Below are 44,893 nucleotides of genomic sequence, written 5' to 3' on the forward strand. Positions count from 1 at the left end.
GTGGGAGGCCGGATCGCAAGGAAATGCGATCGGGGTGAGGGGGACTCACCGCGTACCCACATGCATCAGATTTTTGCGGAGGCAGCCCCGCACCCCAACCCTCCCCGTAAGAACGGGGCGAGGGAGCAAAGTCGCTTCGGGGATAGAGCTTACGCGCTCTTCTTCTGGAACTGCCCGGTCGCGCGGAAGCGCCAGAGATATTGCGGGGCGACCGCTTCCATCGAATCGGGCGTGATGCCGAGGCCCGCGAAGGTCAGGCCGGCAGCCTTGGCGGCGTCGGACACCACGTTGTCCGTGCGCAGCATCGCGACCTGGTCCGGGGTCAGCGTGAAGGGACCCGGGGCGAATTGCAGGACATACGACTGGAGCTTGGCGAGGCCGAACGGCAGCGGCGCCAGCATGCGATCGCGCTGGGTGATCTGGAGGATGATCTCCATGATCTCGCGCATCGTCAGCACTTCCGGGCCGCCGAGCTCGTAGGTTGCGCCCGCCTTCGCCTTGCCGTCGACGGCATCCGCCACCGCGTCGGCGACGTCGGCGACATAGGCCGGCTGCACCGTGTTGACCCCGCCGCCGACCAGCGGCAGCACCGGCGACATCCGCGCGAGCGCCCCGAAGCGGTTGGTGAACTGATCCTCGGGCCCGAACAGCAGCGACGGCCGCATGATGGTGGCCGACGGCAAGGCCGCCTGTACTGCCTTCTCACCTTCGGCCTTGGCGCGGAAATAGCCCGACAGCGAATTCTCGTCGGCGCCGATCGCCGAGACATGGACCATGCGGGCGCCGTTGGCGGCCGCCACCTTGGCGATGGTCTCGGCGCCCTTCACCTGCACCGCATCAAACGTCTGCCCGCCGCCTTCGGCCAGAATGCCGACCAGATTGATGGCGATCTGCGAATCACGCATCGCCGCCTCGACCGAGGCCGGGTAGCGGACATTGGCCTGGACGGCATGAATCTGGCCGACGCGGCCGAGCGGCTGCAGATGGCCGGCCAGTTCAGGCCGCCGCACCGCGACTCGCACGCGGTAATCGCGCTTGCAGAGCGCCCGAACCACATTCCGTCCCAGAAAACCCGATCCGCCGAAGACCGTGACGAGCGTTTCCAGGTTCGATGCCATGAGGTCCATTCCTGCCGGATTCGAGAACTATTCGGGGGAGTTAGTGATTTGGCGATACGCCATCAGCCCAATCCTGTACAGGCTATTTGAATTTCCAATCGCGAATTTGACAAGCGCGTAACCGATCCTTACTAAGCCGCTCCACATGCCCAGGTGGCGGAATTGGTAGACGCGCTGGCTTCAGGTGCCAGTGGCTTAACGGCCGTGAAGGTTCGAGTCCTTTCCTGGGCACCACCCCCTTTCCAAGCGATTGAAATCGCTAGGTTACGGGGAACTTGCGTGGCTCGCCTGTGCGCAAGACCGGGCATGCGGTGAGGCCGCTGCCCAGCCCGACTATCCTCACCCATCGATTGACTGACGACACCAGCCGATAATCCAGGCGCGGTGACATGAATCCGCGTCCTCGGACAGCTTCCAGCTGCCATCCAGCTCGCGATTCACCATCGCAGCGACAATTGGAGAGCCGGGCAGCCGCGACCGCGCGCGGGGCGTGCACTTGGTCGAGAGATCGGAATAGATTTCTTGGCTACAGTCGGAGTTCCCTGGAGGAGTATCGTGCCTCCAACCGATCGGTGGACTTCGCTGACCAGGGATGAGGCACGCGACAAGCGGCTACGGCGAAGGATGGGGACCTGAACTCCGGATGGGCAAGACATCGGCGATACGATTGCTCGGACATGCAGCCGTGATGGCCTGCCTGATCGGGCCTGTCCTGATGCCCGGAAGCGTCGTGGGGGAGCCGGAGCGCAAGGAATCAACGCAGCCGCAGTCAGGCACCCGCCCGACCACCGACGCGGATGAAAATCAGCTCGCCGTCGTCAAGCTCTCGGCCGACCAGCAAAGGCGGATCGGACTGGAAACGGCGGCTCTGGAGGCTGCCCCTCACTCGGAGCAGATCAGAGCGTATGGTGCGGTGCTCGATATCGCCCGCATCACCGAGCTGACCAACGGCTACGCCAATGCGCAGGCGCAGCTTCAGACGGCGCAGGCCAAATTCGACGTCGCCAAGAGCGCTTATGAGCGCACGAAGAATCTGGTCCAATCGGCCGCGCTCCCAAAGAAGGAGGCCGAGGCCGCCGAAGGTGCGTTCCGGACCGATCAGGCCTCGATTGCGGCGGCGGAATCGCAGGTCAAGACACTTGCTGCGACGGCGCAGCAGGAGTGGGGGGCGGTGATCGGCAAGGGCATCGTCGAGCGCTCGCCGGCAGTGGTGAAATTGATCGAGCGAGACAACTTTCTGGTCCAGGTCACGTTGCCGCCGGGCGAGACCCTGGCGCAGCTGCCGCGCACGGCTCTCGCGCAGGCGCCGACAGGCAACGCAAATATCGAACTGCAGTATCTGTCGCCGGCGACGCGAACCGAGCCGCGCATTCAGGGACTGAGCTACTTCTTTACTGCGCCTGGCGACAGCGGCCTGCTGCCGGGAATGAACGCGATTGCTTACGTGCCATCCGGGAAGACATACGAAGGTGTGTTCGTTGAAGACACCGCCATTGTGCGCTGGCAGGGCCGCTCCTGGGTTTACCTTCGCACCGGGCCCGATACTTTCAAGCGGTATCCGATCAATACGGACCAGCCGGTCTCGGACGACGACTATGTCGTGCGTGGGCTGCCTTCCCGGTCTGAGGTCGTGATCCGCGGCGCGCAAGTGCTGTTGTCCGAAGAGGCCAAGAGCGTGCTTCAGGGCAGCGGTGACAATGACTGACGCGTTGCGTTCGGGAGCGGTCGGGCCGCAGGCCGCTCTGGTCTCCTTTGCGATTCGCTTCCGGGGAATTGTCCTTGCGCTTGCCTGTGTGCTGCTTGGCTATGGCGTGTTGGCGCTGGGCAACGCCGAGTACGGCGTCTTTCCCGAATTCGCGTCACCGCAGGTCACAATTCAGACCGAAGCGCCCGGCCTCAGTCCGGAGCAAGTCGAGATTCTGGTCACGCAGCCGGTCGAGACATCGATCAATGGATTGGCCGGCGTGGACAGTATGAGATCCACGTCGATTCAAGGCCTCTCGGTCATTACGGTGGTGTTCCGGCCTGGCAGCGACATTTACCGTGCGCGTCAGTTGGTCACGGAGCGGTTGGCGGTGGTCGCTGGTCGTCTTCCGCAAGGCGTGCAGGCGCCGTCCATGACCCCGCTGACTCCAACGGCCGGTACGGTGCTGGTGATCGGCCTGACGTCCAAGACGCGCTCATTGATGGATCTGCGCACCATTGCGGATTGGACCCTGAGCAGGCGCCTGCTCGCGGTACCCGGTGTCGCGCAGGTTTCGACCTACGGCAGGGATGTGAGATCGCTGCAAGTGCAGGTCCGTCCCGACGATCTGATCCGGTTCAGGGTTGGCATGAACGACGTCCTGGCCGCCGCGCGGAAGGCCACGGGCGTCCGGGGTGCAGGCTTCATCGACACGGCCAACCAACGCATCACATTGCAGACGCAAGGCCAGTCCCTCACGCCCGAACAGCTGGCGCGTACGGTGCTGCTGCATGAAGGCGGCGCCAGCGTCGTGCTTGGCGACGTGGCGACCGTTGCAACTGCGCCGGAACCGCCGATCGGCGCGGCCCTCATCAACGGCGATCCGGGCGTGATGCTGATGGTTAGCCAGCAATACGGTGCGAACACCCGCGAGGTGACGCGGCGTGTCGAAGCCGCGCTGAATGAACTCCGCCCGGCGCTTGAGGCCGAACAGGTTGTGCTTCACGACGACCTGTTTCGGCCCGCCAACTTCATCGATACGGCCACCGCGAGCGTCCTGAACGCGCTGTTCATCGGCGGCGCGCTGGTGATCGTCATCCTGTTCCTTTTTCTGTTCGACTGGCGAACGTCGGTGATCAGCTGCACCGCCATTCCGCTTTCGCTGATTGCGGCGGTGCTTGCGCTTCAGTGGGCAGGCGAGTCGCTCAACACAATGACCTTGGGCGGACTTGCGATCGCGATCGGCGAGGTGGTCGATGATGCCGTGATCGGGGTTGAAAATGTCGTGCGTCGATTGCGGGAGAATGCGCGGCTCAGGGATCCGCGGCCTGCAGCCCGCGTGGTGCTTGACGCAATCCTGGAAGTTCGGACCGCCGTTGTGTACGCAACATTTGCGGTGCTGCTGGTGTTTTTCCCGATCCTCGGATTATCCGGGGTCGCCGGTCGTCTTTTCGGGCCCCTGGCCGTCGCGTACATCTTCGCCGTGTTCGCATCGCTCGTGGTCGCGCTCACCGTGACGCCTGCTCTCGCGATGCTGTTGCTGGGTGAGCGTGCCAGTCGCAAGGAGCAGCGTGAGCCGCCTCTGGTGCGCTGGTCTCGCCGTCACTATGAGGCGATGCTCGGCCGCATCGAGCAGTATCCGAAGCTGGTGATGACGACCGCGGTGGCTCTGACGCTAGCCGGAGCTGCATTGGTGCCGTTCTTCGGCGGAACGTTCCTGCCCGAGTTGAGGGAAGGTCACCTGATCCTGCACGTCACCATGGTTCCCGGCACGGCGCTCGACGAGTCGCTGCGGATCGGCAAGCTCATGACCGAGGCGCTCAAAGCGGTCCCCGGTGTGCGTACCGTCGCGCAACACGCGGGCCGTGCCGAGGCCGGCATCGACGCGCTCGGGCCGCACTACAGCGAGTTCGAAGTCGATCTGGCTCCGGGGCTCTCGGGGTCCGATCAGGAGAAGACAGAGAAGCTGATGCGGGCGGCCCTCGAGACATTTCCCGGCGTCGCGTTTTCGAGCAAAACCTATCTGACGGAGCGCATCGAGGAGACGGTATCCGGCTTCAGCGCCGCGGTCGCTGTGAACATCTACGGTACGGATCTCGATTCGCTGGACAACGCGGCGCGCGACGTCGCCCGGGAGCTCGGGGAAGTCCGCGGAGCGATCGATGTGCAGCAACAATCCCCGCCGGGAATGCCCCAGGTCAATGTGACCCTGCGGCCCGCTGATCTGCAGCGCTGGGGTCTCGATGCGGTCGAGGTTCTTGAGCTGATCCGTACCGCCTATCAGGGCGACGTGGTCGGTCAGGGCTATGAGGGTAACGTGGTCTTCAATGTGACCGTCATCCTCGACGTCCAGGCCCGCGCACGTCTCACGCAGATCGGTGATCTGCCCCTGCGCACGCCGAGCGGGGCCTATATTTTCCTCAAGCAGGTCGCCGACGTCTACGAAACCTCCGGCCGGTATCAGGTGATCCGTCGCGACGCGCAGCGGGCGCAGACCGTCACCGCGAATGTGAGCGGCCGCGATCTCGAATCGTTCGTCGCCGCTGCGAAGCGGAAGCTAGCGCGAGAAGTGAAACTGCCGCCCGGTGCACATATCGAGTTTGCAGGGGCGGCCGAGGCGCAGGCCCAATCGCGACGCGATCTTCTGGTGAACTCGGCAATGGCCGGGATCGGCATTGTCCTCCTGCTTGCAGTGGTGACCGGTCATTGGCGCAATCTTCTGCTCATCTTGATCAACCTGCCGTTCGCATTCGTCGGAGGCGTGTTCGCCGTGGCGTTGACCGGCGGCTTGCTTTCGTTGGGATCGGTGGTCGGCTTGGTCACCTTGTTCGGGATCACGCTGCGCAATTCCATCCTGATGATCTCGCATTATGAACATCTGGTCGTCGCCGAGGGCAGGGCGTGGAGCGCTGCGACGGCCATAACGGGCGCGGCCGACCGCCTCGTTCCGATCCTGATGACGTCGCTGGTCACCGGCCTCGGCCTGCTGCCGCTTGCGCTCGGCGCGGGCGAGCCTGGGCGGGAGATCGAGGGGCCGATGGCGGTCGTGATTCTCGGCGGGCTCTTGACCTCGATGGCCCTGAACCTGCTGGTATTGCCGACTCTTGCGTTGAGATACGCGCGGTTCGATGGCGGACATAGGTCGGCCTTGTGACCAGCGTCGCGGCAGCGGACCGGTGACGTCAGCGATCAGTCGGGCCGATGCGGATACACCGTGATCCCGATGTCCGCGCCGACGCGGCCTATCTGGAGCAGCATGTCCGCCGGGATCGTTGCATCCAGTGCGGGATCATCGCATCCCCCCGCAAATCCGTAGCAGAAGGTGCGCGAGGTGCACTCCTGCCAAAGTGCGCGCATCGCGTCGGGAAATTCGTCGATGATCGCCAGGAACTGATGCGTGCACCACTGTGCGTCTTGAGCCGGCGCTTCGCTGGCGAGTTCGAGGACGAGGAGAAACTGTCGCTCGAATTCCTGATGCGCGATAACCATGACCCTTTGATCCAGATGCGCGACGAGCGCACTGAGATCCGAGTTCGACTTGAGAACCAGGTCCAGATTCAGGAATCGCGGCGGTGTCACCACGTCGTGCCTCTCTCAAACATTGGACCAGACCCGGTCGCCATATCCGTTCGGTAGTCACTACGCACGCATCCCAACCGCAGGTCCAAACGGTGGATCATCGTCGTTCGGCGGCGCCTCGGCGTAGTGATCCAACTGCATCGAGAAGCTCGCGCGGCCCTGGCTGGTGGGGCGCAGGCTGTTCACGTAGCCGAACATGCTCATGAGCGGCACCATCGCGGTGACGGCAACGCCATCGCTGTGTGCGCGCCGGACCAGGAGCCTTGCGCGGCGAAGGTTCAGATCGCGGATGACAGCGGCGGCGCAGTCCTCCGGGGTCAGCACCTCGACCTTCATGACCGGTTCGAGCAAAACAGATTCGCCCATCTGAAGCGCCTCGCGGAAGCAGGCGCGCGCGGCGATCTCAAAGGTCGGCGCCGACGAATCGACATCGTGGAACTTGGCGTCGATCAGCTGCACCTTGACGTCGACGACCGGAAATCCCGCGACCACGCCGGACGGCAGCACGCTTTCGAGACCCTTTTCGACGCCCGAGATGTACGCCTTCGGCACCGCGTCGCCGCCGATCGTCGATTCGAACGCGTAGCCCTTGCCGGGCCCGTTCGGCTCAACGATCAGGGTCACGGCCGCGAACTGGCCGGTACCGCTCGTTTGTTTCTTGTGGGTGTAGCTGTGCTCAACGCGCCGGGTTATGCGTTCAAGGAACGCGACCTGCAGCGCGCCGATATGAGCGTCGATTCCGTAGACGCGCTTCAGGAGGTCGATCCTGCCGTCCAGATGAAGTTCGCTGACGCCCTTCAGGATGGTTTGACCCGATTCGGGATCGATCGACACGCGAAACGATGGATCTTCCGCGGTTAGCTCGGCGAGCGCAGCTTTGAGCTTCGCGTCATCTGCCTTCGACCTGGGCTCGATCGCAACTTCGATAATGCCGGGTTGCATTGTGTGATCCACCATCGCCTTACGATAGCACGGGATGAGCCGCGCGTGGCGTGGGCGCCGAAAATATCGGCGCCGGCCGGCGTCGTCGGATCGAGCGGCGCCACCCTCACACCATACGGCGTCCAGCGCGGCGAGCGATCGGCTTCTGCACGAAGTACATCGCGATCATCGAGATCATTGAGCTCGCCACGACGACGTAGCCGATCCGGTCGAAATGCAGCAGCGAGCCGTCCGGATTCTCCGCGACGATCGCGGCTGCAACCACCGAGCCTAACCCGCCCGAGAGCTGCTGCACCGACGCGCTGATTGCGCTGAACGAGCCGCGCTGGCTGGCGTCGGGGATCGCCGACATCAGCGCCTGGGACGGGATCATGCGCGAGAAGATGCCGACGAACATCAGCACATTGACGACGATCGCGGTCAGCAGCGAGACGTGGCCGAGATGGGTGTAGATCAGCACCATGATGGCCGACACCACGCAGCCGAAGACGAAGGTCGGATACTTGCCGAACGCATCGCTCGCGCGGCCGACCAGCGGCCCCATCAGGATGCTGAACAGGCCGGAGACGAGATAGATCGTCGGCAGATGGACGATGTCGATGCCGAGATTGTGCACGGTGAAGGCGCTGCCGAACGGCATCAGCATGAAGCCGCCGGTCGCCAGCAGCGTCGTCACCATGAAGGCGAGCGTGTAGCGGGGCTGCGCTACCGTCGCGATCAGATGCTGGAACGGGTTGCGGTCATGCTGCAGCTTGAGATGCCCGTCGACCGGCTCCATGACAAGCGCGATCGTGGCGATCGCCGCGAGCGACAGGCCGACGATGGCCACGAAGCAGATGTGCCAGTTCCAGTGATTGGCCAGGAAAAGTCCGGCAGGCACGCCGAGCACCTGGCTTGCGGCGAACGCGGTCTGGATGAAGCCCATCACTCGGCCGCGCAGCTGCAGCGGAAACAGGTCGGTGACGATCGCGAGCACGACGGAGCCGATCACGCCGCCGAACAGGCCGGTGACGATGCGGCCGAGCAGCAGCACGTGGAAATTCTGCGCCAGTGCGCACAGCACGGTGCCGAACGTGAAGCCGACATAGAAAAACAGCAGCATCCGCTTGCGGTCGAAGCGATCGGCAAAGCCGGCGGCGAGGATGCCGGAAATGCCCGCCGCGAACGCGTAGGCCGAAACCGCGACGCCGAACTGCCCGGCGGTGATGTTGAGGGACGGCATCAGGATCGCGCCGAGCGGCGACATGATGATGAAGTCGAGGATCAGGGTGAATTGCGTGAACGCAAGCAGCGCGATCAGGAACGTTTGATAGCGCGAAAAGCCGCGTTCCTGTTGGTCGTCGTCGATCGGCGCGGCGATGGTCTGTTCCGACATGAGGCTCATTTCTGATGATGAGTAGGACGTGCGAGCGGCTGGGCACAGATAGGGGCGCCGTTGGTGGATTTCATCGGCGTGGACGCGCAAAAAAAGGCGCGGAAGTGTGATCAAGGCCCCGAGATGTCCACTCCTCCATATGGGCATCGTGCGGCCACCGAACATCCCGCCGCTGATCGTTTGAATTGCAGCGTGATTCATATGCAACAGAGGTTGCGCGAAGCCGGGCCATCGTGTCTGTATGTGGCAGGAGCCCGGGCCGAAACCCCGGGCTGAGCGGCCCGGAGACCGTCTATCCGCTCGCATCCCGGGCGTTTGGGGGCTAGTGTCGCCTGTCGAATCGATCCGAGACCTGAGGCCTTATTTCATGACCATCCGCCTGCATCGCGGCGACCTGCCCGATCTCTCCCGCTACACCGATTCAGTGGCGATCGACACCGAGACCATGGGCCTGCATCCGCATCGTGACCGGCTCTGCGTGGTGCAGATGTCGAACGGCGACGGCACCGCCGACGTGATCCAGATTCCAAAAGGCCACACCGATTCGCCGAACCTGAAGGCGCTGCTCGCGGACCCCAAGATCACCAAGCTCTTCCACTTCGCACGGTTCGACGTCGCGGTACTCTACAACACCTTCGGCGTCATGCCGGCGCCTGTCTATTGCACCAAGATCGCCTCGCGCCTGTCGCGCACCTACACCGACCGCCATGGCCTGAAGGACCTGGTGCGCGAGGTGCTGAACGTCGAGCTGTCGAAACAGCAGCAATCGAGCGACTGGGGCGCACAAGGCCTCAGCGAGGCCCAGCTCGCCTACGCCGCGTCCGACGTGCTGCACCTGCATGCGCTGCGCGACAAGCTGAATGTGATGCTCGCGCGCGAAGGGCGGACCGATCTCGCTCAGGCGTGCTTTGACTTCCTGCCGACGCGCGCCAGGCTCGATCTTGACGGCTGGGAGGCCGAGGACATTTTCGCTCATTCATGATGGGCGCCGAATTCGTCGCGGCGGGGGCGGTTTCGCCCCGTTTCGGCCAAACTGTTCACGCGTGGTCCGCCTTGAAGTCGGCTTGGGGCGGCGCGACGGAGGTTCGGGCTGCATATTCGGGCGGCTCCGGCTAGAATAGGGGCAGTTTCGTGCCTCTGGAGCTCAGGTGAATTCGGTTCAGAATCCAGCCTATGTGACGGGCCTCGAGGCGCGCTTTGCCGCCGCCGCGCGGCACAGCCGCATGGTGCGGATCCTGCGCGTCGCGGTACCTGCGATGGTCGGGCTGGCGATGGCCTCGATCGTCTTCGTCTCGGTCTATAATCCATTCCGCGAATTGATCCCCAAGCTGCCGGTCGAGATGGACAACCTCGTGGTGTCAGGCACCAAGATCACGATGGAATCGCCGCACATCGCCGGCTTCTCCACCGACGGGCGGCCCTATGAAATGTGGGCCAAGGCCGCGATCCAGGACATCACCGATCCCGACCATGTCGAGCTGAAGACGATCCGCGCCAAGGTGGCGCAGCAGGATCAGTCGACAGTGACGATGGATGCACGGACCGGCTTCTTCGACAACAAGAAGCAGCTGCTCGACCTGCGCCAGGATATCTTCCTGCAGTCGTCGACGGGCTATGAGGCGAAGCTGACGCAGGCCCTCGTCGACATCAACAAGGGCAACGTGTCGTCGGACGAGCATGTCGACGTCAAGCTGCTCCAGGGTACGCTGACATCAGACAGGCTCAGGATCTACAACAGCGGCGAGCTCGTGCGCTTCGAAGGCAACGTCGTGATGAATCTCGACAAGCTCGGCGACAACGATGCGAACCCGCCGGCCGAGCCCGCATCACCGCCACCTCCTCCTCCGGCGCCGCCGAAGGCGCGCAAGTCCGCCAACACGAAATGATTTTGATGATGAGACGTTTTCCGCACGGCACGGCAATTGCGGTCTTTCTGCTCGCGCTGTTCGCGGCGAGTGCCGCGTCCGCGCAGGGCTCGATGAGCGGCGTTCCCAACGCCATGCAGGGCTTTTCGCAGAACCGCGATCAGCCGATTCAGATAGAGGCCGCCTCGCTCGAAATGCGCGACAAGAAGAAGGAGGCGACCTTCGCCGGCAATGTGAAGGTCGTGCAGGGCGACACCACCATGACGTCGAAAACACTGGTCGTGTTCTACGAGGATAAGTCGACCCAGACGCCGGCGCCCGCCCCGAGCGGCACCAAGGCCGCGGCCGCCAAGGGCGCGCCGATGCAATCGGCGACGCCCGGCCCCGGCGGCGCGTCGTCGATCAAGCGACTCGAGGCGAAGGGCAACGTCGTCGTGACCCAGAAAGACCAGGTCGTCACCGGCGAGACCGCGATCTTCGACACCAAGACCAATTTGATCACCATGATCGGTGGCGGCGGCGGACAGGTGGTGCTGACCCAGTGCCAGAACGTGTTGCGCGGCGACCGCCTGCTGGTCGACATGACCACCGGCGTCTCGCGGGTCGAATCCGACAACGGCAAGGTGCAGGGCCTGTTCATCCAGTCGCAGGGCGGACAGACCGGCAAGGGTGGCTGCGGAACGCCAGCCGCCCCGGGCACAGCCCCAGCGGCCCCGTCACCGCTTCAACTGCTTCCGGGCAGCAAGTCGAAATAACGACCGCTGCTGCGAGGAAGGCCATGTTGACGCTTCCGTCGCGCACCGCAGTTCTCGCCATCCTCGCTGCGACGACGCTCGACCATGCGCATGGACAGGGTAGCGCGTCAGTGCCCAACAATGCCATGCAGGGCTTCGCGCAGAATCGCGACCAGCCGGTAAGCCCCCCGTCGGCTTCCGCCAGGCCATCAAAAGCAAGATAAATCAATACATTAGATAATATTTTGCGGGCGCGAGGTTGAAGCGCGCGGGGCGAGACTGTATCTACTGCTGCGGCCCGGCCGAACGATGCGCCTTGAGGGGGAGTGATGTCGGCCGGAGGGGCATCCATTCATTCAAGGCGCGGGAGATCGCGCTTTGCCGTGTTGTTTGAGCATGATCTCCGCCGCAAACGCGTCCGCTTTTGTTGCGAAGGAAGGCCGGTGTTCAGTTTTCCGGCTCATGCTTGCGCCTTCGCATGCGAATCGATTGGTCCGCAGGCAAAAGTCGCGGGATCCGTGTGAAAGGCTGAAGCGAAGCGGGGATGGTGGATTTTCTCGGCATGTTCCGGCGGCGCCCTGCAAAACGCAGTTCCGGATTTGCGCGCTCGCATGACGACATCACGGCGCTCGACGACCAGTTCGGCGAGATGCTGACGTCTCCGGTGCGCGATGCGCCGCCGATGGCGCGCGCCGCCCCGGTCCCCGGCGTCGAGCTGCCGCGGTCCCAGCCGGCTGCCGCGTCCGCTCCAGCGCGTGCGAGGCCCGCCCGTAACAACGCCGCTGCTGCGCCGCAGCTCATCAAGCGGCCGGGTTATCTCGCCGTGCACAGCGTGGAAAAGAGCTTTGGCAGCCGCCAGGTCGTGCGTGGCGTCAGCATTTATGTTCGCCGCGGCGAGGCGGTCGGCCTGCTCGGGCCCAACGGCGCCGGCAAGACCACCGTGTTCTACATGATCACCGGCCTGATCAAGGCCGATCGCGGCGCGATCGAGCTCGATGGCCACGACGTCACCAAGCTGCCGATGTATCAGCGCGCACGCCTCGGCATCGGCTATCTGCCGCAGGAAGCCTCGATCTTCCGCGGCCTGACGGTCGAGCAGAACATCCGCGCCGTGCTCGAGGTCGTCGAGCCCTCGAAGAAGAAGCGCGAGCACGAGCTGGATTCGCTGCTCGACGAATTCAACATCACGCGGCTGCGCAAGAGCCCGTCGATCGCGCTGTCCGGCGGCGAGCGCCGCCGCGTCGAAATCGCGCGCGCGTTGGCGACGCGGCCCAATTACATGCTGCTCGACGAACCGTTCGCCGGCATCGACCCGATCGCGGTCGGTGACATTCAGGACCTCGTCCGCCACCTCACCAACCGCGGCATCGGCGTGCTCATCACCGACCACAATGTCCGCGAGACGCTCGGCCTGACCGACCGTGCCTACATCGTCTATGCCGGTGAGATCTTGACTGAGGGCAGCCCGGAAGAGATCGTTAACGATCCGGATGTACGCAGGCTTTACCTTGGCGAGGAATTCCGCCTCTAGCCCAAAAATTGCATCCGTCAAGCCGTGTACAAGCTTCACGGACTAAGATAAGCAAGAATCGAGCCAACTTTCAGGTCGATCTTGCCTCCATGGCGCTGACGCAAAGACTAGAGTTCCGCCAGTCGCAGTCGCTGGTGATGACGCCGCAGCTGATGCAGGCGATCAAGCTGCTGCAACTGTCGAACCTTGATCTGTCGACCTTTGTCGAGGAAGAGCTGGAGCGCAACCCGCTGCTCGAGCGGGCCGCCGACGGGCCGGAGCCGCCGGTGGCGGGCGAGCCGGCCATGGAGCGGTCGGACTACGGCGATTCCGACGGTTCCAACAATTATGGTGACGACGGCGACGCATCCGACATGGCCGCCGGTTCGGGCGGCGAGGCCGCCTTCGAGCCCGGCCAGGAGGAGTGGCTGAACCGCGACCTCGGCACCCGCGCCGAGATCGAGCAGACGCTCGATACCGGTCTCGACAATGTGTTCTCCGAGGAGCCGGCGGAAGCGGCCGCACGTGCCGCGCAGGACGCGCCACCGTCGGTCTATACCGAATGGGGTGGCGGCGCCTCCAGCGACGACGAATACAATCTCGAAGCCTTCGTGGCCGCCGAGCTGACGCTCGCCGACCACCTCGCCGAACAGCTCGCGGTGGCGTTCTCGGCGCCGGCGCAGCGCATGATCGGGCAGTATCTGATCGATCTCGTCGACGACGCCGGCTACCTGCCGGCCGATCTCGGCCAGGCCGCCGAGCGGCTTGGCGCATCGCAGCAAGCGGTCGACGAGGTCGTCGCGGTGCTGCAGAAATTCGATCCGCCGGGCGTCTGCGCGCGAAACCTGAGCGAGTGCCTGGCGATCCAGCTGCGCGAGCTCGATCGTTACGATCCGGCGATGCAGGCGCTGGTCGAGCATCTCGACCTGCTCGCCAAACGCGACATCGCAGGCCTGCGGAAGCTCTGCGGCGTCGACGATGAAGACATCACCGACATGATCGCGGAGATCCGCCGGCTCGATCCGAAGCCCGGCCTGAAGTTCGGCGCCTCGCGGACGCAAACCATGGTGCCTGACGTCTATGTGCGTCCAGGCCCCGACGGCGGCTGGCATGTCGAGCTCAACAGCGACACTCTGCCACGCGTCCTGGTCAACCAGACCTATTACTCTGAGCTGTCGAAAACGATCCGCAAGGACGGTGACAAGTCGTACTTCACCGACTGCCTGCAGAACGCGACCTGGCTGGTGCGCGCGCTCGATCAGCGCGCCCGCACCATCCTGAAGGTCGCAACTGAAATCGTTCGCCAGCAGGATGGTTTCTTCACCTATGGCGTCGCGCATTTGAGGCCGCTCAATCTCAAGGCGGTGGCGGATGCGATCCAGATGCATGAATCGACGGTGTCGCGCGTCACCGCGAACAAATACATGGCGACCAATCGCGGCAGTTTTGAATTGAAGTATTTTTTCACTGCGTCGATCGCGTCCGCCGACGGCGGCGAGGCGCATTCGGCCGAGGCGGTGCGACACCATATCAAGCAACTGATCGACGGCGAGGCGCCGTCGGCGATCCTGTCCGACGACACGATCGTGGAACGTTTGCGCGCTTCGGGCATTGATATCGCCCGCCGCACCGTCGCGAAGTACCGCGAGGCGATGCGGATACCATCCTCGGTGCAGCGTCGCCGTGACAAACAGAGCATGCTCGGTAATGCCCTTTCGGCCCCAGCCTCCTCGTCCGACCGGTCGCGCGATACAGCCTCCGTTTAGGTTACTTCTTGAGCGGGACCCCGTTCGAGTACGGGCGGGTTCATGCGCTCGTTGCGTTCGCGTCAAATCGGGATAGTCTCAATCTTCCTGGCGATGCGTCGTCCAGCAAGGGAGGTGACCGGAAGCCCAGCAAACATCATGCTCCTGCAAGAGTGATCGAGGCATCCAGCAATCGAGGCATCAAATGACCCTTCGAATCTCGGGAAAGAGCATCAGCATCGGCGAGGCGCTTCGCGCGCGCGTCAGCGAGCGCACCGACGAGGTCCTACGAAAGTATTTTGATGGCAACTATTCCGGTCACATCACGCTGAGCAAGGATGGCTTCGGCTTCCGAACCGACTGCGCGCTGCATCTGGATTCCGGCATCACGCTGGAAGCCGAATCCAACGCCGCCGACGCCTATGCCAGCGCGGATGTCGCGCTGCTGATGATCGAGAAGCGCCTGCGCCGCTACAAGAGCCGGCTCAAGGACCGCTCTGCCCGCAAGACGTATGCTGCGACTGCGGCGCTCGCCGAACTGAACGGCGCCGGGCTCGATGCGCCGAGCTACGTCATCGAGGCGCCCGAGAACGAGGACGAGGTCACCGAATACAGCCCGGTGATCATTGCCGAGGCAACCACCGCGCTGAAACGGCTGTCGGTCAGCGAAGCCGTGATGGAGCTCGATCTGACCGGCGCCTCCTGCCTGGTGTTCCAGCATGGCGGCAGTGGCCGGTTGAACATCATATACCGCCGTACGGACGGCAATGTCGGCTGGGTCGATCCGCCCGCGGTCAGCCCCTGAGGATATATGGCAGATGGCATTGACGTCCGAAGCCAGCCCTGCTTATGGTCCGCCGCCTCCAGGAATAAGGGGGACGGAACAGGGTTCGCAGCTGTTGGCACCGCCGATACGTTGGAGTAGAAGCCCTGCCAACCGGACCCGGGCTAAGCCCGCATCCCACCTCATCTTCTTGACGCCGCCGCTGTAAAGCCTATTTCGCAACCTGACGGTCATTCACCTCGGAACGTCCCAATGCCGATTACCGATCTGGTCGCACCCGAGGCGATACTCCCGGCTTTGAAAGTCATCAGCAAGAAGCAGGCGCTGCAGGAACTCGCCGCGCGCGCTTCGGCTCTAACCGGGCAGAACGAACGCGCCATCTTTGAGGTGCTGCTGCAGCGCGAGAAGCTCGGCACCACGGCGGTCGGCTATGGCGTCGCCATTCCGCACGGCAAGCTGCCCAAACTGGAAAAGCTGTTCGGCTTCTTCGCCCGCCTCGAGCGCCCGATCGATTTCGAGGCGATGGATGGCCAGCCGGTCGATCTGATCTTCCTGCTGCTGGCGCCCGAAGGCGCCGGCGCCGATCATCTCAAGGCGCTGGCGCGCATCGCCCGGCTGTTGCGCGACCAGGACGTCGCCAAGAAGCTCCGTGCCTCGCGCGACGCGCAGGCGATCTATTCGGTGCTCGCATTGCCGCCGGCGAGCGCGGCATAAGCATCCGCGTCAGCGAATTCGTTCGCATCCGCGCGCCGTTCATTCGCGCAACTGTCATCAAGACATAGCCGACACGCGTCGGCGTACGCCAACGTGTGATCGTTTCAATTCCCGTAGCCCGGATGAAGCGAAGCGCAATCCGGGAAGATCTCACAGCCAGCACGAGTCCCGGATTTCGCTGCGCTCCATCCGGGCTACGAAGCTGCGTATGCCGCAACGCCTCAGCAGATCGTCGGCAGCAGGCGGCGGACTTCGTCGAGCAGATCCGGAACCGCCTTCTTGTCATCCGCGAGGTGCCTGAGCAGCGCACTCTGGAACAGGCCGTCGAACAGGGCATAGAGCGCGGCCGGTGACGACGCCGGCCGCTTGTTGCCGAGCTCGGCGTAGCGCGTGGCGATGCGCCAGATCATCGCTTCAAGGCTCTTGTCGATCTCGAGCACGTCCTTGCGAAACGCCGGCTCAAACATCGCCTGCGAACGCAGATCGTACCAGAGCCGATGCATGCGCGCTTCGTTCTCGAGCGTTGCCGCGAGCTTGGCGAGGAAGCCTTCGGTCAATTCGTCGCGGCTCTGTGCCGTCGTCACCACCTCGTCATATCGCGTCACGCATTTCGCCTTGTAGTGGCGGACGCAACAGCAGATCAGATCGAGCTTGTCGCTGAAGTAGTAGTGAAACACGCCGTGCGTGAATGCGGAGTTCTGCGCGATCTCGCGCAGGCTGGTGCGCGCGAAGCCGAGCTCGCCAAGCGTTTCCAGCGCGGCCTCCGCTAGCTCGATGCGCCGTGCGTTGAACTTCTCGTCGCGCAGCGTCTCGGCCGCTACGGCCACACGCTGGGCCGCTCCTGTCGCTTGCCGCGCCATCCGGTGCCCATCCTCTGTCTTTTCCGACTAGAGCCTATTCCGTTTCGATTGAATCGGAACGGGGCTCTAAATTCTTGTTTGACGCGTTTTCTTCACGCGAACCGGAATCCACTTCGCTTGAAAACGCCTTGAGCAACTATACCGCGGCGACTGCGGTGTGCTCCATCCCTTCACAATCATCCTCTTTGACACTTGTCAAATTCAGGCTTGACAAGTGTCAAGTCCCTGGACGAGGGTTGGGTCAATAATTTGGACAACCGTCAAGACGGCTGACCAATCGACAAAACAGGAGGAAACGCATCGCCGGGCGCGCCAAAGCTGCGCCCCGCCGATCCCGGCCGCCACCACCAATACGCACAGACCATGAAGGCCGCCGGCCCGTGCTGCCGACGGCTGCGGCATCGACCAAATCACCAAGCAAAGGGAGGACTACGTCATGAGTGGGAAGAGCCTTGAAGGCAGGAAAGCCCTGGTCACCGGCGGCGCCCGGGGGATTGGCGCAGCGATCGCGCAGGCGCTGGCGCGGTCCGGTGCCGCGGTCATGATCGGCGATATTCTCGACGATGCCGGCAAGGCGACCGCCGCCGAGATCGCCAAGGCCGGCGTGAAGACCGGATTTGCAAAACTCGACGTCACCGACAACGCGCAATGGGAGCGCGCTGCGGCCGCGACGGTCGAAACCCTCGGCGGCTTCGATATCCTGATCAACAATGCCGGCATCGAGATCACCTCGCTGGTCGCCGATATCAAGGCCGAGGATGCGCGCCGCATGTGCGACGTCAACATCGTCGGCACCGTGCTCGGCATGAAGCACGCCTTCCGCGCGATGCGGCCGGGCGGCGCGGCGGGCAAGGGCGGCGCGGTCGTCAACATCGCCTCGGTCGCTGCGACGATCGCCTTCCCGAGCATCGCCGTCTACTCCGGCACCAAATCCGCGGTCGATCGCATGACGCGTGTCGGTGCGATGGAAGCCGGCAAGCTCGGCTATGGCGTGCGAGTCAACTGCATCTATCCCGGCCTGATCCCGACCGACATGGGCCTGCAGCTCGCCAATGACATCGTGAAGATCGGCCTTGCGCCCGACGTCAATGCCGCGGTCGGTTCGGTGGTGGAGCAGACGCCGCTCGGCAAGCTCGCCGAGGTCTCCGACATCGCCGACGCCGCGGTGTTCCTGTGCTCGAACAATGCCCGCTTCATCACCGGCATCGGCCTGCCGGTCGATGGCGGCATGGGCATGTAGCAACAAGGTCGACAATAAGCATTTCGGAGGATCGCAATGAGCGAGAAGAAGCCCGTCATCGTCTATGGCGCGTCCGGCTATACTGGCCGGCTGGCCTGTGAATATCTGCGCGAGTACAACATCCCCTTCATCGCCGCCGGCCGCAGCGCCGAGAAGCTCAATGCCGCGATGAAGTCGAACGTCGCCGGCATCGAGACCGCCGACTACGAAGTGGTGACGGTGCCGCATACCGTCTCCGCGTTGACCGAACTGTTCAAGGGCGCCTCGGTGGTGCTCAACACCGTGGGCCCGTTCGCCAAGTTCGGCGTCGAGGTGGTGCAGGCTTGCCTCGCTGCCAAGTGCCACTACACCGACACGACCGGCGAGCAGGACTGGCTGATCATGCTCGATCAGGAGTTCGGCGCCAAGTTCGGCAATGCCGGGCTGCTGCTGGCACCTGGCATCGCGCAGATGTACACCACCGGCGAGATCGCCGCGCAGCTCTGCCTGGAGACGCCCGGCCTCGACACGCTTGATATCGCCGTGTTCTGGGGCGGCAGCCCCACCATCGCCTCGACGCAGACCATTCTGGTCAACGCCGCGATGGCCAAGGCTTACTACCTTGAGCAGAACAAATACGTCGAGCATCAGCCCGATGCCGGCCTCACCAGCCTCGCCATCCCCGGCCAACACGAGCTGGCGCTGGCGCTGCCCTGGGGCGGCACCTCGCACCCGGTGTGGTTCAAGCGCGATCCGCGCGTGGCCAACGTCAAGGTGCTGGGCGGCGTGTTCAACCGCGCGCTGATGCTGGGCGTGCCGCAGATCGTTGCCGCCGCGCTGGAGGCGACCAAGGACATGAAGCCCGACGAGCGCTACGCCGCGTTGGCGCAGACCGCTGCCGGCGTGATGAACACCATGCCGCCGCGCGAGAACCCGCGCGTCAACAAGTCGATGGATTCGGTGTATGCCTCCGGCCCGCTGGGGCGCGCGCACTGCGTCATCTACGGCAACAGCAACTACAAGCAGACCGGCATGCTGCAGGCCTTCGCCGCGGCGTATTTGCTGCAGCAGCGGCCCAAGCTCGTCGGCTTCGCCTCCGGCTGCCAGGCGTTCGGCCATCACGAACTGCTCGGACAATTGCGTAGCTTCGGCCTGGTCGGCAAGCCGGTCCTGACCGTGCACGATTAAGCTTGAGCCCCGATCCGATCGGGGCTCAACACTCCGTTCCCTGAAGCGTTTTCGTCAAACGGGCCCGCATCCAATTTGCTCGAAAACGCTCTACCCGCGGGTGACGCATCGCGCGTCACCCGCATCTAGCGCGAGACCCGCCATGCGCTTCATCGATTATCTCGACAAGGGTGCCTCGCTCGGCGCTGATGCGCCGTGCCTGACGATGGACGGACGCGACCTCAGCTATGGCGAGGTGCAGCGGCTGAGCTACCGGATCGCACGCGGGCTCGAGCGGTCGGGCATCGCTCCCGGCGACAAGGTCGCGATCCTGTCCGGCAACGATCCGCTCGCCTTCGCCTGCGTGTTCGGCATCTCGCGCGCGGCCGCGGTGTGGTGTCCGATCAATCCGCGCAACGAGGCGGCCGAGAACAAGTTCATCCTCGATCAGTTCGATTGCAGCCTGCTGCTGTTTCATTCGAGCTTCGCGCCGATGGTCGAGGCCGTCAGGCAGGATCTGCCGAAGCTGCGCGCGCTGGTCTGCCTCGATACCGAGCTGCCGTTCGCGCCGTCTTTCGACCGCTGGCTCGTTGGGCTCGCCGACGATCTCTATCAGCGCGACACGATCGACGATCTCGCGATGATCCCGGGCACCGGCGGCACCACCGGCAAGCCGAAGGGCGTGATGCTCTCGGGGCGCAACATCGAGGCGATGACCGCGCTGACCCTGATGGGATACCCGTTCAAGGGCCGCCCGATCTATCTCGCGCTGGCGCCGCTGACGCATGCCGCCGGCGTGCTGTGTTTTCCGATCATGACGCTGGGTGGCCGCGTCGTGATCATGCATCACCCTGACATCGGCGAGTTCCTCGCGCTGATCGAGCGCTATCGCGTCACCCACACGTTCCTGCCGCCGACCGTGATCTACATGCTGCTCGATCATCCCAGGCTCGACGCGGCCGATCGCAGCTCGCTGCAATGTTTCTGGTATGGCGCGGCGCCGATCTCGGCGACGCGGCTTGCGGAAGCCTTGAAGCGGATCGGGCCGATGGCGCAGCTGTTCGGCCAGACCGAGGCGCCGATGATGATCTCGATGATGGCGCCTGCCGATCACTACAATCCGGACGGCTCGATCGCACTGGAGCGTCTCTCCTCCGCAGGGCGGATCGGCCCGCTGGTGCAGGCCGGCATCATGGATGGCGACGGCAAGCTGCTGCCCGCGGGGGCGCGCGGCGAGATCGTGGTGCGCGGCTCCCTCGTCATGGAAGGCTACTACAAGAACCCGGAGGCGACACGCGAAGCCTCGGCGCATGGTTGGCACCACAGCGGCGACATCGGCTACATCGACGGTGACGGCTATCTCTTTATCGTCGATCGCGCCAAGGACATGATCATCACCGGCGGCTTCAACGTCTACTCGATCGAGGTCGAGAACGCGTTGCGCGCCCATGAGGCGGTGCAGGATTGCGCGGTCATCGGACTGCCCGACGACAAATGGGGCGAGCGCATCGTCGCCGTGGTGCAGCCGCGCACCGGCCACACCGTCGATCCAAATGCGGTGGCCGCCTTCGTCAAACAGCAGATCGGCAGCATCAAGACGCCGAAGCAGATCGAGGTCTGGGACGATCTGCCGCGTTCCAAGGTCGGCAAGGTGCTGAAGCCGGACATCCGCGCGCGGCTAACAGCGCGCTAGCTTGCATTCACCTCTTGCCGTACTCGGTGAAGACGTAGTCGCGGTTCTGCACCACGGTGTGGCAGGCATACCCGCACTTGGCGTCGTTCTCCTGTGGCGGATTGTCCGTCGTGTTGGCAGGCCTGAACACATCCGACGCCGGGTCATACTCGAAAGCGCCGTATCCCCAGCCGCCGCTGTCTGCGAACCGTTTGCTGTCCTTCACCATGAAGTCGACGTCGTGCTGCGCGCCCGGCACCGTCGGCTGACCGGGATACGCCTCCTGCTTTTTCGGGATCCAGTGAATCTTCGCCATCTTCGCGCCGTCCGGAAACGGCTTGCCATTGCCGGGCACGCCCTCTCGGTAAGCGCCGAGCATTACAGGATTGCCCAGGATCACGGCGATGACGCCTTCGTTCTCGCTGATCGCGATCACGGACCAGTCCTCGTATCCCCTGAACTCGGAAAACGCGAGCCCGTTCGGCACCTGCAGACTGTATTTGTCCTGCGCGGAAATCGCGACACCAGTCGCGACAACAGAAATCGACACTGAAGCAAAGAGATTGATCAGCAAGCTCTTCTGCATGGTCGGATCTCCTTCAATCGATTTGGCGGCTAATTTCTCGCTGGAAATTCCTTTGTCGCATTGGCTTTCGCGGGGACCAATTACAGCACGGAATTGCACAGAGCGAAATGGAGCGGCGCTCACGGTCCGGTGCCCAAGGCTCGCAAAAGAACGGCTCAAATTGAGTGGGCCTTCACCTGGCGCGATCGAGGGCGCGAGCGCCTATTGACAACCGGCGGGTCCCGCCAGAAGACGGACGTGCGCAACATTGCGCGTGCGAACCTGGGATGGCCGATGTCCCGTGACTTTCGCCTTGATCGCGTTCCTGTCGACGTTCTCGCTTACGAGCTCGCCGAAGAGAGAGCGAGTGCGCTCGGACGGATGGGCCGCGCGCTGGAACAGGCGCTCGCCAAATTGCGCGAGTTCGATGCCGCTCATCCGCCCTCTGAAGCAAGGCAGCAGGCCCGCCGCGTGCTGGTGCGGGAAGCCGGCCATGCGCTCTGGATGTTCGTGGTGCAGCGGGAGGCTTGCGGGCTGCGCAACAACCGGATGCTGATGCGCGACTATGGCGTTCCCGGCGAGGTGCAGCTCAGCATGGGGCCGATGATCGCCACATCGACAACATCGTCATAAAAAATGCGCGGGCCGCCTCGGTGTCGAGGCATGCCCGCGCATCGTATTCGCGATGCTGAAATTCAGCCGTCTGTGGGCAGCGTCAGTGGACGCTGACGGCCTGCAACTCGTTGCTCCAGGCGTTGGCGATCGCGGCTTCGCGGCTGTCTGTCAGCATGATCGGCGTGCCGTCGGCGGCATGCAGCGCGAACAGCTTGAGGCCCGGCGCGATCTTCGGCGCCTGCGGAAAGAGATCTGGCACGTCCTCGGAACGAACCTGCTTCACATAGGCGATGTGGCCCTCGCCCAGATGAGCCAGCGCTTCCGGCGTGACGCTGTCGGATTGGTAGATGATACTCGCTTCACTCATGGTCTCGACTCCTCAGTCAGATAAGCGGTCGAGTCCGCTCGTTGTTTCTATTATTCGTGCTCATTGATAGCGATTGTCTTAATGACCCGTTCAGGTTCTGGTCTGGCCAGGTCGATCGACAACAGCCCGTTCTTCAGATCCGCGCCCAGCACCTGCATCCCCTCCGCCAGCACGAAAGTGCGCTGGAAGTGGCGCGCGGCAATGCCGCGATGGATGTATTGCCGAGCCTTGTCATCCTGCTGGCGGCCGCGGATGACGAGCTGATTTTCCTCAATGGTTACATCGAGTTGGTCACGGGTGAAGCCCGCCACCGCCAGTGTGATGCGCAACCGCTCAGGCTGCCCGTTGGTACGGTCGCACCGCTCGATGTTGTACGGAGGATAGCCGTCGGCGCCCTTCACGACACGGTCGAGCGCACGCTCGATCTCGTCGAATCCCAGAAGGAACGGACTGGACAACGATGGAACACGAGACATTACAAAGTCCTCTCGAAGCGACTTTGAGGGGCCCTTGCGGCACCCCATGCAACCAGCGGGCCGCTTGCCCGTCGGTCAGTGAGGGATATGGGGGCGATCTGGATAGCGTTCAAGCAGCCCCGAAACCAGCCTAAACGCCCGCAACATGAGGGTAAATTCTTCCCGATCGGTTACGGACCGACACGCTTGCGGCCGTCAGCGGTAAAAAGATGCAGTTTGTCGCGGGGGGCGACCGCCCGGATCCGCTCGCCGATCGCAGGTCCCGTAGTGCCGGGAACCCGGACGATGACCTCGCCGGGCGGGAGCTCGCCCGGATTGGCGGCAACGCCCTGCTCCTCGCGCCGGCGGCTGCCATAGACGAAGGTCTCGGCGCCGACATGCTCGATCGCCTCGACCGTCAGCCCGAGCGCGACGCCGCCGGATGCGGCCTCGCTGGTGATGACGAAGTCCTCCGGCCGGATCCCGACGATGCCGGCGCCCTCAGTGCCCGTGATCTGGGAGGTCAGCTCGTCCGAGCGCAGCGGCATCAGGTTCATCGGCGGCGCGCCGATGAAGGAGGCGACGAAGGTGGTCGCCGGCTTCTGGTAGATATCCAGCGGATTGCCGATCTGCTCGACCTGGCCGCCGTTCATGACCACGAGGATGTCGGCCAGCGTCATCGCCTCGAGCTGGTCGTGGGTGACGTAGATCGAGGTGGTGTTGAGCCGGCGCTGCAGCTTGCGGATCTCAACCCGCATCGCGATGCGCAGCTTGGCGTCGAGGTTCGACAGCGGCTCGTCGAACAGGAACACTTTCGGCTGGCGCACGATGGCGCGGCCCATCGCGACGCGCTGGCGCTGGCCGCCGGAGAGCTGGCGCGGCTTGCGCTCCAGCATCGGCGAGAGCTCGAGCACGCGCGCGGCTTCCTCGACCCGGGTCCTGATCTCGGCCTCGGCCATGCCGCGGTTGCGCAGGCCGTAGGCCATGTTGTTGTAGACGCTCATATGTGGATAGAGCGCGTAGTTCTGGAACACCATCGCGATGTCGCGATCGGCGGGCTCGACCTGGTTGACGACGCGGCCGCCGATGTCGATCTCGCCGCCGGTGATGGTCTCGAGCCCCGCGACCATGCGCAGCAGCGTGGACTTGCCGCAGCCGGAGGGGCCGACCAGCACACAGAACTGGCCGTCACCGACGTCGACATCGACGCCCTTGATGGCCTCGAAGCCGCCGGGGTAGGTCTTGCGGACGCTGCGCAGCGTGACGTTGGCCATTACTTCTCCGTCTCCACCAATCCGCGCACGAACAGTTTCTGCATCACGACGACGACGAACACCGGCGGCAGCATCGCGAGCAGCGCGGTCGCCATCACGACAGGCCATTCGGTCAGCGCATCGGTCGTGGTGATCATCTTGCGGATGCCGACCTGGATGGTCTGCATGTCGTCGCGCGTGGTGATCAACAGCGGCCAGAGATACTGATTCCAGCCGAGGATGAAGAGGATCACGAACAGCGCGGCCATGTTGGTGCGCGACAGCGGCAATAGCGTATCCCAGAAAAAGCGGAACGGACCCGCGCCGTCGATCCGCGAGGCCTCCAGCAATTCATCCGGCACGGTCATGAAGAATTGCCGGAACAGCAGCGTTGCTGTGGCCGAGGCGATCAGCGGCAGCGACAGGCCGGCATAGCTGTCGAGCAGATGCAGATCGGCGACGATCTTGTAGGTCGGATAGATGCGCACCTCGACCGGCAGCATCAAGGTGATGAAGATGGTCCAGAAGATCGCCATCCGGAACGGAAATCGGAAATACACGATCGCGTAGGCCGAGATGATCGAGATCGCGATTTTGCCGACCGCGATCAGGAGCGCCATGATCAGCGAGTTCAGCATCATGTTGAGCACCGGCTCGCGGGTCGAGCCGCTCGTGCCGACAAACAGCGTCTGGTAGTAGGTCTCGAGGAAATGGCCGCCGGGCAACAGCGACATCTGGCCGTTGGCAATGACGGCATTGTCCTGGGTCGAGGCGACGATGGCCAGATACACCGGGAAGGCGACGATCGCGATCCCGATCCACAGGATGACGTGAGCCAGGTAGCGCTGGAAGCCCTCTTCCTCGACCATCAGTAGGTCACCTTGCGTTCGACGAAGCGGAACTGGATGCCGGTCAGCACGACGACGATGACCATCAGGATGACCGATTGCGCCGCCGACGAGCCGAGATTGCCGCCGAGCAGGCCGTCCGTATAGACCTTGTAGACCAGCGTCTCGGTCGCCTTGCCGGGACCGCCGCGGGTCATCGTGTCGATGATGCCGAAGGTGTCGAAGAAGGCGTAGACGATGTTGATGACCAGGAGGAAGAAGATGGTCGGCGACAGCAGCGGGAAGATCACGGTCCAGAACCGCCGCATCGGGCGGGCGCCGTCGATCGCAGCGGCCTCGATCACGCTCTTGGGGATGCTTTGCAGCCCGGCGAGGAAGAACAGGAAGTTGTAGGAGATCTGCTTCCAGGCCGCGGCGAGGATGATCAGGGCCGCCGCCTGGTCGCCGTTGAGCAGCGGATTCCAGTCGACCCCCATCGCGCGCAGATAGCGCGACAGCACGCCGAGCGAGGGATGCAGCATGAACACCCAGAGCACGCCGACCACCGGCGGGGCGACGGCATAGGGCCAGATCAGCAGCGTGCGGTAGAGTGTCGAGCCGCGCAGCGGCTTGTCGGCCATCACGGCGAGCAGCAGCGCGAACGACAGCGAGGATATCGCGATCGCGAACGAGAACGCGAAGGTCCTGACGATCGCGGCGAAATAGGCCGGGTCCTTGAACAGTTCGAGATAGTTCTCGAACCAGACGAAGCTAGTGGAAAGGCCGAAGGCGTCCTGCAGCAGGAAGGATTGGATCACCGCCTGCGCGGCCGGCCAGTAAAAAAAGATCAGGACGATCGCGAGTTGCGGGGCAACCAGCGCGTAAGGCAACAGCTTTGATTGGAAAATCGCTTGCTTTTGCATGATCTCGGAAAAATTGGCAGGCCGCGCGCTTGCGGCCTGTCGGTTGCCTAAAGCATGACCCGGAAAAGTGCGAAGCGGTTTTCCGAAAGGATCATGCTCAAACAAGAAGCCAAAGCGCGGTGACGATTCAACTCGATCTCACCGCGCTTTGGCGCATCATGTCAGTGGACGGCGGTCTTTTCAAACTGCCGCAGCATCTGGTTGCCGCGCTCGACGGCCGAGTCCAGCGCCTGTTTGGCGGTCTTCTTGCCGGCCAGCGCCTGCTCGATCTCCTCCGACCACATGTCGCGCAGCTGAACCATGTTGCCGAGGCGCAGACCGCGGGAGTTCTCGGTCGGCTCCTTGTTGGTGAGCTCGAGCAGCGGGGTCTCGAGGTAGGGCTGGTCCTTGTAAAAGCCCTCTTCCTTGGCCTTGGCATAGGCGGCCTTGGTGATCGGCAGATAGCCCGAGGCTTTGTGGATCCAGATCTGGCGGTCGGTGTCCGACAGGAAGGTCAGGAACTTGGCCACGCCCTTGTATTCCTCGGCCGACTTGCCGCCCATGATCCAGAGCGAGGCGCCGCCGATGATCGAATTCTGCGGCGCGCCCTTGGCGTCGGGATAATAGGGCATCGGCGCTGCGGTGAAGTTGAACTTGGCCTGCGCCTTGACGTTGCCGAAGAATGCCGACGAGGTCAGGTAGATCGGGCATTCGCCCGAGGTGAAACGGCCTTCGCCGGTGTTGGTGCGGCCGGCATAGTCGTAGGTCTTGTCCTTCTGCAGCTCGACCAGGTTCTCGAGATGCTTGACCTGGAGCGGGCCGTTGAATTCGAGCACGGTGTCGAAGCCGTCGAGGCCGTTGGCCTTGCTGGCGAGCGGCACGTTGTGCCAGGCCGACAGCTGCTCGAGATTGACCCAGGTGACCCACGAGCCGGAGAAGCCGCAGGTGGTGTAGCCGGCCGCCTTCAGCTTCTTGGCGTCCTCGAACACTTGCGGCCAGGTCTTCGGGATCTCCGCGATGTTGGCCTTCTTCAGCGCGTCGAGATTGACCCACATCACCGTCGACGACGAGTTGAAGGGGAACGACAGCATCTCGCCCTTGGAGGTCGAGTAGTAGCCGGTGATCGCGGGCAGATAGGCGCTCGGATCGAACTTCTCGCCGGCATCGGCCATCAGCTTGTAGACCGGTTTGACGGCGCCGGTGGCGGCCATCATCGTCGCGGTGCCGACCTCGAACACCTGCATGATGTGCGGCGCGTTGCCGGCGCGGAATGCGGCGATGCCGGCGTTTATGGTGTCGGCGTAGCCGCCCTTGTAGGTCGGGATCACCTTGTAGTCGGATTGCGAGGCGTTGAAGTCGTTGGCCAGCTTGACGATGACGTCATTGTTGGCGCCGGTCATCGCGTGCCACCACTGAATCTCGGTCACCGCAAATGCAGGCGACGCGAATGCGAGCGTAGCGGCGGCTACAGCGGCAGCGCCAAGTCGTCGAAAAATCATCAAAAGCCCCTCCCGGTTGGAACGTCATCTTTCGTTGCGCGCGTTATCAGCGCCGGATGACGTTCAAATGACCGTATAAACGAAAGCCATCGTAGGGGGGAAGCCGCGACAAAGGGAAGCGGTAAAAAAGGCGGAGATAGCAGCCGGCGCCGTGCGGTGCCACGCCGGACGCGACGTTGCACCGCAGGACTGACGTGTAGTCGCCGGTTTGAGCCGGCGCCTGCCCCGCATCAAATGCGGGACAGGCTTCGCTCGAATACGCGGTCAGCGCTTGCGCTGGGGACCACAGACCACGCCCTTTTCAACCAGGCCGGTGATCTCATCCCTGGAGTAGCCGAACTCGCCCAGCACCTCCGCAGCGTGCTGGCTGAACTTCGGCGGCGTGCGGCGCAGGCTCGGCTTGGTGCGTTCGAGGCGGATCGGCGAGGCGACGCCCTTGTACCAATCCTTCTCGATGACGTCGCCGCGATGGATCGTGTGCGGATTGGTCAACGCCTGGTCGATCTTCTGCACCGGGCCCGCCGGCAGGCCGGCGGCGAGCAGCCGATTGCACAGCGGCTCGGCCTCGTGCTGGCTGAACACCGCGGCAAGCTCGGCCCGCAGCGCATCGCGGTTGGCGATGCGGTCCTTGTTGCGGGCAAAGCGCGGATCGGTGCCGAGCTCGGGCTTGCCGATTTCCTTGGCGAGCTTGCGGAAGGTGCCGTCATTGCCGACGCCGATGAAGATGTTGTCGGTCTTGGTCGGGAAGATCGCATAGGGCACGAGGTTCGGATGCTCGTTGCCGGTGAGCGACGGCGGCTTGCCATGCATGAAATAGTTCGCGGTGTGCGGATGCATGATCGCCAGACCCGTCTCGTACAGCGTGGTCTCGATGAACTGGCCGAGCCCCGAGCGCTGGCGCTCCGACAGCGCCATCAGGATGCCGATCGCCGCATAGAGCCCGGTGGTGATATCGACCAGCGGCACGCCGATGCGCATCGGGCCGCTCTCCGGCGAGCCGGTGGCGGCGATCATGCCGGTCATCGCCTGGATGATCGCGTCATAGCCGGGATTGCCGCCGCGCGGACCGTCGGCGCCGAAGCCGGAGATCCGGCAATGCACGAGGCGCGGAAATTTCGCGCGCAGCACGTCGTTGCCGATGCCCCATTTGTCGAGCGTGCCCGGCTTGAAGTTCTCGATCAGCACGTCGGCGGTCTCGAGCATCTTCATCAGCACCGCGCGCCCTCCCTCGGAGGCGAGGTCGAGGCCGATCGAGCGCTTGTTGCGGTTGATGCCGACGAAATAGGCCGCGTCCTCCTCGTGGAAGGGAGGGCCCCAGTCGCGCACCTCGTCGCCGGCGGGCGGCTCGACCTTGATCACGTCGGCGCCGTGGTCGGCGAGAATCTGGGTGCAATACGGGCCGCCGAGCACGCGCGTCAGATCGATCACGCGCAGTCCGGTCATCGCGCCCGTGGCTGCTGGGGTATTCATGGAAACAACCTTCGCTCAGTTGGGATCGGAAAACGAGGGTCCCAGAGCTAACGGTCTTCAGGCGGAGCAGCAATGCTTCCGTCGGCGCAAGCCCATGCAGCAGGCGGCGTGTGCGTTCGCCAAGCGAACTGGCATCCGAAAAGCAATGGTCCGCCACGTATCGTGGCGGACCATTGCGCGATGTGGAATTAGACGACGCTCAGCTTGACGTCGACATTGCCGCGGGTGGCGTTGGAATAGGGGCACACCTGGTGGGCCTTCTCGACCAGCGCCTCGGCGTCCGCGCGGGACAGGCCGGGCAGCGAGACCGCGAGGTCGATGGCGAGGCCGAAACCGCCTTCCGAGCGCGGGCCGATGCCGACCGTCGAGGTCACCGCGGCGTCGGCGGGAACTTTGGGGCCACCCTGCGAGGCCACGAACTTCATGGCGCCGATGAAACAGGCGGCGTAGCCCGCCGCGAACAGCTGCTCCGGATTGTTGCCGGCGCCACCGCCGCCACCGAGCTCCTTCGGGGTGGTGAGCTTGACGTCGAGCGCGCCGTCGAGGGTTGCCGCATGGCCGTCGCGGCCGCCGGTTGCCTTGGCGCTGGTCTTGTAGAGCACGTTCACAGACATCGTGGTCTCCCTTGGTTTTGGACGTGGGCTTGAAGGATTGGGTTTGAATTCGACGGCCCGTGTATCGCACGCAATCGAATTGTGCACAATATAAATTATGCGGCCTCACATTTAATTGTTCGCAATTGAATTCGCGGTCCCGTGAGCCCAGAATGACCCGGAAACGAGATGGATTCGATGACGATCATGGTCAGGAAACAGACGGCGGCGGATCAGGCGCTGCGGCTCGACAACCAGATCTGCTTTGCGGTCTATTCGACCGCGCATGCCTTCAACCGCGTCTACAAGCCGCTGCTCGACCGGCTCGGGCTGACCTATCCGCAGTATCTGGTGATGCTGGCGCTGTGGGAGCGCGACGACGTGCCGGTGAAGGACCTCGGCGAGCGGCTGTTCCTGGATTCCGGCACGCTGACGCCGCTCCTGAAGCGCCTGGAGGCGGCGGAGCTGATCAAGCGGACCCGCAGTACCGAGGACGAGCGGGTGGTGCTGATCGCGCTGACATCGCAGGGACACGCGCTGCGCGAAAAGGCCAAGGCCGTCCCGCAATCGATCCTCGCGGCCTCGGACTGCACGGTCGGCGAATTGCTGGCGATGAAGGACGAGATCGTCGCGCTGCGCGACCGGCTCAATGCGGTGCTGGGAGAGTAGGGGGCGTGGCACGCCGCGCGGCCGTCATGGCAGCACCGGCACTCTGCAAGTTGCGCGCTGGAAATCGCTGCTGCGCTCGTCGCGACGAATCTCGAAGCCCTCCGGGATCAGATCGATCCGGTTTCTGAAGGGGGTGACTTCCGAAAGCTGGGCATGGCCCGTGCGCTGGCACCTGGGGCACCGCAAGAATTCCGTCCAGGTGGAATTGCTCATGGCTTGGCGTCCGTTGGCGCCGGACAGGGTAGCAGCCAATGGACCGCCGGGCTTTGTTCTGGATCAAAAGGGCGGGGCGCAGACCGTCGCGCTGCGCGAGAGGCGTTTCTTGGCGAAGGCGCGGCCGGATGCTGACTTCAGATATTTTTCAAAAGCAGCGGCCTGCTTCTCGTCGCTGAAGGCGACGTAAGTCTTCAGCCGCCAAGGCCCATATTTGGATGTATGGGGCACCTCGCCAGCATTGTGCTTGGCCAGTCGAGCTCGCAGGTCGTCTGTGATACCGACGTAGAAGTGCAGGCCGTCGAGGCTTTCGAGAATGTAGACGTATTTCATGACGCTCCCCGCGCGGCGAATGGGGAGCATGCTAACGCATTTGAATTCGGTGAGAGCCCGGCTTCGCCCTTCGGGCTACGCCGCGGCAGCCTTCGCTGCGATAGGGCTTGCCGAGCCGAAGCTGGCGAAGCCAGCGAAGGCTGGTGGAGCCAGGCGGGATCGAACCGCCGACCTCTTGCATGCCATGCAAGCGCTCTCCCAGCTGAGCTATGGCCCCTTATCCAGTTGGGATGATCCTGGGGGATCAATCCCGGTCCCCGCGGCCTAAACGACTCGCGCGGGAGCACCGTTGATCATAGATCGGCGCCGATCTCAAGTCTCTTCGTCACCGCCGACGTCACCAATGATGTCGGTCACGTCCTCATCGCCCTCTTCCTCGTCGGCGATGAAGGTCGAATCGTCGTCGTCATCGTCGTCGATGGTCTCATCGACCTCGATATCGTCCTCGGATTCGGGAACCTGGGCCTTGACCTTCCCGGTGTTCTCCTCGGCATCGGCCTCCTCGAGCGAGACCATTTCTTCGGTCTCGGCCGCCTCGGGCTCGGCTGCGGTTGCCGGCGAATTCACGGGCGCGCCGCGTCCCCGCGGCGGGGCGACCGGCGCGATCGGCACGACCTCGCCGGTGTAGGGCGAAATCACCGGATTCTTGTTGAGGTCGTAGAACTTCTTGCCCGTGGTCGGGCAAATGCGCTTGGTTCCGAGCTCGGACTTAGCCAACGTGGTCATCCCAGAATTTTGCTGAAAAACGGTGCTTCACTTGGCTAGTTGAGCAGCCGCTGTCAATAGCGGTTTGCGCGCAAGTGACGGGCGCGTGACGCGGTGTTGCCTATGTGATACCTGCCGCGGCGCGAGAGGACACAATCTTGGCCCATTCTGACACCCCGACCCCGCTGGAATCGCGCGCCTGCGGCCCCCTGGCCGGCAAGGTCCGCGTTCCCGGCGATAAATCGATTTCCCACCGTGCCCTGATCCTGGGAGCGCTTTCGGTCGGCGAAACCCGGATTTCCGGCCTTCTGGAGGGCGAAGACGTCCTCAATACCGCCAAATCCATGCGCGCGCTCGGCGCCAGGGTGGAGCGGACGGCGCCGTTTACCTGGTCGGTCGCAGGCGTAGGCGTCGGCGGCTTCGCCCAGCCGGCTGCTCCGCTCGATTTCGGCAATTCCGGCACCGGCTGCCGGCTGGTGATGGGCGCGGTGGCCGGCTGTCCGATCGCGGCCATTTTCGACGGCGACGCCTCGCTGCGCTCCCGCCCGATGCGCCGGATCCTCGACCCCCTGGAGCTGATGGGCGCCCGGACCAGCGATATCGGGGAGGGCGGCCGGCTGCCGCTCACCCTGCATGGCGCCCGCTATCCGGTGCCGATCGTCTACAAGACTCCGGTCGCCTCGGCCCAGATCAAGTCTGCGGTGCTGCTGGCGGGCCTGTCCGCGCCCGGCATCACCACCGTGATCGAGCAGGAGGCGAGCCGCGACCACACCGAGCTGATGCTGAAGCATTTCGGCGCCGAGATCTCCTCCGAAAACGAGGGCAGCCATGGCCGCAGGATCTCGCTCAACGGCGAGCCCGAGCTGCACGGCGCAGGGGTCGTGGTGCCCGCCGATCCGTCCTCGGCGTCGTTCCCGATCGTGGCGGCGCTGATCGTCGAAGGGTCCGACGTCGTGTTCTCCGACGTGATGACCAATCCGCTGCGCACCGGCCTGTTCACGACGCTGCGCGAAATGGGCGCCTCGATCGAGGAGAGCGGCGTGCGCGGCGATGCCGGCGAGCCGATGGCGCAATTGCGCGTGCGTGCCTCGAAGCTGAAAGGCGTCGAGGTGCCGCCGGAGCGCGCGCCGTCGATGATCGACGAATATCTGGTGCTGGCGGTTGCGGCTGCGTTTGCCGAAGGCACCACGATCATGCGCGGCCTGCAGGAGCTGCGCGTCAAGGAATCCGATCGTCTCGAAGCGACCGCGGACATGCTGCGCGTCAACGGCGTCAAGGTCGAGGTTTCCGGCGACGATCTGATCGTCGAGGGCCGCGGCCACGTTCCGGGTGGCGGTCTCGTCGCCACCCATATGGATCATCGCATTGCGATGTCGGCGCTGGTGATGGGCTGCGCTTCGGATCGGCCGGTGAAGGTCGACGACACCGCCTTCATCGCCACCAGTTTCCCGGATTTCATTCCGATGATGCGCGCACTCGGAGCTGACTTCGCATGATCATCGCCATCGACGGACCCGCCGCCTCCGGCAAGGGCACGCTCGGCAAGCGGCTCGCCCACCACTACGGCTATCGCCATCTCGACACCGGCGTGATCTACCGCGCGGTGGCTTACGCGATGATGGCGCAGGGCGCCGACCTCAACGATGAGGCGCTGGCCGTGACCGTCGCGCTCGAGCTCGACCCCGAGAAATTCGGCAACCCGATTCTGAAGACCCAGAAGGTCGGCGAGGGCGCATCGGTTGTCTCGGCCTTTCCAAATGTGCGTGAGGCGCTGGTGAACTTCCAGCGCCAGTTCGCCGCCGATCCGCCCGGTGCGGTGCTGGATGGACGCGACATCGGCACGGTGATCTGCCCGGATGCCGACGTGAAGATCTTCGTGGTCGCCGACCCCCGCGTGCGGGCGCGGCGGCGCACGCTGGAGGCGCGTGCCCGCGGCGAGGATGCCGACGAGGAGGCGGTGCTGGCGGACATCCTCAAGCGCGACGAGCGGGACCAGAACCGGGCGATTGCGCCGTTGCGGCCGGCTGCGGACGCCCACACGCTGGACAATTCCAACCTCGACATCGAGGCCGGCGTCCGCGCCGCCATCGCGATCGTCGAGGCGGTGCGCGCCAAGCGCTAGACAAGCGCCGAAATCGTCGGCATCGGAGGGCCCTTTAGGCCCGAAAGCCCAGCAAAATGGGGCATTTCCTGCTTGCCGAAAGCAGCTCGCGGGGCTATATCAGCGCCGTTCGGAGCACCATCGACCATGTCGAGGCCGTGTCTGAGCGGGCCGGCGATGGGTTTTAGCCCTTGCCGCATCTGGAGGAACGCCCGCTCCCAGGTCTTGCAGTCGATATTTACCAGTCAGGCTCCGGATCAATCAAATGTACCGAACGTGCAGTTTTGCTGCCGGCCCGCTGTTGCACCTCCTGCAATGAGCGGCCGTCAGGGTTTGCGGAACCCTGACACTTCACGCGCGGTGCGCCCATCAACCCGAACTGCCGGCAAGATCCCGCACTGGAGATCAAATGGTTTCGAATTCTGCGTCTTCTTACACCCCGACCCGCGACGACTTCGCGGCGATGCTTGATGAGTCCTTTGCCGGCGGCAACCTGCAGGAAAGCTCGGTCATCAAGGGCAAGGTGGTTGCAATTGAGAAGGACATGGCCGTCATCGACGTCGGCCTGAAGACCGAAGGCCGCGTCGCGCTGCGCGAATTCGCCGGCCCCGGCCGTGAAAGCGACCTGAAGGTCGGTGACGAAGTCGAGGTGTTCCTCGACCGCATCGAGAATGCGCTCGGCGAAGCCGTGCTGTCGCGCGACAAGGCGCGCCGCGAAGAAAGCTGGGGCAAGCTCGAGAAGGCGTTCCAGAACAACGAAAAGGTCAACGGCGTCATCTTCAACCAGGTCAAGGGCGGCTTCACGGTCGACCTCGACGGTGCGGTGGCCTTCCTGCCGCGCTCGCAGGTCGACATTCGCCCGATCCGCGACGTCGCGCCGCTGATGAACAACTCGCAGCCGTTCCAGATCCTCAAGATGGACCGCCGCCGCGGCAACATCGTGGTGTCGCGCCGCACGGTTCTCGAAGAGACCCGCGCCGAGCAGCGCCAGGAGCTGGTGCAGAACCTCGAAGAGGGTCAGGTGATCGACGGCGTGGTCAAGAACATCACCGATTACGGTGCATTCGTTGATCTCGGCGGCATCGACGGCCTGCTGCACGTGACCGATATCGCCTGGCGCCGCGTCAACCACCCGACCGAGGTGCTGACCATCGGCCAGACCGTGAAGGTCAAGATCATCAAGATCAACCACGAGACGCACCGCATCTCGCTCGGCATGAAGCAGCTGCTGGACGATCCGTGGCAGGGCATCGAAGCCAAGTACCCGCTGGGTGCGCGCTTCACCGGCCGCGTCACCAACATCACCGACTACGGCGCGTTCGTCGAGCTCGAGCCGGGCATCGAAGGCCTGATCCACGTCTCCGAGATGTCGTGGACCAAGAAGAACATGCACCCCGGCAAGATCGTTTCGACCTCGCAGGAAGTCGAAGTGCAGGTGCTGGAAGTGGATTCGGTCAAGCGCCGCATCTCGCTCGGTCTCAAGCAGACCATGCGCAATCCCTGGGAAGTCTTCGTCGAGAAGTTCCCGGTCGGCTCGACCGTCGAAGGCGAGGTCAAGAACAAGACCGAGTTCGGTCTGTTCCTTGGTCTCGACGGCGACGTCGACGGCATGGTCCACCTCTCCGACCTCGACTGGAAGCTTCCGGGCGAGCAGGTCATCGACAACTTCAAGAAGGGCGACATGGTCAAGGCCGTGGTGCTCGATGTCGATGTCGAGAAGGAGCGTATCTCGCTCGGCGTCAAGCAGCTCGAAGGCGACCCCTTCGCCGAGCCGGGCGACGTCAAGAAGGGCGCGGTCGTGACCTGCGAAGTGCTCGAAGTGAAGGAGAGCGGCATCGAGGTCCGGATTTCGGGCACCGAGTTCACCACCTTCATCAAGCGGTCCGAGCTGGCCCGCGATCGCAACGACCAGCGCGCCGAGCGCTTCGCCGTCGGCGAGAAGGTCGATGCCCGCGTCATCCAGTTCGACAAGAAGGCCCGCAAGGTGCAGGTCTCGATCAAGGCGCTCGAAGTCGCCGAAGAGAAGGAAGCCATCGCGCAGTACGGCTCCTCCGATTCGGGAGCGACGCTTGGCGACATCCTCGGCACCGCGCTGAAGAACCGCGGTACCGACAAGTAAGTCATCGCCGATTGAGGCGAGCAATTGGGGCCCCGGCGCAAGCCGGGGCCCTTTTGTTTGAGTAGCTACAGGTCCGTCTTCCTTCCCCTTCCCCCTGAAAGGGGGAAGGTCGGGATGGGGGTCAGCCGCACGCGATGCTGTATGCGGAGAGAGAAGATCCCCACCCGCTTTGCTCTGGCGAGCAACGCGACCTCCCCTTTCAAGGGGAGGTTAGGACGTAGCGCAAAATGCGGCGGGCCTTGTTTTCTTCAAATTGCGCCGCAATTGATGTATTTGGCTAAGCAGATAGTGACGCTGCGACTGCAAAACGCGCGGATTGCGCGCTGACTATTCTGGAGAGATCGGATGTCGCTGGATTCAGATGTGATCGTCGACCGCCGTCGTATCAGGCGCAAGCTGACGTTCTGGCGCGTCGCCGCTGCGGTCATTGCGATCGCGGCGATCGTCGGCGTGGGTGTGATCGCCGCCGGCGGCCGCGGCAGCTTCTCGACCTCGAACGCGATCGCGCGGATCAACATCGATGGACTGATCCGCAGCGACCAGGAGCGCGTCGAGGCGCTGGAGCGGCTCGGCAAGTCGAGCTATGCGGCGGTTGTCGTGCACATCAATTCGCCCGGCGGCACCACCGCGGGCTCCGAGCAGCTCTACGACTCGCTGATGCAGCTGAAGGCGAAGAAGCCGCTGGTCGTCGTGGTCGAGGGCCTGGCGGCCTCGGGCGGCTACATCACGGCGATCGCCTCCGATCATATCGTCGCGCAGCAGACCTCGCTGGTCGGCTCGATCGGCGTGCTGTTCCAGTTTCCGAACGTTTCGGAATTGCTCAAGACCGTCGGCGTGAAAATGGAGGAGATCAAATCCTCCCCGCTGAAGGCCGCACCCAATGGCTTGGAGCCGACCAGCCCCGAGGCCCGCGCCGCGATCGAGGGTCTGGTCAAGGATTCCTATGCCTGGTTCCGTGGATTGGTGAAGGAGCGGCGCGGCATGGACGATGCCCTGCTGGAGAAGGTTGCTGACGGCCGCGTCTTCACCGGCCGGCAGGCGGTCGATCTCAAGCTGATCGATCAGCTCGGGGACGAGAAGACCGCGATCGCTTGGCTGGTCGCGGAGAAGAAGATCAAAAGCGACCTGCCGGTGCGCAATTACAAGCTTAATCCGCGGTTCGGCGACCTGACCTTCCTGCGCAGCGCGGCGTCGATGACGCTCGATGCGTTCGGCCTTGGCGCCATCGCGCGGCGGATCGAGCAGGGCGGCATGGCCCAGGCGGTCGACCGTTTCGGGCTCGACGGCATGCTGGCGCTGTGGGCCCCCGGAGGAACCAACTAGTCGGTCGTCCTGTGCGTGCTTGGGCGTGCTCATCAGGCTATTCCCGCTCTGCGGGAATCGGTGCATGCCCCAATTGGGCTATTTGTCACGCGATTTCACGGCGTCCTAAATCGATTTAGCGTCTTGACAGTGCACGGCATTTTCACGGAAATGGGTTTCCGCAAGAGCCCGGATCCCACTTTCGATGATTAAATCCGAACTTGTTCAGCGTATCGCCGAGCACAACCCGCACCTCTATCAGCGGGATGTCGAGAATATTGTGAATGCGATTCTCGATGAAATCGTCGCGGCGCTGGCGCGTGGCGACCGCGTCGAGCTGCGTGGTTTTGGCGCTTTCTCGGTGAAGCATCGCCCGGCTCGTGCCGGTCGTAATCCACGCACCGGCGAGCATGTGCCGGTCGACCAGAAGAGCGTGCCGTTCTTCAAGACCGGCAAGGAAATGCGCGAGCGTCTCAATCGCGACGAGGCTGAGGCTGGTGCCTCCAGGATCGACGCGCCCAAAGCTGACGCCTGACAAGGCCGACACCTAAGGCGCGACGACAGGCGTTCGCCGTGCTGCGGGTGATGTGCCCGCACCTTCTCCATCGCTGCGAGAGATGGTCATGCGAAAGTTCTTCACGGCAGTCGTCGTCATTCCGCTCGGACTGATCTTCGTCATCTTTGCAGTCGCCAACCGTCACTGGGTGACGGTGTCTTTCGACCCCTTCAACTCTGTGACGCCGACGGTTGCGGTCACACTGCCGCTGTTCGTCGTCATCATCGCCTCGGCCATCCTCGGCGTGATCGCCGGCGGCATCGCGACCTGGTTCCGGCAGGGGCGCTGGCGCCGCGCCGCCCGGCAGCACGAGGCCGACGCCCGTCACGTCCGCACGGAGCTCGCCGACCTCAGGGCCGCCGCCTCCCGGGACGACGCGCAGCGTCGTTCGGCCCCGGCCCAGCTGGGCTTTTACGGGTCTGCCGGGCGAGACAAGCAGGGCGCGACGTTGTAGAACCCGGCCCGTCGGTCCCGGGTAGGCCCCTGTTCCGGCCGCCCGAAAACCCGTTTTGAGAGACCCGTTTCGAGACCATGCCCCTGCTCGTCAAAATCTGCGGCCTGTCCACGCGCGAGACGCTCGACGTCGCGCTTGAGGGCGGGGCTGACATGGTGGGGTTCGTGTTTTTTCCGCCCTCGCCACGCCATATCAGCCTGGAGACCGCGCGCGAGCTTGGCAAACAGGCCAAGGGCCGCGCCGTGAAGGTCGCGCTGACCGTCGATGCCGACGACGCGACCATCGAGAACATCATCGAGACGCTGCGGCCGGATATCCTGCAATTGCACGGCAAGGAGACCACGGCGCGGCTGCGTGATCTCAAGCAGAAGTTCGGCCTGCCGCTGATGAAGGCGCTGCCGGTCGAGACCTCAGCCGATCTCGCGCCACTGCCGGGCTATGCCGGCGTCGCCGACCGCATCCTGTTCGATGCGCGCGCGCCGAAGGATGCGACGCGGCCGGGCGGGCTCGGCGCTCCGTTCGATTGGCACGTGTTGGAGAATCTCGATCTCGCGCTGCCCTACATGGTCTCCGGCGGCCTCAACGCCGAGAACGTCGCTGAGGCTGTCCGCGTCACCCGCGCCGGCGGGGTCGACGTTTCGTCGGGCGTCGAGCGCACGCCCGGCGTCAAGGATCCCGAGCTGATCCGCGCCTTCATTCGCGCCGCACGCGCAACCGACTCCACTTCACCTCTCCCCGTTCACGGGGAGAGGTCGACCGCGCACCGCGCGGGCGGGTGAGGGGCGCCGCAACGATGATCGAGCAAGTGGAGAAACCCCTCACCCCAACCCTCTCCCCGCAAGAGCGGGGCGAGGGAGCGGAAACAGCCGCGATGCGGCATGAAGAACTGATGGTTCGATGAATCCAAACCTTCCCAATTCCTTCCGCAGCGGTCCCGACGAGCGCGGGCATTTTGGCATTTTCGGCGGACGCTTCGTCGCCGAAACGCTGATGCCGCTGATCCTCGATCTCGAAAAGGCCTATGCCGACGCCAAGGCCGATCCGGCGTTCCAGGCCGAGATGAACGTCTATCTGAAGGACTATGTCGGCCGGCCCTCGCCGCTGTATTTCGCCGAGCGGCTCACCGAGCATCTCGGCGGCGCCAAGATCTATCTGAAGCGCGAGGAGCTCAACCACACCGGTTCGCACAAGGTCAACAACGTGCTCGGCCAGATCATGGTCGCGCGCCGCATGGGCAAGAAGCGCATCATCGCCGAGACCGGCGCCGGCCAGCATGGTGTGGCGACGGCGACGCTGTGCGCGCGGTTCGGGCTCGAATGCGTGGTCTATATGGGCGCGGTCGACGTCGAGCGGCAGCAGCCGAACGTGATCCGCATGGAGATGCTCGGCGCCAAGGTCGTCCCGGTGCAGTCCGGCGCGCGCACGCTGAAGGACGCGATGAACGACGCGCTGCGCGATTGGGTCACCAACGTGCACAACACCTTCTATTGCATCGGCACGGTGGCGGGCCCGCATCCCTACCCAATGATGGTGCGCGATTTCCAGTCGATCATCGGCCACGAGACCCGCACGCAGATGCAGGAGGCCGAGGGCCGCCTGCCGGATTCGCTGATTGCCTGCATCGGCGGCGGCTCCAATGCGATGGGCCTGTTCCATCCGTTCCTCGACGATCCCTCGGTCGAGATTTTCGGCGTCGAGGCCGCCGGTCACGGGCTGACGCAGCTGCATGCCGCCTCGCTCGCCGGCGGGCGCCCCGGCGTGCTGCACGGCAACCGCACCTATCTGTTGATGGACGCCGACGGCCAGATCGAGGAAGCACATTCGATCTCGGCCGGGCTCGACTATCCCGGCATCGGCCCCGAGCATTCCTGGCTGCATGAGACCGGCCGCGTGAAATATCTCTCGGCGACCGATGAGGAGGCTTTGGCCGCGTTCCAGCTGCTGTCGCGCCTGGAGGGCATCATCCCGGCGCTGGAATCCGCGCACGCCATCGCGAAATTGTCCGAACTCGCGCCGCAGCGGCCGAAGGATCATTTGATGGTGGTCAACCTTTCGGGCCGTGGCGACAAGGACGTGCCGCAGGTCGGCGACATCTTGAAGGCGAGGCAGAAGTGAGCACCCGTATCGACGCACGTTTCGCCGAGCTGAAGCAACAGGGCCGCTCCGCTTTCGTCACCTTCGTGATGGCCGGCGATCCCGACCCGAAAACCTCGCTCGACATCCTCAAGGCGCTGCCGAAGGCCGGCGCCGACGTCATCGAGATCGGCATGCCGTTCACCGACCCGATGGCCGACGGCCCGTCGATCCAGGCGGCCGGTCTGCGCGCGCTCAAGGGCGGAATGACCTTGCGCAAGACGCTGGCGATGGTCCGCGACTTCCGCAAGGAGGACAACGCCACGCCGATCGTGCTGATGGGCTACTACAATCCGATTTACATCTACGGCGTCGACAGCTTCCTGGCCGATGCCAAAACCGCCGGCGTCGATGGCCTGATCATCGTCGACCTGCCGCCGGAGGAAGACACCGAGCTCTGCATCCCCGCGATCAAGGCCGGCCTGAACTTCATCCGGCTGGCGACGCCGACCACCGACGACAAGCGCCTGCCGGCGGTGCTCGCGAATACCTCGGGCTTTGTCTACTACGTCGCGGTCACCGGAATCACCGGCAGCGCCGCAGCCGATTCGAAGGTCGTCGGAGCGGCCGTGGCGCGCATCAAGCGGCACACCGCCCTACCGGTCTGTGTCGGCTTCGGCATCCGAACTCCGGAAGCGGCGCGTGCGATCGCCGAGAACGCCGATGGCTCCGTGGTCGGCACTGCGCTGGTCGACGCCCTGAAGGGCAGCCTCGATGCCGAAGGCCGCGCGACGCCGAAGACCGTGAGCGCGGTGGCGGACCTGGTGTCCGCACTGGCGCAGGGGGTCCGGGGCGCCAAGCAGGCCGCTGAATAAGCCACATTTTGCGGCAACAAGGCCGCTAGTGGCGGCTTGCCGGGTTCGCCCGGCCCGCCATATATCCAGCTGGTGCGGAACCGATCCGCATTTCGGAGCGAACCATGAATTGGCTCACCAACGTCGTCCGGCCGAAGATTCGCAACATCCTGCGGCGCGAGACGCCGGAGAATCTCTGGATCAAATGTCCGGATTCCGGGCAGCTCGTGTTCTACAAGGACGTCGAGGCCAACCAGTTCGTGATCCCCGGCTCGAACTACCACATGCGCATGGGCGCGGTGGCGCGGCTGAAGTCGATCTTCGACAACGAAACCTGGTTCGACGTCGCGCTGCCCGATGTGACGGCCGATCCGCTGAAATTCCGTGACGAGCGCAAATATGTCGACCGCATCAAGGACGCCCGCACCAAGACCGGGCTGAACGATGCGATCAAGGTCGGCTACGGCAAGCTCGAGGGCGCCGGCGTCGTGGTCGCGGTGCAGGATTTCGACTTCATGGGCGGCTCGCTCGGCATGGCCGCCGGTGAAGCGATGGTGCGCGGGCTCGAGCTCGCGGTCGAGAAGAAGTCGCCCTTCATCGTGTTCGCCGCATCGGGCGGCGCGCGGATGCAGGAAGGCATCCTGTCGCTGATGCAGATGCCGCGCACCACGGTCGGCGTGCAGATGCTGCGCGAGGCGAAGCAACCGTACATCGTGGTGCTGACCAATCCGACCACCGGCGGCGTCACCGCGTCCTACGCGATGCTCGGCGACATCCAGATCGCCGAACCCGGCGCGCTCATCGGCTTTGCCGGCGCGCGCGTGATCGAGCAGACCATCCGCGAGAAGCTGCCGGAAGGTTTTCAGCGCGCCGAATATCTGCGCGAGCACGGCATGGTCGACATGGTCGTGCACCGCCACGAGATGAAGGCGACGCTGGCGCGGCTGTGCCGCCTGCTGACCAAGGCGCCGGCGCTCGAGACCGCATCGAAGCCCACGGCCGCGGTCACCGAGCCGGCCCAGATCGTCACGGCACCTGAGACGGTGCCGGCCGCGCCGCACGCGTGACCGCAAGCGCGGCCCCATCGCAACCCTCGTTCGAGGCGTTGATCGCGCGGATATCGGCGCTGCATCCGAAGCGCATCGATCTCAGCCTCGATCGCATGCGCGGTCTGATGGAGCGGCTCGATCATCCCGAGCGCAAGCTGCCGCCGGTGATCCATGTCGCCGGCACCAACGGCAAGGGCTCGACCGTTGCCTATCTGCGCGCGATTCTCGAAGCATCAGGCCTGCGGGTGCACGTCTTCACCTCGCCCTATCTGGTGCGGCTCAACGAATGCTACCGGCTGGGCGCGAAAGGCGGCGGCAAGCTGGTCGGAGACGACGAGCTGCGCGAAACGTTCGAGCATTGCGAGCGCATCAACGCCGGCAATCCCATCACCATCTTCGAGATGGAAACCGCTGTTGCGTTCTGCCTGTTCGCAAAGCATCCGGCCGATGTCGCGCTGCTCGAGGTCGGCCTCGGTGGCCGGCTGGATTCGACCAATGTGGTCGAGACGCCGCTCGCCGCGGTGATCACGCCGGTCAGCATGGATCACATGGAATTCCTCGGCGACAATCTGACGGCGATCGCCGGCGAGAAGGCCGCGATCATCAAGCGCAAGGTGCCGGTGGTGTGCGCCGAGCAGGCGCCGGAGGCGATGGCCGTGATCGAGGCGGAGGCGAATCGCATGCGCGCGCCGCTGCATGCGGCCGGCCAGCAATGGCACGTTGGCGTCGAGCGCGGCCGGTTGGTCTATCAGGACGAGCGCGGCTTGATGGATCTTGCTGCGCCAAAGCTGTTCGGCCGTCACCAGTTCGACAATGCAGGCCTTGCGATCGCGACGTTGCGTGCGATCGACACCTTCAAGCTCAGTATCGCAGCCTATGAGGCCGGCATCGTCAACGCAGAATGGCCGGCGCGGATGCAGCGGCTGGTCTCAGGCAGCCTGGTCTGCCAGGGGCCGCAGGGCTCCGAGGTCTGGCTCGATGGCGGCCACAACGCCGAGGGCGGCCGTGTTGCAGCCGCGGCGCTCGGCGATCTCGAGGAACGCGTGTCGCGGCCGCTGGTCGTGATCGCAGGCATGATGGCCAACAAGGATGCCAATGCGTTCCTTGCCAATTTCGCTGGCTTGACGCGCCACATCATTGCGGTGCCGGTGCCCGGCCGCGACAACGGCATGGCGCCGGACAAGCTGGCCGATGCCGCGCGCGCGCTCGGCATGCGCGTCGAGATCGCAAGCGGCGTCGACGCCGCCTTGCAGCGGTTGGCCACGCTGGCCTACGAGGTGCCGCCGCGCATCCTGATCACCGGCTCGCTGTACCTCGCCGGTCCCGTGCTTGCGGCCAACGGCACGCCTCCTGCATAAGTGGTCTCGCGTCCCCGATGCGGTGTGGGCGAGAGAGGACGGGACATCATGCGTTTCGCTGCGATCGCCGATATCCACGGCAACCATCTCGCGCTCGAAGCTGTCTTGTCGGACATTCGTGCGCAGGGCATTTCCGACATCGTCGATCTCGGCGACATGGTGAGCGGGCCGCTCGATGCCCGGCCGACGATCGATATGTTGATGGCGCTCGATGCCGTCCATTTGCTCGGCAATCACGACCGCTATCTGATCGACCGTCCGCATGAGAAAATGGGCTCCTGGGAGCGGCTGACCTATACCCAGCTCGAGCCGAAGCATCTCGACTGGCTGCGCACGCTGCCGGCGAACTCGGTTTATCGCGACGAGGTTTTCCTCTGTCACGCGACGCCGCAGGACGATGAAACCTACTGGCTCGACACCGTGCTGCCGGGCGGCGAGGTCCTGATGTCTTCGCTGGAATCGATCGAGGCGAGGGCGGCCGGCGTGACGCAATCGCTGATCCTCTGTGCGCACACGCACACCGCGCGGGCGGTGCGGCTTCGCGACGGAAGGCTGATCGTCAATCCCGGCAGTGTCGGCTCGCCAGGTTATCGCGCCGGCAAGCCGTATCCACATGTCGTCGAGGCCGGTTCGCCCGATGCGCGCTACGCGATCCTCGAACGGGTTGATGGCGATTGGGACGTGACCTTCCGCCACATCCCGTACGACCACGAAGCGATGGCGGCGCTGGCGCGGCGCAATGGCCAGGCTGAACTCGCCTCGGCGCTGGCGACGGGGTGGATCAGGTAAAACAAAACGGCCGGTTTGCGCCGGCCGTTCCGCAAACCAGCTAATCGAAACGGATCAGACCGCAGCGGTGATCCACTGCTGCAGCTTGGCCTTCGGAGCGGCGCCGACCTGACGGGACGCCATCTCGCCGCCCTTGAAGATCATCAGGGTCGGGATCGACATCACGCCATACTTCGATGCGGTCTTCGGGCTCTCGTCGACGTTGAGCTTCACGATCTTGACCCTGTCGCCCATCGCGCCGGAAATCTCATCGAGAGCGGGCGCAATCATGCGGCAGGGGCCACACCATTCGGCCCAGAAGTCGACGACCACCGGCCCGGTCGCCTTAAGCACTTCGGCTTCGAAATCGGCGTCAGAAACCTTGCCAACGGCCATGTCAGTACCTCGTTCGGTTGGGACTAAGGGCGCGGTTGAGAATCGCGCCCGGGAGCATGCGGCAAACGTATGAACGCCCCCTTGCCGGGTCAAGCTCGCTCACGCCGACATGAACTTATGCCAGCCCGGCGTCCAGCGCGGGGGCCGAAATCTCCATCATTTCAGGGGTTTCGGTCCAGAGCAGGGCGGCGTGGATGATCCTTTGGGGATAAAGTTTTGCCAGCACCGCGCGGTACAGCGCGAGCTGCCGGATATAACCCTTGGGTGCCTCGGCCGCGGTTGTCGGCGGGGCGTGGTTGGTCTTGAAATCGACGATCAGGACCTCGTTCGGCGCGCCCGCCAGCCCGTCGGACTGGCCCGCGACGCCCACCGTACGGCTGCGCCCCACCGGCCGCCGACCCCCGTCTGGAACCCCCCGCCGCGGCCCCG

Annotated in this window: 44 protein-coding genes, 2 tRNA genes and 1 pseudogene; 27 read left to right on the forward strand and 20 right to left on the reverse strand. The window is 64.2% G+C overall.

What is annotated here, in order from left to right:
* Window positions 1-149 precede the first annotated feature (149 nt).
* A complete protein-coding gene (locus FNJ47_RS14035; RefSeq protein WP_163153944.1) occupies window positions 150-1,118 on the reverse strand; it encodes a complex I NDUFA9 subunit family protein in 969 nt (322 codons plus the stop codon).
* Window positions 1,119-1,265: 147 nt separating this feature from the next.
* On the opposite strand from FNJ47_RS14035, the gene FNJ47_RS14040 reads away from it, so the two are divergent.
* The 3 genes from FNJ47_RS14040 (at window position 1,266) to FNJ47_RS14050 (ending at window position 5,956) form a co-directional block, all read left to right on the forward strand.
* Window positions 1,266-1,352 (forward strand) — tRNA-Leu (locus tag FNJ47_RS14040).
* Between the two features lie 454 nt (window positions 1,353-1,806).
* On the forward strand, window positions 1,807-2,823 hold the full coding sequence (locus FNJ47_RS14045; RefSeq protein ID WP_235999874.1) for an efflux RND transporter periplasmic adaptor subunit: 1,017 nt from the start codon (window positions 1,807-1,809) through the stop codon (window positions 2,821-2,823).
* Window positions 2,816-5,956, forward strand: a complete 3,141-nt coding sequence (locus FNJ47_RS14050; protein WP_175068376.1) for an efflux RND transporter permease subunit — start codon at window positions 2,816-2,818, stop codon at window positions 5,954-5,956. Before FNJ47_RS14045 ends, FNJ47_RS14050 begins: the two co-directional genes overlap by 8 nt.
* A 35-nt stretch (window positions 5,957-5,991) precedes the next feature.
* Here the strand turns inward: FNJ47_RS14050 and FNJ47_RS14055 are convergent, their stop codons facing one another.
* The 3 genes and pseudogenes from FNJ47_RS14055 to FNJ47_RS14065 form a co-directional block, all read right to left on the reverse strand.
* Entirely contained in the window at window positions 5,992-6,384 is a 393-nt protein-coding gene (locus tag FNJ47_RS14055) for a hypothetical protein (protein WP_163153946.1), read from the reverse strand.
* A 57-nt stretch (window positions 6,385-6,441) separates the two neighbouring features.
* Window positions 6,442-7,311 (reverse strand): annotated as a pseudogene (locus FNJ47_RS14060) (translation factor GTPase family protein); the annotation flags it as partial.
* 118 nt (window positions 7,312-7,429) lie between these two features.
* Entirely contained in the window at window positions 7,430-9,004 is a 1,575-nt protein-coding gene (locus FNJ47_RS14065; protein WP_347341666.1) for an MFS transporter, read from the reverse strand.
* A 61-nt stretch (window positions 9,005-9,065) separates the two neighbouring features.
* On the opposite strand from FNJ47_RS14065, the gene FNJ47_RS14070 reads away from it, so the two are divergent.
* From FNJ47_RS14070 to ptsN, 7 genes are all read left to right on the forward strand, one after another.
* Window positions 9,066-9,680: a ribonuclease H-like domain-containing protein gene (locus FNJ47_RS14070; protein ID WP_163153952.1), complete on the forward strand. Its 615-nt coding sequence runs from the start codon at window positions 9,066-9,068 to the stop codon at window positions 9,678-9,680.
* A gap of 166 nt (window positions 9,681-9,846) precedes the next feature.
* Window positions 9,847-10,584 carry an LPS export ABC transporter periplasmic protein LptC gene (gene lptC / locus FNJ47_RS14075; RefSeq protein ID WP_163153954.1) on the forward strand — a complete coding sequence of 246 codons (738 nt, stop codon included), beginning with the start codon at window positions 9,847-9,849 and terminating at the stop codon, window positions 10,582-10,584.
* 5 nt (window positions 10,585-10,589) lie between these two features.
* Window positions 10,590-11,318, forward strand: a complete 729-nt coding sequence (locus FNJ47_RS14080; RefSeq protein ID WP_430649379.1) for an LptA/OstA family protein — start codon at window positions 10,590-10,592, stop codon at window positions 11,316-11,318.
* 523 nt (window positions 11,319-11,841) lie between these two features.
* Complete coding sequence (gene lptB, locus FNJ47_RS14085; protein ID WP_163153957.1) at window positions 11,842-12,828, forward strand: LPS export ABC transporter ATP-binding protein; 987 nt, start codon at window positions 11,842-11,844, stop codon at window positions 12,826-12,828.
* An 89-nt stretch (window positions 12,829-12,917) separates the two neighbouring features.
* On the forward strand, window positions 12,918-14,573 hold the full coding sequence (rpoN, locus tag FNJ47_RS14090; protein ID WP_163153959.1) for an RNA polymerase factor sigma-54: 1,656 nt from the start codon (window positions 12,918-12,920) through the stop codon (window positions 14,571-14,573).
* A 184-nt stretch (window positions 14,574-14,757) separates the two neighbouring features.
* Entirely contained in the window at window positions 14,758-15,357 is a 600-nt protein-coding gene (gene hpf / locus FNJ47_RS14095; RefSeq protein ID WP_163153961.1) for a ribosome hibernation-promoting factor, HPF/YfiA family, read from the forward strand.
* A 231-nt stretch (window positions 15,358-15,588) separates the two neighbouring features.
* Window positions 15,589-16,050, forward strand: a complete 462-nt coding sequence (gene ptsN, locus FNJ47_RS14100; protein WP_016843543.1) for a PTS IIA-like nitrogen regulatory protein PtsN — start codon at window positions 15,589-15,591, stop codon at window positions 16,048-16,050.
* 221 nt (window positions 16,051-16,271) lie between these two features.
* Here the strand turns inward: ptsN and FNJ47_RS14105 are convergent, their stop codons facing one another.
* Complete coding sequence (locus tag FNJ47_RS14105) at window positions 16,272-16,877, reverse strand: TetR/AcrR family transcriptional regulator (protein ID WP_347341667.1); 606 nt, start codon at window positions 16,875-16,877, stop codon at window positions 16,272-16,274.
* 469 nt (window positions 16,878-17,346) lie between these two features.
* Here FNJ47_RS14105 and FNJ47_RS14110 point away from each other — a divergent pair, with 469 nt between their 5' ends.
* From FNJ47_RS14110 to FNJ47_RS14120, 3 genes are all read left to right on the forward strand, one after another.
* Window positions 17,347-18,150: an SDR family NAD(P)-dependent oxidoreductase gene (locus FNJ47_RS14110; protein ID WP_163153965.1), complete on the forward strand. Its 804-nt coding sequence runs from the start codon at window positions 17,347-17,349 to the stop codon at window positions 18,148-18,150.
* Between the two features lie 36 nt (window positions 18,151-18,186).
* Entirely contained in the window at window positions 18,187-19,317 is a 1,131-nt protein-coding gene (locus tag FNJ47_RS14115) for a DUF5938 domain-containing protein (RefSeq protein WP_163153966.1), read from the forward strand.
* 142 nt (window positions 19,318-19,459) lie between these two features.
* Window positions 19,460-20,989 (forward strand): AMP-binding protein, encoded by a 1,530-nt coding sequence (locus tag FNJ47_RS14120; protein WP_163153968.1) that lies wholly within the window; start codon window positions 19,460-19,462, stop codon window positions 20,987-20,989.
* A gap of 7 nt (window positions 20,990-20,996) precedes the next feature.
* Here the strand turns inward: FNJ47_RS14120 and FNJ47_RS14125 are convergent, their stop codons facing one another.
* A complete protein-coding gene (locus FNJ47_RS14125; RefSeq protein ID WP_163154014.1) occupies window positions 20,997-21,554 on the reverse strand; it encodes a cytochrome P460 family protein in 558 nt (185 codons plus the stop codon).
* A 273-nt stretch (window positions 21,555-21,827) separates the two neighbouring features.
* Here FNJ47_RS14125 and FNJ47_RS14130 point away from each other — a divergent pair, with 273 nt between their 5' ends.
* Window positions 21,828-22,166, forward strand: a complete 339-nt coding sequence (locus FNJ47_RS14130) for a DUF6665 family protein (protein ID WP_163153970.1) — start codon at window positions 21,828-21,830, stop codon at window positions 22,164-22,166.
* Window positions 22,167-22,248: 82 nt separating this feature from the next.
* Here FNJ47_RS14130 and FNJ47_RS14135 read toward each other — a convergent pair whose 3' ends face one another.
* The 8 genes from FNJ47_RS14135 to FNJ47_RS14170 form a co-directional block, all read right to left on the reverse strand.
* Window positions 22,249-22,515, reverse strand: a complete 267-nt coding sequence (locus tag FNJ47_RS14135; protein ID WP_029082491.1) for a BQ00720 family protein — start codon at window positions 22,513-22,515, stop codon at window positions 22,249-22,251.
* A 50-nt stretch (window positions 22,516-22,565) separates the two neighbouring features.
* Window positions 22,566-22,991: an Hsp20 family protein gene (locus FNJ47_RS14140; RefSeq protein WP_021082592.1), complete on the reverse strand. Its 426-nt coding sequence runs from the start codon at window positions 22,989-22,991 to the stop codon at window positions 22,566-22,568.
* A gap of 170 nt (window positions 22,992-23,161) precedes the next feature.
* Window positions 23,162-24,244, reverse strand: a complete 1,083-nt coding sequence (locus FNJ47_RS14145) for a sn-glycerol-3-phosphate import ATP-binding protein UgpC (RefSeq protein WP_163153972.1) — start codon at window positions 24,242-24,244, stop codon at window positions 23,162-23,164.
* A complete protein-coding gene (ugpE, locus tag FNJ47_RS14150; protein WP_163153974.1) occupies window positions 24,244-25,092 on the reverse strand; it encodes a sn-glycerol-3-phosphate ABC transporter permease UgpE in 849 nt (282 codons plus the stop codon). Before ugpE ends, FNJ47_RS14145 begins: the two co-directional genes overlap by 1 nt.
* Complete coding sequence (gene ugpA / locus FNJ47_RS14155; protein ID WP_163153976.1) at window positions 25,092-25,973, reverse strand: sn-glycerol-3-phosphate ABC transporter permease UgpA; 882 nt, start codon at window positions 25,971-25,973, stop codon at window positions 25,092-25,094. Before ugpA ends, ugpE begins: the two co-directional genes overlap by 1 nt.
* A gap of 161 nt (window positions 25,974-26,134) precedes the next feature.
* Window positions 26,135-27,451 carry a sn-glycerol-3-phosphate ABC transporter substrate-binding protein UgpB gene (gene ugpB, locus FNJ47_RS14160; protein ID WP_163153978.1) on the reverse strand — a complete coding sequence of 439 codons (1,317 nt, stop codon included), beginning with the start codon at window positions 27,449-27,451 and terminating at the stop codon, window positions 26,135-26,137.
* A 264-nt stretch (window positions 27,452-27,715) separates the two neighbouring features.
* A complete protein-coding gene (locus FNJ47_RS14165; RefSeq protein ID WP_163153980.1) occupies window positions 27,716-28,921 on the reverse strand; it encodes a CaiB/BaiF CoA transferase family protein in 1,206 nt (401 codons plus the stop codon).
* Between the two features lie 188 nt (window positions 28,922-29,109).
* On the reverse strand, window positions 29,110-29,535 hold the full coding sequence (locus FNJ47_RS14170; RefSeq protein WP_163153982.1) for an organic hydroperoxide resistance protein: 426 nt from the start codon (window positions 29,533-29,535) through the stop codon (window positions 29,110-29,112).
* 186 nt (window positions 29,536-29,721) lie between these two features.
* On the opposite strand from FNJ47_RS14170, the gene FNJ47_RS14175 reads away from it, so the two are divergent.
* Window positions 29,722-30,183 (forward strand): MarR family winged helix-turn-helix transcriptional regulator, encoded by a 462-nt coding sequence (locus FNJ47_RS14175; protein WP_163154016.1) that lies wholly within the window; start codon window positions 29,722-29,724, stop codon window positions 30,181-30,183.
* 24 nt (window positions 30,184-30,207) lie between these two features.
* Here FNJ47_RS14175 and FNJ47_RS14180 read toward each other — a convergent pair whose 3' ends face one another.
* From FNJ47_RS14180 to FNJ47_RS14195, 4 genes are all read right to left on the reverse strand, one after another.
* Window positions 30,208-30,396 (reverse strand): hypothetical protein, encoded by a 189-nt coding sequence (locus FNJ47_RS14180; RefSeq protein ID WP_163153983.1) that lies wholly within the window; start codon window positions 30,394-30,396, stop codon window positions 30,208-30,210.
* Window positions 30,397-30,459: 63 nt separating this feature from the next.
* Window positions 30,460-30,729 (reverse strand): GIY-YIG nuclease family protein, encoded by a 270-nt coding sequence (locus FNJ47_RS14185; protein ID WP_163153985.1) that lies wholly within the window; start codon window positions 30,727-30,729, stop codon window positions 30,460-30,462.
* 141 nt (window positions 30,730-30,870) lie between these two features.
* Window positions 30,871-30,946 (reverse strand) — tRNA-Ala (locus FNJ47_RS14190).
* Window positions 30,947-31,041: 95 nt separating this feature from the next.
* Window positions 31,042-31,446 carry a TIGR02300 family protein gene (locus FNJ47_RS14195; RefSeq protein WP_163153987.1) on the reverse strand — a complete coding sequence of 135 codons (405 nt, stop codon included), beginning with the start codon at window positions 31,444-31,446 and terminating at the stop codon, window positions 31,042-31,044.
* 146 nt (window positions 31,447-31,592) lie between these two features.
* On the opposite strand from FNJ47_RS14195, the gene aroA reads away from it, so the two are divergent.
* The 12 genes from aroA to FNJ47_RS14255 all read left to right on the forward strand — a co-directional run bounded on the left by aroA (window position 31,593) and on the right by FNJ47_RS14255 (window position 44,089).
* Complete coding sequence (gene aroA, locus FNJ47_RS14200) at window positions 31,593-32,930, forward strand: 3-phosphoshikimate 1-carboxyvinyltransferase (RefSeq protein WP_163153989.1); 1,338 nt, start codon at window positions 31,593-31,595, stop codon at window positions 32,928-32,930.
* Entirely contained in the window at window positions 32,927-33,556 is a 630-nt protein-coding gene (cmk, locus tag FNJ47_RS14205) for a (d)CMP kinase (RefSeq protein ID WP_163153991.1), read from the forward strand. The genes aroA and cmk overlap by 4 nt, the downstream gene beginning before the upstream one ends.
* 388 nt (window positions 33,557-33,944) lie before the next feature.
* Complete coding sequence (rpsA, locus tag FNJ47_RS14210; RefSeq protein WP_076863580.1) at window positions 33,945-35,654, forward strand: 30S ribosomal protein S1; 1,710 nt, start codon at window positions 33,945-33,947, stop codon at window positions 35,652-35,654.
* Window positions 35,655-35,999: 345 nt separating this feature from the next.
* Window positions 36,000-36,977 (forward strand): signal peptide peptidase SppA, encoded by a 978-nt coding sequence (gene sppA / locus FNJ47_RS14215; RefSeq protein ID WP_163153993.1) that lies wholly within the window; start codon window positions 36,000-36,002, stop codon window positions 36,975-36,977.
* Between the two features lie 184 nt (window positions 36,978-37,161).
* The gene (locus tag FNJ47_RS14220; protein ID WP_146986275.1) at window positions 37,162-37,491 is read left to right on the forward strand and encodes an integration host factor subunit beta; all 330 of its coding nucleotides are present in this window, start codon (window positions 37,162-37,164) and stop codon (window positions 37,489-37,491) included.
* A gap of 88 nt (window positions 37,492-37,579) precedes the next feature.
* Window positions 37,580-37,966, forward strand: a complete 387-nt coding sequence (locus FNJ47_RS14225) for a LapA family protein (RefSeq protein ID WP_165445682.1) — start codon at window positions 37,580-37,582, stop codon at window positions 37,964-37,966.
* A gap of 77 nt (window positions 37,967-38,043) precedes the next feature.
* Window positions 38,044-38,745, forward strand: a complete 702-nt coding sequence (locus FNJ47_RS14230) for a phosphoribosylanthranilate isomerase (protein WP_163153997.1) — start codon at window positions 38,044-38,046, stop codon at window positions 38,743-38,745.
* A 118-nt stretch (window positions 38,746-38,863) separates the two neighbouring features.
* The gene (gene trpB, locus FNJ47_RS14235) at window positions 38,864-40,081 is read left to right on the forward strand and encodes a tryptophan synthase subunit beta (protein WP_163153999.1); all 1,218 of its coding nucleotides are present in this window, start codon (window positions 38,864-38,866) and stop codon (window positions 40,079-40,081) included.
* Window positions 40,078-40,914, forward strand: a complete 837-nt coding sequence (trpA, locus tag FNJ47_RS14240) for a tryptophan synthase subunit alpha (protein ID WP_163154001.1) — start codon at window positions 40,078-40,080, stop codon at window positions 40,912-40,914. Before trpB ends, trpA begins: the two co-directional genes overlap by 4 nt.
* A 104-nt stretch (window positions 40,915-41,018) precedes the next feature.
* Window positions 41,019-41,960 carry an acetyl-CoA carboxylase, carboxyltransferase subunit beta gene (gene accD, locus FNJ47_RS14245; RefSeq protein WP_163154003.1) on the forward strand — a complete coding sequence of 314 codons (942 nt, stop codon included), beginning with the start codon at window positions 41,019-41,021 and terminating at the stop codon, window positions 41,958-41,960.
* A 95-nt stretch (window positions 41,961-42,055) separates the two neighbouring features.
* Window positions 42,056-43,300: a bifunctional folylpolyglutamate synthase/dihydrofolate synthase gene (locus tag FNJ47_RS14250; RefSeq protein WP_430649380.1), complete on the forward strand. Its 1,245-nt coding sequence runs from the start codon at window positions 42,056-42,058 to the stop codon at window positions 43,298-43,300.
* 48 nt (window positions 43,301-43,348) lie between these two features.
* Window positions 43,349-44,089 carry a metallophosphoesterase family protein gene (locus FNJ47_RS14255; RefSeq protein WP_163154007.1) on the forward strand — a complete coding sequence of 247 codons (741 nt, stop codon included), beginning with the start codon at window positions 43,349-43,351 and terminating at the stop codon, window positions 44,087-44,089.
* Between the two features lie 54 nt (window positions 44,090-44,143).
* Here the strand turns inward: FNJ47_RS14255 and trxA are convergent, their stop codons facing one another.
* Both trxA and FNJ47_RS14265 read right to left on the reverse strand, forming a co-directional pair.
* Window positions 44,144-44,464, reverse strand: coding sequence for a thioredoxin (trxA, locus tag FNJ47_RS14260; protein WP_163154008.1), 321 nt, complete (start codon window positions 44,462-44,464; stop codon window positions 44,144-44,146).
* 115 nt (window positions 44,465-44,579) lie between these two features.
* Window positions 44,580-44,893 (reverse strand): PD-(D/E)XK nuclease family protein (locus tag FNJ47_RS14265; RefSeq protein WP_163154010.1); only part of this gene is annotated, 314 nt, incomplete at its 5' end.

The organism is Bradyrhizobium uaiense, assembly GCF_010811875.1.
GTDB classification, from domain to species: domain Bacteria; phylum Pseudomonadota; class Alphaproteobacteria; order Rhizobiales; family Xanthobacteraceae; genus Bradyrhizobium; species Bradyrhizobium uaiense.

Bases quoted from the DNA above. Each gene is read 5' to 3' on its own strand.
- FNJ47_RS14255 (WP_163154007.1), top strand. From the start codon at position 43,349: ATGCGTTTCGCTGCGATCGCCGATATCCACGGCAACCATCTCGCGCTC.
- FNJ47_RS14165 (WP_163153980.1), bottom strand. From the start codon at position 28,921: ATGAATACCCCAGCAGCCACGGGCGCGATGACCGGACTGCGCGTGATC.
- sppA (WP_163153993.1), top strand. From the start codon at position 36,000: ATGTCGCTGGATTCAGATGTGATCGTCGACCGCCGTCGTATCAGGCGC.
- FNJ47_RS14180 (WP_163153983.1), bottom strand. From the start codon at position 30,396: ATGAGCAATTCCACCTGGACGGAATTCTTGCGGTGCCCCAGGTGCCAG.
- ptsN (WP_016843543.1), top strand. From the start codon at position 15,589: ATGCCGATTACCGATCTGGTCGCACCCGAGGCGATACTCCCGGCTTTG.
- FNJ47_RS14065 (WP_347341666.1), bottom strand. From the start codon at position 9,004: ATGCGAGCGGATAGACGGTCTCCGGGCCGCTCAGCCCGGGGTTTCGGC.
- accD (WP_163154003.1), top strand. From the start codon at position 41,019: ATGAATTGGCTCACCAACGTCGTCCGGCCGAAGATTCGCAACATCCTG.
- ugpB (WP_163153978.1), bottom strand. From the start codon at position 27,451: ATGATTTTTCGACGACTTGGCGCTGCCGCTGTAGCCGCCGCTACGCTC.
- ugpA (WP_163153976.1), bottom strand. From the start codon at position 25,973: ATGCAAAAGCAAGCGATTTTCCAATCAAAGCTGTTGCCTTACGCGCTG.
- FNJ47_RS14175 (WP_163154016.1), top strand. From the start codon at position 29,722: ATGGTCAGGAAACAGACGGCGGCGGATCAGGCGCTGCGGCTCGACAAC.
- FNJ47_RS14130 (WP_163153970.1), top strand. From the start codon at position 21,828: ATGTCCCGTGACTTTCGCCTTGATCGCGTTCCTGTCGACGTTCTCGCT.
- FNJ47_RS14170 (WP_163153982.1), bottom strand. From the start codon at position 29,535: ATGTCTGTGAACGTGCTCTACAAGACCAGCGCCAAGGCAACCGGCGGC.
- FNJ47_RS14140 (WP_021082592.1), bottom strand. From the start codon at position 22,991: ATGTCTCGTGTTCCATCGTTGTCCAGTCCGTTCCTTCTGGGATTCGAC.
- FNJ47_RS14230 (WP_163153997.1), top strand. From the start codon at position 38,044: ATGCCCCTGCTCGTCAAAATCTGCGGCCTGTCCACGCGCGAGACGCTC.
- hpf (WP_163153961.1), top strand. From the start codon at position 14,758: ATGACCCTTCGAATCTCGGGAAAGAGCATCAGCATCGGCGAGGCGCTT.
- trxA (WP_163154008.1), bottom strand. From the start codon at position 44,464: ATGGCCGTTGGCAAGGTTTCTGACGCCGATTTCGAAGCCGAAGTGCTT.
- FNJ47_RS14145 (WP_163153972.1), bottom strand. From the start codon at position 24,244: ATGGCCAACGTCACGCTGCGCAGCGTCCGCAAGACCTACCCCGGCGGC.
- rpoN (WP_163153959.1), top strand. From the start codon at position 12,918: ATGGCGCTGACGCAAAGACTAGAGTTCCGCCAGTCGCAGTCGCTGGTG.
- FNJ47_RS14050 (WP_175068376.1), top strand. From the start codon at position 2,816: ATGACTGACGCGTTGCGTTCGGGAGCGGTCGGGCCGCAGGCCGCTCTG.
- FNJ47_RS14250 (WP_430649380.1), top strand. From the start codon at position 42,056: ATGCGCGGTCTGATGGAGCGGCTCGATCATCCCGAGCGCAAGCTGCCG.
- ugpE (WP_163153974.1), bottom strand. From the start codon at position 25,092: ATGGTCGAGGAAGAGGGCTTCCAGCGCTACCTGGCTCACGTCATCCTG.
- trpB (WP_163153999.1), top strand. From the start codon at position 38,864: ATGAATCCAAACCTTCCCAATTCCTTCCGCAGCGGTCCCGACGAGCGC.
- lptB (WP_163153957.1), top strand. From the start codon at position 11,842: ATGGTGGATTTTCTCGGCATGTTCCGGCGGCGCCCTGCAAAACGCAGT.
- FNJ47_RS14080 (WP_430649379.1), top strand. From the start codon at position 10,590: ATGATGAGACGTTTTCCGCACGGCACGGCAATTGCGGTCTTTCTGCTC.
- rpsA (WP_076863580.1), top strand. From the start codon at position 33,945: ATGGTTTCGAATTCTGCGTCTTCTTACACCCCGACCCGCGACGACTTC.
- FNJ47_RS14120 (WP_163153968.1), top strand. From the start codon at position 19,460: ATGCGCTTCATCGATTATCTCGACAAGGGTGCCTCGCTCGGCGCTGAT.
- FNJ47_RS14220 (WP_146986275.1), top strand. From the start codon at position 37,162: ATGATTAAATCCGAACTTGTTCAGCGTATCGCCGAGCACAACCCGCAC.
- FNJ47_RS14125 (WP_163154014.1), bottom strand. From the start codon at position 21,554: ATGCAGAAGAGCTTGCTGATCAATCTCTTTGCTTCAGTGTCGATTTCT.
- FNJ47_RS14035 (WP_163153944.1), bottom strand. From the start codon at position 1,118: ATGGCATCGAACCTGGAAACGCTCGTCACGGTCTTCGGCGGATCGGGT.
- FNJ47_RS14225 (WP_165445682.1), top strand. From the start codon at position 37,580: ATGCGAAAGTTCTTCACGGCAGTCGTCGTCATTCCGCTCGGACTGATC.
- FNJ47_RS14045 (WP_235999874.1), top strand. From the start codon at position 1,807: ATGGCCTGCCTGATCGGGCCTGTCCTGATGCCCGGAAGCGTCGTGGGG.
- cmk (WP_163153991.1), top strand. From the start codon at position 32,927: ATGATCATCGCCATCGACGGACCCGCCGCCTCCGGCAAGGGCACGCTC.
- FNJ47_RS14110 (WP_163153965.1), top strand. From the start codon at position 17,347: ATGAGTGGGAAGAGCCTTGAAGGCAGGAAAGCCCTGGTCACCGGCGGC.
- FNJ47_RS14135 (WP_029082491.1), bottom strand. From the start codon at position 22,515: ATGAGTGAAGCGAGTATCATCTACCAATCCGACAGCGTCACGCCGGAA.
- FNJ47_RS14070 (WP_163153952.1), top strand. From the start codon at position 9,066: ATGACCATCCGCCTGCATCGCGGCGACCTGCCCGATCTCTCCCGCTAC.
- FNJ47_RS14115 (WP_163153966.1), top strand. From the start codon at position 18,187: ATGAGCGAGAAGAAGCCCGTCATCGTCTATGGCGCGTCCGGCTATACT.
- FNJ47_RS14185 (WP_163153985.1), bottom strand. From the start codon at position 30,729: ATGAAATACGTCTACATTCTCGAAAGCCTCGACGGCCTGCACTTCTAC.